The 51,430-nt window shown below is 40.3% G+C and carries 51 protein-coding genes, 2 tRNA genes and 1 pseudogene; 3 read left to right on the forward strand and 51 right to left on the reverse strand.

Annotation, left to right across the window (positions count from 1 at the left end):
* Nucleotides 1-593 precede the first annotated feature (593 nt).
* From lysS to spoIIE, 14 genes are all read right to left on the reverse strand, one after another.
* Entirely contained in the window at nucleotides 594-2,078 is a 1,485-nt protein-coding gene (gene lysS, locus N780_RS17515; RefSeq protein ID WP_036787144.1) for a lysine--tRNA ligase, read from the reverse strand.
* Nucleotides 2,079-2,314: 236 nt separating this feature from the next.
* Nucleotides 2,315-2,521, reverse strand: a complete 207-nt coding sequence (locus N780_RS17520; RefSeq protein ID WP_036787146.1) for a helix-turn-helix domain-containing protein — start codon at nucleotides 2,519-2,521, stop codon at nucleotides 2,315-2,317.
* A complete protein-coding gene (gene folK / locus N780_RS17525; protein WP_036787147.1) occupies nucleotides 2,491-3,003 on the reverse strand; it encodes a 2-amino-4-hydroxy-6-hydroxymethyldihydropteridine diphosphokinase in 513 nt (170 codons plus the stop codon). The genes N780_RS17520 and folK overlap by 31 nt, the downstream gene beginning before the upstream one ends.
* Nucleotides 3,000-3,368, reverse strand: a complete 369-nt coding sequence (gene folB, locus N780_RS17530) for a dihydroneopterin aldolase (RefSeq protein ID WP_036787261.1) — start codon at nucleotides 3,366-3,368, stop codon at nucleotides 3,000-3,002. The genes folK and folB overlap by 4 nt, the downstream gene beginning before the upstream one ends.
* Nucleotides 3,361-4,158, reverse strand: a complete 798-nt coding sequence (gene folP, locus N780_RS17535) for a dihydropteroate synthase (protein ID WP_084599737.1) — start codon at nucleotides 4,156-4,158, stop codon at nucleotides 3,361-3,363. Before folP ends, folB begins: the two co-directional genes overlap by 8 nt.
* Before the next feature lie 166 nt (nucleotides 4,159-4,324).
* Nucleotides 4,325-5,257 carry a cysteine synthase A gene (gene cysK / locus N780_RS17540; protein ID WP_036787149.1) on the reverse strand — a complete coding sequence of 311 codons (933 nt, stop codon included), beginning with the start codon at nucleotides 5,255-5,257 and terminating at the stop codon, nucleotides 4,325-4,327.
* 124 nt (nucleotides 5,258-5,381) lie between these two features.
* A complete protein-coding gene (locus tag N780_RS17545; RefSeq protein WP_036787152.1) occupies nucleotides 5,382-6,296 on the reverse strand; it encodes a peptidylprolyl isomerase in 915 nt (304 codons plus the stop codon).
* Between the two features lie 28 nt (nucleotides 6,297-6,324).
* Nucleotides 6,325-7,197, reverse strand: coding sequence for an Hsp33 family molecular chaperone HslO (gene hslO, locus N780_RS17550; protein WP_036787155.1), 873 nt, complete (start codon nucleotides 7,195-7,197; stop codon nucleotides 6,325-6,327).
* A gap of 269 nt (nucleotides 7,198-7,466) precedes the next feature.
* On the reverse strand, nucleotides 7,467-9,491 hold the full coding sequence (gene ftsH, locus N780_RS17555) for an ATP-dependent zinc metalloprotease FtsH (protein WP_036787157.1): 2,025 nt from the start codon (nucleotides 9,489-9,491) through the stop codon (nucleotides 7,467-7,469).
* 166 nt (nucleotides 9,492-9,657) lie between these two features.
* Nucleotides 9,658-10,203, reverse strand: a complete 546-nt coding sequence (hpt, locus tag N780_RS17560; protein ID WP_036787165.1) for a hypoxanthine phosphoribosyltransferase — start codon at nucleotides 10,201-10,203, stop codon at nucleotides 9,658-9,660.
* Nucleotides 10,204-10,214: 11 nt separating this feature from the next.
* Nucleotides 10,215-11,606, reverse strand: a complete 1,392-nt coding sequence (gene tilS, locus N780_RS17565; RefSeq protein ID WP_036787168.1) for a tRNA lysidine(34) synthetase TilS — start codon at nucleotides 11,604-11,606, stop codon at nucleotides 10,215-10,217.
* 90 nt (nucleotides 11,607-11,696) lie between these two features.
* Nucleotides 11,697-12,686 carry a serine/threonine protein kinase PrkT gene (prkT, locus tag N780_RS17570; RefSeq protein ID WP_036787171.1) on the reverse strand — a complete coding sequence of 330 codons (990 nt, stop codon included), beginning with the start codon at nucleotides 12,684-12,686 and terminating at the stop codon, nucleotides 11,697-11,699.
* Complete coding sequence (locus tag N780_RS17575; RefSeq protein WP_036787174.1) at nucleotides 12,664-13,404, reverse strand: VWA domain-containing protein; 741 nt, start codon at nucleotides 13,402-13,404, stop codon at nucleotides 12,664-12,666. Before N780_RS17575 ends, prkT begins: the two co-directional genes overlap by 23 nt.
* A gap of 254 nt (nucleotides 13,405-13,658) precedes the next feature.
* Nucleotides 13,659-16,109 carry a stage II sporulation protein E gene (spoIIE, locus tag N780_RS17580; RefSeq protein WP_036787177.1) on the reverse strand — a complete coding sequence of 817 codons (2,451 nt, stop codon included), beginning with the start codon at nucleotides 16,107-16,109 and terminating at the stop codon, nucleotides 13,659-13,661.
* A gap of 330 nt (nucleotides 16,110-16,439) precedes the next feature.
* On the opposite strand from spoIIE, the gene N780_RS17585 reads away from it, so the two are divergent.
* Both N780_RS17585 and N780_RS17590 read left to right on the forward strand, forming a co-directional pair.
* Nucleotides 16,440-16,516, forward strand: a tRNA-Met gene (locus N780_RS17585).
* Nucleotides 16,517-16,540: 24 nt separating this feature from the next.
* Nucleotides 16,541-16,612: transfer RNA gene (locus N780_RS17590), tRNA-Glu, on the forward strand.
* 103 nt (nucleotides 16,613-16,715) lie between these two features.
* Here the strand turns inward: N780_RS17590 and ytvA are convergent.
* The 26 genes from ytvA to metG form a co-directional block, all read right to left on the reverse strand.
* Nucleotides 16,716-17,504: a YtvA family blue-light photoreceptor gene (ytvA, locus tag N780_RS17595; protein WP_052115155.1), complete on the reverse strand. Its 789-nt coding sequence runs from the start codon at nucleotides 17,502-17,504 to the stop codon at nucleotides 16,716-16,718.
* Between the two features lie 533 nt (nucleotides 17,505-18,037).
* Complete coding sequence (locus tag N780_RS17600; protein WP_036787180.1) at nucleotides 18,038-18,472, reverse strand: S1 domain-containing RNA-binding protein; 435 nt, start codon at nucleotides 18,470-18,472, stop codon at nucleotides 18,038-18,040.
* A 74-nt stretch (nucleotides 18,473-18,546) separates the two neighbouring features.
* Nucleotides 18,547-18,927: an FtsB family cell division protein gene (locus N780_RS17605; RefSeq protein WP_036787183.1), complete on the reverse strand. Its 381-nt coding sequence runs from the start codon at nucleotides 18,925-18,927 to the stop codon at nucleotides 18,547-18,549.
* Nucleotides 18,928-18,936: 9 nt separating this feature from the next.
* The gene (gene yabQ, locus N780_RS17610) at nucleotides 18,937-19,536 is read right to left on the reverse strand and encodes a spore cortex biosynthesis protein YabQ (RefSeq protein ID WP_036787186.1); all 600 of its coding nucleotides are present in this window, start codon (nucleotides 19,534-19,536) and stop codon (nucleotides 18,937-18,939) included.
* Nucleotides 19,533-19,841, reverse strand: coding sequence for a sporulation protein YabP (gene yabP, locus N780_RS17615; RefSeq protein ID WP_036787189.1), 309 nt, complete (start codon nucleotides 19,839-19,841; stop codon nucleotides 19,533-19,535). The genes yabQ and yabP overlap by 4 nt, the downstream gene beginning before the upstream one ends.
* 227 nt (nucleotides 19,842-20,068) lie before the next feature.
* Nucleotides 20,069-20,323 (reverse strand): RNA-binding S4 domain-containing protein, encoded by a 255-nt coding sequence (locus tag N780_RS17620; protein ID WP_036787192.1) that lies wholly within the window; start codon nucleotides 20,321-20,323, stop codon nucleotides 20,069-20,071.
* Between the two features lies 1 nt (nucleotide 20,324).
* On the reverse strand, nucleotides 20,325-21,794 hold the full coding sequence (gene yabN / locus N780_RS17625) for a bifunctional methyltransferase/pyrophosphohydrolase YabN (protein WP_036787195.1): 1,470 nt from the start codon (nucleotides 21,792-21,794) through the stop codon (nucleotides 20,325-20,327).
* 2 nt (nucleotides 21,795-21,796) lie between these two features.
* A complete protein-coding gene (locus N780_RS17630; RefSeq protein WP_036787198.1) occupies nucleotides 21,797-23,389 on the reverse strand; it encodes a putative polysaccharide biosynthesis protein in 1,593 nt (530 codons plus the stop codon).
* Between the two features lie 89 nt (nucleotides 23,390-23,478).
* Nucleotides 23,479-24,015 (reverse strand): stage V sporulation protein T, encoded by a 537-nt coding sequence (spoVT, locus tag N780_RS17635; RefSeq protein WP_036787266.1) that lies wholly within the window; start codon nucleotides 24,013-24,015, stop codon nucleotides 23,479-23,481.
* Between the two features lie 213 nt (nucleotides 24,016-24,228).
* Entirely contained in the window at nucleotides 24,229-27,756 is a 3,528-nt protein-coding gene (gene mfd / locus N780_RS17640; protein WP_036787201.1) for a transcription-repair coupling factor, read from the reverse strand.
* Nucleotides 27,757-27,828: 72 nt separating this feature from the next.
* Nucleotides 27,829-28,059: an anti-sigma-F factor Fin gene (fin, locus tag N780_RS17645; RefSeq protein WP_036787205.1), complete on the reverse strand. Its 231-nt coding sequence runs from the start codon at nucleotides 28,057-28,059 to the stop codon at nucleotides 27,829-27,831.
* An 89-nt stretch (nucleotides 28,060-28,148) separates the two neighbouring features.
* Nucleotides 28,149-28,709 carry an aminoacyl-tRNA hydrolase gene (gene pth / locus N780_RS17650; protein WP_036787208.1) on the reverse strand — a complete coding sequence of 187 codons (561 nt, stop codon included), beginning with the start codon at nucleotides 28,707-28,709 and terminating at the stop codon, nucleotides 28,149-28,151.
* Nucleotides 28,710-28,886: 177 nt separating this feature from the next.
* On the reverse strand, nucleotides 28,887-29,540 hold the full coding sequence (locus N780_RS17655; protein WP_036787211.1) for a 50S ribosomal protein L25/general stress protein Ctc: 654 nt from the start codon (nucleotides 29,538-29,540) through the stop codon (nucleotides 28,887-28,889).
* Between the two features lie 92 nt (nucleotides 29,541-29,632).
* Nucleotides 29,633-30,589: a ribose-phosphate diphosphokinase gene (locus N780_RS17660; RefSeq protein WP_036787214.1), complete on the reverse strand. Its 957-nt coding sequence runs from the start codon at nucleotides 30,587-30,589 to the stop codon at nucleotides 29,633-29,635.
* A gap of 16 nt (nucleotides 30,590-30,605) precedes the next feature.
* Nucleotides 30,606-31,985 carry a bifunctional UDP-N-acetylglucosamine diphosphorylase/glucosamine-1-phosphate N-acetyltransferase GlmU gene (gene glmU, locus N780_RS17665; RefSeq protein ID WP_036787216.1) on the reverse strand — a complete coding sequence of 460 codons (1,380 nt, stop codon included), beginning with the start codon at nucleotides 31,983-31,985 and terminating at the stop codon, nucleotides 30,606-30,608.
* A 234-nt stretch (nucleotides 31,986-32,219) separates the two neighbouring features.
* Nucleotides 32,220-32,516: a septation regulator SpoVG gene (gene spoVG / locus N780_RS17670; protein ID WP_036787219.1), complete on the reverse strand. Its 297-nt coding sequence runs from the start codon at nucleotides 32,514-32,516 to the stop codon at nucleotides 32,220-32,222.
* A 212-nt stretch (nucleotides 32,517-32,728) separates the two neighbouring features.
* The gene (purR, locus tag N780_RS17675; protein ID WP_036787222.1) at nucleotides 32,729-33,544 is read right to left on the reverse strand and encodes a pur operon repressor; all 816 of its coding nucleotides are present in this window, start codon (nucleotides 33,542-33,544) and stop codon (nucleotides 32,729-32,731) included.
* A gap of 54 nt (nucleotides 33,545-33,598) precedes the next feature.
* Nucleotides 33,599-34,468, reverse strand: a complete 870-nt coding sequence (gene ispE / locus N780_RS17680) for a 4-(cytidine 5'-diphospho)-2-C-methyl-D-erythritol kinase (RefSeq protein ID WP_036787225.1) — start codon at nucleotides 34,466-34,468, stop codon at nucleotides 33,599-33,601.
* Nucleotides 34,469-35,037: 569 nt separating this feature from the next.
* Nucleotides 35,038-35,217 (reverse strand): small, acid-soluble spore protein, alpha/beta type, encoded by a 180-nt coding sequence (locus tag N780_RS17685; RefSeq protein WP_036787227.1) that lies wholly within the window; start codon nucleotides 35,215-35,217, stop codon nucleotides 35,038-35,040.
* Nucleotides 35,218-35,394: 177 nt separating this feature from the next.
* Nucleotides 35,395-35,661: a biofilm formation stimulator Veg gene (veg, locus tag N780_RS17690; RefSeq protein WP_036787229.1), complete on the reverse strand. Its 267-nt coding sequence runs from the start codon at nucleotides 35,659-35,661 to the stop codon at nucleotides 35,395-35,397.
* A gap of 263 nt (nucleotides 35,662-35,924) precedes the next feature.
* The gene (gene yabG / locus N780_RS17695; protein WP_036787231.1) at nucleotides 35,925-36,821 is read right to left on the reverse strand and encodes a sporulation peptidase YabG; all 897 of its coding nucleotides are present in this window, start codon (nucleotides 36,819-36,821) and stop codon (nucleotides 35,925-35,927) included.
* A gap of 65 nt (nucleotides 36,822-36,886) precedes the next feature.
* Nucleotides 36,887-37,765: a 16S rRNA (adenine(1518)-N(6)/adenine(1519)-N(6))-dimethyltransferase RsmA gene (gene rsmA / locus N780_RS17700; RefSeq protein WP_036787233.1), complete on the reverse strand. Its 879-nt coding sequence runs from the start codon at nucleotides 37,763-37,765 to the stop codon at nucleotides 36,887-36,889.
* The gene (rnmV, locus tag N780_RS17705) at nucleotides 37,762-38,319 is read right to left on the reverse strand and encodes a ribonuclease M5 (RefSeq protein WP_036787235.1); all 558 of its coding nucleotides are present in this window, start codon (nucleotides 38,317-38,319) and stop codon (nucleotides 37,762-37,764) included. The genes rsmA and rnmV overlap by 4 nt, the downstream gene beginning before the upstream one ends.
* A gap of 234 nt (nucleotides 38,320-38,553) precedes the next feature.
* Entirely contained in the window at nucleotides 38,554-39,750 is a 1,197-nt protein-coding gene (locus N780_RS17710) for a resuscitation-promoting factor (RefSeq protein WP_036787237.1), read from the reverse strand.
* A 208-nt stretch (nucleotides 39,751-39,958) separates the two neighbouring features.
* Nucleotides 39,959-40,729 carry a TatD family hydrolase gene (locus N780_RS17715; protein WP_036787239.1) on the reverse strand — a complete coding sequence of 257 codons (771 nt, stop codon included), beginning with the start codon at nucleotides 40,727-40,729 and terminating at the stop codon, nucleotides 39,959-39,961.
* 267 nt (nucleotides 40,730-40,996) lie between these two features.
* Nucleotides 40,997-42,958, reverse strand: a complete 1,962-nt coding sequence (metG, locus tag N780_RS17720; RefSeq protein WP_036787241.1) for a methionine--tRNA ligase — start codon at nucleotides 42,956-42,958, stop codon at nucleotides 40,997-40,999.
* A 549-nt stretch (nucleotides 42,959-43,507) separates the two neighbouring features.
* Between metG and abrB the strand changes: the two genes are divergently transcribed.
* Entirely contained in the window at nucleotides 43,508-43,795 is a 288-nt protein-coding gene (gene abrB, locus N780_RS17725; RefSeq protein WP_036787243.1) for a transition state genes transcriptional regulator AbrB, read from the forward strand.
* A gap of 53 nt (nucleotides 43,796-43,848) precedes the next feature.
* Here the strand turns inward: abrB and rsmI are convergent, their stop codons facing one another.
* The 11 genes and pseudogenes from rsmI to N780_RS19620 form a co-directional block, all read right to left on the reverse strand.
* Nucleotides 43,849-44,721, reverse strand: coding sequence for a 16S rRNA (cytidine(1402)-2'-O)-methyltransferase (rsmI, locus tag N780_RS17730; RefSeq protein WP_036787245.1), 873 nt, complete (start codon nucleotides 44,719-44,721; stop codon nucleotides 43,849-43,851).
* The gene (locus tag N780_RS17735; protein WP_036787247.1) at nucleotides 44,690-44,992 is read right to left on the reverse strand and encodes a GIY-YIG nuclease family protein; all 303 of its coding nucleotides are present in this window, start codon (nucleotides 44,990-44,992) and stop codon (nucleotides 44,690-44,692) included. Before N780_RS17735 ends, rsmI begins: the two co-directional genes overlap by 32 nt.
* Nucleotides 44,982-45,725, reverse strand: a complete 744-nt coding sequence (locus tag N780_RS17740; RefSeq protein WP_036787249.1) for a tRNA1(Val) (adenine(37)-N6)-methyltransferase — start codon at nucleotides 45,723-45,725, stop codon at nucleotides 44,982-44,984. Before N780_RS17740 ends, N780_RS17735 begins: the two co-directional genes overlap by 11 nt.
* Nucleotides 45,726-45,795: 70 nt before the next feature.
* Nucleotides 45,796-46,143, reverse strand: coding sequence for a DNA replication initiation control protein YabA (yabA, locus tag N780_RS17745; protein WP_036787251.1), 348 nt, complete (start codon nucleotides 46,141-46,143; stop codon nucleotides 45,796-45,798).
* A gap of 16 nt (nucleotides 46,144-46,159) precedes the next feature.
* A pseudogene (locus tag N780_RS17750) lies at nucleotides 46,160-46,987 on the reverse strand (PSP1 domain-containing protein).
* Between the two features lie 4 nt (nucleotides 46,988-46,991).
* On the reverse strand, nucleotides 46,992-47,978 hold the full coding sequence (holB, locus tag N780_RS17755) for a DNA polymerase III subunit delta' (RefSeq protein ID WP_036787254.1): 987 nt from the start codon (nucleotides 47,976-47,978) through the stop codon (nucleotides 46,992-46,994).
* A 13-nt stretch (nucleotides 47,979-47,991) separates the two neighbouring features.
* Nucleotides 47,992-48,432, reverse strand: a complete 441-nt coding sequence (locus tag N780_RS17760) for a YaaR family protein (RefSeq protein WP_036787255.1) — start codon at nucleotides 48,430-48,432, stop codon at nucleotides 47,992-47,994.
* Between the two features lie 17 nt (nucleotides 48,433-48,449).
* Entirely contained in the window at nucleotides 48,450-48,779 is a 330-nt protein-coding gene (gene darA, locus N780_RS17765; RefSeq protein WP_036787257.1) for a cyclic di-AMP receptor DarA, read from the reverse strand.
* Nucleotides 48,780-48,853: 74 nt separating this feature from the next.
* Complete coding sequence (tmk, locus tag N780_RS17770; RefSeq protein ID WP_036787268.1) at nucleotides 48,854-49,477, reverse strand: dTMP kinase; 624 nt, start codon at nucleotides 49,475-49,477, stop codon at nucleotides 48,854-48,856.
* A gap of 12 nt (nucleotides 49,478-49,489) precedes the next feature.
* Entirely contained in the window at nucleotides 49,490-50,941 is a 1,452-nt protein-coding gene (locus N780_RS17775; RefSeq protein ID WP_036787259.1) for an aminotransferase class I/II-fold pyridoxal phosphate-dependent enzyme, read from the reverse strand.
* Nucleotides 50,942-51,021: 80 nt separating this feature from the next.
* A complete protein-coding gene (locus N780_RS19620) occupies nucleotides 51,022-51,249 on the reverse strand; it encodes a sigma factor G inhibitor Gin (RefSeq protein ID WP_084599735.1) in 228 nt (75 codons plus the stop codon).
* Between the last annotated feature and the right edge of the window lie 181 nt (nucleotides 51,250-51,430).

The following is a 51,430-nucleotide window of genomic DNA, read 5'->3' on the forward strand; positions in this document are numbered from 1 at the left end:
GACGTTACATGTTGTTTCGTTCAGTTTTCAAAGATCAAATGTTTCTTTTTTGTGTTGCCCGCTGTTTTAACAGCGACTTAAACATTATATCATGTGGTTGGTTTTGAGTCAATAACTTTTTTAAGTTTTTTTCTCTTCCCTCAACCCGATCTCTTTCTATTGAATAGGAAGACGTTGTGTTTCGTGAACACTGCCTCAAGATCGTTTTGTTGTTCGTGTCGTTTAACAGCGACTTAAACATCTTATCATGTGGTTGGTTTTGAGTCAATAACTTTTTTAAAGTTATTTTGCTCTCTTTCCTCAACCCGATCTCTTTCTATTAAATAGGAAGGCGTTGTGTTTCGTGAACACTGCCTCAAGATCGTTTTGTTGTTTGCGTTGTTGTTAACGCAACGTTTAATAATGTACCATGGTTCGCTTTATTTATGCAAGACATTTTAATAACTTTTTAGTTGAAAGTTAATTCAAATGAATCTGACATTTGCGTTATAAACTTACATGACGGTGTTTTTGCTACCACCCCGACTAAATATTGCTACCTTTATCCTTAATAAAAATTCCCCACTGCACACGCAGAGGGGAATTTTTAGTTATTAGTCACGGCTTCTCATTTGCGGGAATAGCAGTACATCACGAATAGACGGTGAGTTTGTGAGTAGCATTACAAGGCGATCAATACCAATACCTAAGCCACCTGTTGGGGGTAAACCATACTCAAGTGCTTCTAAGAAGTCCTCATCCATAAGGTGAGCTTCGTCATTACCTTCTTCCCTTTCTTTAACTTGCGCTTCAAAACGTTGACGTTGATCAATAGGATCATTAAGCTCAGAAAATGCGTTAGCATGTTCGCGACCTACTATAAACAGTTCGAAACGATCCGTGAAACGACCGTCATCTTTATTCTTCTTCGCTAAAGGAGAGATTTCCAATGGATGTCCATACACAAACGTTGGTTGGATTAACTTATCTTCCACTCGCTGTTCAAAGAATTCATTCACAATGTGCCCGTAAGTCATGTTATCTTCAATATCAATGCCATTTTCTTTAGCAAGAGCTTTTGCTTCTTCGTCAGACATCTCCTGCCAGAAATCTACACCCGTATAATCTTTAATAGCATCGACCATATGAAGACGAGTCCATCTTGGCTCAAGGTTCACTTCATAATCTCCATATTGTACGGTTGTTGTACCTAAGACATCCTTAGCTATATGAGCAATAACTTCTTCCGTTAGAGCCATTACATCATGGAAGTCAGCATACGCTTCATATAGTTCTAGCATAGTGAACTCAGGATTGTGCCTTGTAGATACACCTTCATTACGGAAAACGCGACCGATCTCATAAACCTTCTCCATGCCACCAACGATTAGACGCTTCAGATGCAATTCAATAGCAATGCGCATATATAACGGCATGTCTAATGCGTTGTGATGTGTAATAAACGGACGAGCAGATGCTCCACCAGGGATAGCATGCATGGTTGGTGTCTCGACTTCCAAGAAACCTAAATCATCGAAGTAACGACGCATAGACTGAATAATTTTACTGCGAGTAACAAATGTATCACGGCTTGTTGGGTTTGTAATCAAATCTAAATAACGCTGACGATAACGTTGTTCTACGTCCTTCAGTCCATGGAATTTCTCAGGTAACGGACGTAGAGACTTGGTCAGCATGTGAAATTCTGTTGCTTTAACAGAAAGTTCACCCACTTTTGTCTTAAACATCTTACCAGTAACCCCTACAATATCTCCCATGTCTGCGGTACCGAAAAGTTCATATGGTTCTTCGCCTACTGTGTCTTTTCGAACATAAATTTGAATCTGTCCTTTCAGATCTTGCAAGTGAGCGAAACCAGCTTTCCCTTTTCCGCGTTTAGTCATAATACGGCCAGCTATGGTTACTTCGATCGCTTTCTCTTCCAGTTCTTCTTTAGAAAACTGATCGTACGATTCTTTTAAGTCTTCTGATGAGTGCGTACGTTCATATTTATCACCGAAAGGATCAATACCTTGTTCAGCATATGACGCTAGTTTCTCGCGGCGTACGCGCATATGGTCATTCAATTCTTCTGTCATGTTTATCACTCCATTTTATAGCTTGTCTAAACAAAAAGTATAAGTATCCATAAGCTTCATATATAGAATAGGGTCATGGATGATATACTTCTTCTTTGTAACATTACGAAACCACCATTCGTGCTTTTTTTAGATCTTCTACATATTTGTTAAGGGTAGCAAAAAGCTGTAACCGGGAAGTAGCTTCATCTATACGTATATGAACCTTCCCTTTCATGTTAGACCTTCACTTCTATTTAATCTCTCGGGGCTAATTCTTGTAATGGTATCCTCAGTTCGATCGAGATTTTGTTAATGACTCTTTCATTTGGTAATCGAGCCCCTCTTTCAATCTCACCTAAAACAGATACCGATATCCCCAATGTCTTAGCAAAGCCAGCTTGAGTATAACCTTTCAGCTTCCTATAGGCTCTTATTCGTTTCCCCCATTTTTCGGCTTCCATTTTGCAATTCCTTCTTTCTCCTCATCTGCTAATGCAGCTAGTAAATCTGAAACAGATTTATGGATGACAGGAACGATTAAGTTTGGATCAAGCTCTGCCAATGGCACGAGTACAAAAGCTCGTTCATGTAATCTAGGATGTGGTATAACTAATTGTTCTGTTTCAATATTTTCTTGATTATATAATAAAATGTCAAGATCGATTGTACGAGGCCCCCATTTAATCGTTCGTTCACGACCAAGTTCCTGTTCAATCTCCTGGCATACTTCCAATAGTTTAAAAGCAGATAATGAAGTTTGAATATGAGCTACCATATTTAGAAAATCACTTTGTTCAGTATAACCCACAGGGACTGTTTCATAAATAGGAGAAGCTTGTAAAACTTCAATATCCTCATGCTCTTGCAATCTGCTCAGGGACTTTTCAAGGTAATCAGCTTTAGGGGAAATATTGGAACCTAGCGCAATATATGCTTCCTTCATCTGGTTGTTCGCTCCCTATAAATTTCAATTGCCACAGATTCGTAGTGACCCGGAATTGGTGGGTCCGGTTTAATTACCGTTACCGTACAAGCTTGAAGCTTATCAAAACGTGAAAGCAATTCTGAAGCAATGGTTTCGGCCACAGTTTCTACTAATTGCTTGGCTTCTCCTTCAACCACATCTTTTGTTACCTCATATATGCGGCCATAATTAATACTCTTTTCCATATTATCCGTTTGACCCGCTTCTTTTAAATCCAACTCCAAAGCAAGATCTACCTTAAAGCGTTGTCCTAACTTATTCTCTTCCGGAAATAAACCGTGGTAGCCATAAAACGCCATCTGCTTCATAAGTATCTTATCCATCATCGCTTCTCCCCTTCTCAAGCATTTTATCCATCATCTTCGTCATTCTAGCAATTGATTTCACATCGTGAACTCTCACAAGTTTAATACCTTGGGTTATACCATAACAAACCGTAGCCCCTGTACCTTCCATGCGTTCCTCAACAGGTAGATCTAGAGCTTGACCAATAAAGGATTTTCTTGAAGTCCCAAGTAGAACAGGGTATCCAAGCGACGTGATTTCTCTTAAGTGGTTCATTACAAATAGGTTTTGATCGGGAGTCTTCGCAAATCCTACACCAGGGTCTAATAGGATGTTTTCTTCCTTCACCCCAGCACCCATAACTAACTCAACGCTTTCTTTCAGATCTGTTTTCATATCTTCTATTAGATTTGTATAGTTTCGATCTTTCCGGTTGTGCATAAGAATAATGGGGGCTTGATATGCTGCGGCAACTTGAGCCATTTGCGGATCCTTCTTAGCCCCCCATACATCATTAATAATAGAAGCTCCTGCTTCTAACGCTTGTCTAGCTACTTCCGCTTTATACGTATCAATCGAAATTGGAATCGTAACTTCTTTCTGTAATGCTTGAATAATGGGAATAACCCTTCTCAGCTCTTCGCTTTCAGTTACTGGCTCATGACCAGGCCTCGTAGATTCACCGCCAATATCTATGATGTGAGCTCCGTCTTCTTGCATTTGTTTGGCCTGCTGCACTGCTGCATCAATTTCATCATACTGCCCGCCATCCGAAAAAGAGTCAGGGGTAGCATTTAAGATTCCCATAACAAGCGTTTCTTTCGTCATATCATATGTCTTCTGTTTAGTGCGAAGAATGGTCACTTTTTCATAGCTCCTTTTAATGCCGTTCTTGATTTCTATTCTATTGTACACAATCTAAGCAAGATAATCACACCGATAAAGTTTACCCATCTAAAAATCCCCCTCCGCATATGGAGGGGGATGAGGAATATTAAGATTGATCATCAAACTGATATAAAGGAGTGGACAAATAGCGTTCTCCGTTACTCGGCACAATAGCGAGCACTTTCTTGCCTTTACCTAACTTTTTAGCTACTTCTTTAGCTGCATAGATGGCTGCTCCGGTGGAAACCCCGCCAAGAACACCTTCTGTTTTAGCTACTTCTCTAGCTGTTTCATAAGCTTGGTCGTTCGTTACTTGAATAATATGATCGTACACCTCTGTATTTAACACCTTAGGGACAAACCCAGCCCCAATTCCTTGTATTTTATGAGGACCCGGAGATCCTCCCGATAGTACAGGGGAGCTATCAGGTTCAACAGCATAGATTTGAATATCTTTATAAGCATCCTTCAGTACCTTTCCTGCTCCGGTGATTGTACCACCTGTTCCAATCCCGGCAATGAAGGCATCTAACTGCTCTCCCATTTGTTCTACAATTTCAGGACCTGTTGTCTTTTCGTGCACTTTAGGATTAGCCTCATTGTTAAACTGCTGAGGCATAAAGTAGCCGTGCTCCTTCTGTAATTCTTCCGCCTTCTGGATTGCACCCTTCATACCATCACTACCTGGTGTCAATACTAATTCTGCGCCATAGGCACGCAAAAGGTTTCTTCGTTCTTCACTCATCGTATCAGGCATCACAAGAATGGATCGATATCCCTTAGCAGCCGCTACCATCGCAAGACCGATACCTGTATTACCGCTAGTGGGCTCAATGATGGTATCACCTTCACTCAAGCCCCCCTCTTGCTCTGCCGCTTCAATCATCGCAAGAGCGATACGGTCTTTTACAGAGCTCCCCGGATTCATGTATTCCAACTTTACATAGATATCCGCACTTTCTTCATCCGAAATACGATTTAACTTTACGATAGGCGTTTTCCCGATAAGGTCGGCTACCGAATTTCCTATTCTCATCATTAACACTCCCAATCCCAAGTAATATTATAGGCTTACCATTAATTTAAAAAGAATTATCTAAAAAGTCAAATAAAAGGAACCTCTATAAAGTATATCAGTCTTCCTAAAAAAAAGAAGCGATTCGTTAATCGCCATATATCCAATCCACTCCAACTTCTTTCCAGAGGGGACGCGCCGATAACGAATCACTCACGTAATCAAGAGCAATTTCTCTTTTTATCTGTTTCTTTATTTCTTTATAGGTGAAAGTAATGGAAGGAAGCGTTCGGTGCATTTGCAACAGAACATAACCCTGGTCGGTACGGAAAGGTTCACTAAAAGATCCAGGGGATAAGCTTTCCGCCTGATCATAATATAAAGAAGGTAGGTACTGGCTCTCATCTGAGAAGTAGCCAAGATACCCTCCTTTACCTTTGGTAAACTTATCTTCGGTATACTCACGGGCTAACATGCTAAATTTCGCCCCACCATCAAGTTCTTTCTTTATTTTCAATGCCGTTTCCTTTGAGGGAACGACGATATGAGAGAACTGATAAGTGGTACGGAATTCATATTGATCCTTATGATCTTCATAGAACGTTTTGATTTCTTTTTCGCTAATCCCAATGTCTTTTGTTAAGAGATCTTCTAAATAATAGCGATAGCGAACATCATCTTCCCACTGTTTTCGCTTTTCTTCTATTTCTTTCTCTTCCATTACAGGAAGCATCGTCTCCATTAGCGCAAGCTCACGTTGGATGAGCTTGCTTGAAACCTCTATCTCATATTCATTGGCTAGATTAAAAACCACTTGTTTGTCGATCATATTCATCAATATGTCTTTGCCATATTTCTCTTGAAGAGTAGCCATCCACTCTCCATGATGAACCTTTTCTTCCCCAACAAGAGCTACCGGTTCTTCTGTTGCCTCTACAACCGGAGTCAGCTTATTCGTGGAGCTTGTTAAACTTTGTTCCTTAGTACTCACCCAAACCAACAGTGATGTTAAATTTGTGATAAATAGAACTACAATAATTCCCCACAAAAGCTTTCTCGTCATCCCAACCACCTTTCCCTAGTTGTCTACCTTATTCAGTTATAAGTTCGCGGAGTTGATCCTCTGTGAAATGATAAGCTTCATTACAGAAATGACAATGCGCTTCGGCTCCATGATCTTCTTCAATCATAGCTTGAAGTTCATCATTACCTAGTCCTTGAAGAGCCTGCTCTAAGCGTTCGCGTGAACATTGACATTTAAATTGAACTGGCGTTTTACTTAATACCTTCATTTCGCCACCATCTAGAAGTTTTTCTAGCATCTCTTCAGGTGTATGGCCTTCATCGATTAAGCGAGAAACCTGAGGAAGTTCATTAATCTGTTGCTCAATCTTTGAAATGGTTTCATCATCAGCACCTGGCATGATCTGAATAATGAAACCGCCAGAAGCTTTGATGGTTTGATCCGGGTTTACTAACACACCAGCACCTACTGCTGATGGAATCTGTTCAGAATTAGCGAAGTAATAGGTAAAGTCTTCCCCAATCTCCCCAGATACAATCGGTACTTCCCCTGTAAAGTTATTTTTTAGACCTAAATCTTTTACAACACTTAGTGTTCCTGTTGTACCTACCGCACTCCGAACATCTAGCTTTCCGTTAGTATTTAAATCAAAATCTACGTGAGGGTTGGATACATACCCGCGTACATCACCATGAGCTGTAGCATCTGCAATGATTGCGCCGATCGGCCCTCCACCTTCTATTTTAATCGTAAGCTTATCGTCACCTTTCATCATAGAACCCATCATCGCTGAGATGGTTAAGGTGCGTCCAAGTGCAGCTGAAGCTGTTGCATACGTATCTTGACGACGTACCGCTTCCCCTACTGTTTCCGTTGATTGTATTCCATATGCACGAACCATACCATTATAGGCGGTTGCTCGAATTAAATAATCGCTCATATTATTTCATTCTCCTTTTCATTTTCGTTATCCTGCTTAATGCAGTAAATCCACATACCCTAAACAGATATGTACGAGTTAATCTATAAATGGTTTATCATTATTTATTTAAAATAAACGATATTGATCATTCATTTCAACAAACGTACTCACTACTATTGTAAACGAAGGGAAAGAACTTAGTCACTTATAGTGATTCTGCCACTCCATTACTTCACCACACACAAAAGCTGCTTCAGCCATGGTAGGCTGAAGCAGCTTATGAGTGATTAGTCGTTTTTCTTATCGTTTTCTTCCTCATCCGTTTCAGATGGTTCAGATTTACTTAAGTCAGTTGGTTGTTTCTTATTAAGATCCGCTTTAGGCTCTTCCTCTTCTTTAGACTGAATGTTGACTTTTACGTCTTCTCCAGACTCCGATTTAGAAGAATAAGTTGGATCATCATAACCTTCTGGTAAAACGCCTTTATCAAATAGAGAACGAATTTGTGCTGCATCTAACGTTTCAACCTCAAGAAGCGTCTTAGCAATTACATCAAGCTGCTCCTTGTGTTCTGTCAGGATGCCTTTAGCACGGTCATACTGTTCTTTAATAATACGTTGAACTTCTTGATCAATTTCATACGCAATCTTGTCACTGTAATTCTGCTCATTCTGGATGTCACGGCCTAAGAACACTTGTCCTCCGCCGCCTCCTCCGAATTGAAGCGGTCCAAGCTTAGAGCTCATACCGTATTCAGTAACCATTTTGCGCGCAATACTTGTCGCACGTTGGAAGTCGTTTGAGGCACCAGTACTTACTTCGCCAAACATGATTTCCTCTGCGACACGTCCACCAAGTAGACCTGCGATCTTATCTAGAAGCTCAGGTTGAGTCATCATGAAGCGATCTTCCTTAGGAAGCATAACTGCATAACCACCAGCTTGACCACGAGGCACGATCGTTACTTTGTGTACCATATCGGCCTCATCTAACACCATACCAATAATGGTGTGTCCACTCTCGTGGTGAGCAACAATATTACGTTCTTTTTGAGAGACCACACGGCTCTTCTTAGCAGGACCCGCAATGACACGATCAATTGCTTCGTCTACTGATACCATATCGATCTTTTCTTTGTCGGCACGAGCAGCTACTAATGCAGCTTCGTTTAACAAGTTCTCAAGATCCGCCCCAGAAAATCCTGGAGTACGCATGGCGATTGTATGAAGATCAATTGATTCCTCATCAAGCGGCTTATTACGAGCATGTACTTGTAGCACTTCTTCGCGTCCTTTTAAGTCCGGACGGTTTACGGTAATTTGACGGTCGAAACGTCCTGGACGGAGTAAGGCTGGGTCAAGAATATCAGGTCGGTTGGTCGCAGATATGATAATGATTCCTTCATTTGCGCCGAAACCATCCATTTCAACGAGTAATTGGTTAAGCGTTTGTTCACGTTCATCGTGACCTCCGCCTAAGCCTGCTCCACGTTGACGACCCACAGCATCAATTTCATCGATAAAGATAATACATGGTGCGTTCTTCTTCGCGTTTTCGAAAAGATCACGTACACGAGAAGCACCAACACCAACGAACATTTCTACGAAGTCTGAACCACTGATTGAGAAGAACGGTACGCCCGCTTCTCCGGCTACAGCGCGTGCTAGTAACGTTTTACCTGTTCCTGGTGGTCCTACTAGTAGAACACCTTTTGGAATACGTGCACCAATGGAGGCAAATTTACGAGGGTCTTTTAGGAAATCAACAACTTCAACAAGTTCTTGTTTCTCCTCATCTGCTCCGGCTACATCTTTAAAACGTACTTTCTTCTTCTCTTCATTAAATAATTTAGCCTTACTTTTACCAAAGTTCATTACTTTGCTTCCGCCACCTTGAGCTTGGTTCAGTAAGAAGAAGAATAAAATGAAGATAATTACAAACGGAATAATGGAAGTGAAGAATGTCACCCATCCACTAGGCTCTTCCGCTTTCTCAAAATCAACTGTTTCAATTCCTTGTTGCTGTGCAGCATCTGTAACTCGGTTAACGATTTGTTCGTTATCCGGGATTGTAGCTGTATAGCTTTGCTTTTCCTCTTCGCCAGACGAAACCAAGTCACCAGTTACCTTGTAAGCATGGTTCGTATATTGAATGTTCATGGTCTCTATTTGACCATCGTTAAGCTGCTGAACAAATTGACTGTATTTTAATTGTTCATCTTGAGAAGTATCTCCTTTGAATAGACCAACAACTCCTATTACCACTAAAAAGATTAGCGCATAGAAGATGGTATTACGAAATATTCGGTTCATTGCCTACCTCCTCCCAGGCGAGAAAACTATAGTAAATAGTACCATATGTGAAAGAACTTACACAACTAATTACCCTTACAGAGTAAACGTTGTCAACAGATTGTCATCCTTTACTAAAGGAACAACCCAGTTTGGTGCATTATATGAATAAAACAAGGGTTTATTCTTACTGATCCCCACCGTAAACGGCTGGTTTTAAGACACCAATGTATGGCAGGTTACGATACCTCTCTTGGTAGTCTAACCCATAACCTACTACAAATTCATCAGGTACCTCAAATCCTGCAAGATCCGCTTTAACATCACCTTTACGCCCTGATGGTTTATCAAGAAGGGTCACAATCTTGATGGACTTAGCTTTACGGTATTTAAACAAATCAACAAGGTAGCTTAAAGTCAAGCCACTATCGATAATATCTTCGATAATGAGAAGGTCCCTTCCTTCTACCTGTGTGTCTAAATCTTTAACAATTTTCACTTCACCTGATGACTGCATTGTACCGTTATAACTAGATACATCCATAAAGTCCATTTCCAAGTATGTGTCCATACGCTTTAATAGGTCAGACATAAATGGCATGGCACCTTTTAGAACACCAATTGCTAGAGGGAACTTGCCTTCATAATCTTCAGACAGTTGTGCTGCGAGTTCTTTAACTTTTGATTGTAGTTCCTCCTCGGAAATTAAGACTTTTTCGATATCATTATGCATTTTCCATCCTCCTAGAAGTTCTTGTGATTCTCATAAGTAAGATGTAACCAGATCGGGTGTTGTTGATTAACTGGAATGTTTGCTTCTTTTAATGAAACGACCCACAGAATTTGACCATTCGCATCTGTAACAATTGGCCAATTGCTGCGTTGTTCATGAGGGATCTTTTCATCAATAAATAAGTCTTTCACCTTTTTACGCCCTTTCATTCCTTTAGGAATAAATTTATCGCCCGGCTTTCTCGTCCGAACGATGAGAGGTAAGGTTACGTTACTTATATCACAAGCAAAATGATGGCTTTCTTGACCCCTATTATAGTCGTCATAATCGGCATAAATATAAGCTCCATCAGGCAAAACCAATTCCCCTGGCACGTTTAGCAAATAATGAAAAGGGACCGCTTCCTGCTTCTTAAATGTAAAAGCGATATTCTCATAAGAACGAACAACAGACAGACCTCTCGGCAAATGCATCATTGCTTGCGGGGTCTCATCTTTCACTATTCGTATGTATTGCTCCCAATGATGATAAGTTACATCAAAAGAGGGTTCTTGATACAGATAGTTTAATATTAAGTGAAAGGTCCTCCTTTGTAAAGGTGAAGGAACGTTTAAAAAATCACTTCGATTAAACCTGATCTCCTGATTTTTTTTATGAAGAAGAGATGAGTCAAAAATCTTTTTAGCTTCCTGCATCAAATACGCCTCATCATCACTCTGATATTCTTGAAAATATTGCATATGTTCATGAACCTTGGGGTTGTGAGACTTTAATACAGGCAATACATGTGCACGGAACGAGTTCCTTGTATAAGCAGTTGTTTGATTCGACTCATCTATACGAGGCCTAATTTCGTTTTTCTCACAGTAAGATTCAATTTCCTGTTTCGTCACACACAAGAGTGGGCGAACAATACGACCTTCGCTAAACGATCGATAAACGGGAATTCCGCTTATGCTGCTTGGCTCTGCTCCCCTGGTCATCTCCATCAGAAGTGTCTCTACTTGATCGTCCCCATGGTGGCCCATTGCAAGATAATCAGCGTTGTGCTTTTCCATCTGACCCTCAAAGTACTGATATCTAAGCTTTCTTGCAGCTTCCTGTGTTCCAACCCCGTATTTCTCCTTATAAGCCGGCACATCTAACGTTACTGCCTCACATTCAATATCCCACTTCTTACAGATTGAAGTTACATAATGAACATCCTCCTTCGAGTCTACCCCTCTCAAAGAATGATCAATCGTTAAAACAACAATATGAAACCCAAAGCGATCCATTCTGCTTTTTAAATAATGCAGAAGAGCCATGGAATCAGGCCCTCCAGATACAGCTACTAATACGGTAGAATTCAATGAAAAAAGCTGATGCCTTTGGACAAATTGATCGACCTTCTGGCTAAACAACTTCCCCAACTCCGTTCTATTTATTCTTTATATGCCATTTCTATCCTACCATTTATAATTCAAAGACTGCAAAACGTAAGATTTATTCTATTAAATCCACTGCATTACTACATACATCATATAAAATAAACAAACCGTCATGACGATTCCAACTATTTCCCACCTTTGCGCTGATTTAGAAGAGCTAGAGGATGGGACGGTTGCAGGTGGTTTCTTCCGAGACGGTTGAACAGAAGGTTTTTGTTTTCGAGCTGCTCTTGTATTTCGTGTACGTTGAGTAGGGGAGGCTAATAACATAGATGTTACCTCATCTTTCATTTCTGCAGCAGAGTTGTACTCCGAACGTAACGCTTTCCTAAGGATATCCTGATATGGGGCTAGATTATTCGCCTGCTTTACTTTCATAAATAAGGTTCTCTCAGGATGGGACCCTCTTTCAAAACGAGAAGGATACTCGATTTGTAGAATAACCATGGCAAATGCGAATAGATCGTATTGAGGATCAGCTTTCCTGGATCCCATTCCCCAATAACCTCGATCATAAAATTCGGTGTACTCTTTAATGGCTCTTCCTACTTGAGTTGTGCCGCCAACATCTAGCCAGCGCAACCGTGCAGGTGGGAACGTAACAAGAAGATTATCAGTTTTAAGATCCCCGAACACCCATCCAAATTGATGGAGGTGCTCTAAATCTTCTAATAGTTGAATCGCAAGAATACCTACCCACTCAAATCCGTGTTCCTGAACAAAACGATTTAGTTCTTTACCTTTAAGATATTCCATGACATAAAAGGATACCTGAGACCCATCTTTTAAAACCCAGTCATCTACATCTAACAAAGAAGGTCCAAGTTTATGGTCCTGGACCTTCTGTAATGTCCGTAACACATTGACCTCAGTCGTAATAGAAGAACTATTGTGCCCGAATTTTATGGCTACCGATTGCCCATGATCAGTAGCTAAATAAACAGTACCCATAGCCCCGGAACCTAACTTCTTTACAATGGTATACGAGCGGTAATGCCATTTTCCTTTAATGACAGTTCCAGGGGATAGATTAATACCCTGACTCTTCCACATCGGTGTCTTCACGACCTATAAGGTTACGTAGGCTTCGCTTCTTGGTGAATTGTTGCATTGCTTCTCTTAAGGCCGGACCGGTTGGTGTAATCCCCCCGCTCGTCAGTTTTGGAAAGACAGAGGATATAGAGTCAAGCTTAGGCGTCCAATCCATAATCTTATCCATCTCTTTACGTTTGCCAGGGAATGTATAGATTGAGAAACGATTCTTCCCCATCCGAGCGTTTAGGCTAAGCGATAAATCAAACAATGAATCTTGAACCGTCGGCAGTTTATTATGCATACTCGCACTTGTATCAACCAATACCAACACTTCTAAATCACATGTTTCACCTAAATCCTCGACAACTTCCATGATTTCTCCGCGCTTTTCAGGAGGGAGATCTTCCATCTCTTGTTTGGCCCCAAGGATTTGTTGCAATTCTTGATTCACAACCCCTTGAAGAGTCTGGGTCATAGCTTGTTTGGTTACCATTTGGACGGTCTGAGACAAAGATTTAGCATATACAATTTGGCTTACGCCTCCTCCGCTCATGGCTATTTCCTCGACCTCTTCTAACCCTTCAGGTTGCTCAGACTGCTGATCCTCTAGAATTCCTATTACATTTACTGTCACCCCTTGCTGATAAGCCAAAGTTGCTACAGCAGCAGGATCTTCGCCTTGATTTGAACACCCATCAGTTATCAAAAGAATTTGCTTCAATGTTCCTTTATTCATGAGATATCTCCTCCTCCATAAATTACTACCATCTTCGACTAGATTCATTGCTTTTATACTAGTAAGTTACAAAAGCGAAATCGCCACGATAGCCCCTAGTTGAAGACGACATGCTCATGGAGAAGCCGCCTCCCCCTATACAGCAGATTAACTCATGTCTTGAGGCGAGTGGCACTTGAAAGACTGTTTCAAAAGTATGTTAGATATGGTATCTAGCAAAAAAAGAGTACCTTGCCAAAGGTACTCTTTTTCATTTATTGCGCCCGCCCCATTATGGGAATGTTAGCCCACTGAGGAACATTGTGACTTATTTTCGCAACGACGACTGTCATATCGTCCTCAATTGCACCTGAACGTGTTCTAACCACTTCCTCTAGTAGTAAGTCAGCTACATCCTGAGGATCTTCGGTTCTCATATCCCTAATTTTTCGTTTTAACCACATATCAATATTCTCTACGTGCTTAGGACCTTCAAAAATTCCATCACTCATCATGATGAGTAAATCTCCTGGCTTCAGTTGGTCACTGACCACATCGACATCAAATTCTTGAATAATCCCCATAGGTAAATTACTTGCTTCTATTTTGCTCAACTGATCTCCCCTCTTAATAAAACTAGGTGTAGAACCGATCTTCAGAAACTTTACAGCTGCATCTTGAAGATCAATGACCGCTAGATCTAGAGTAGAAAAAATTTCATCCGTTGTTCGGAGTGAAAGGATTGAATTAATAGATTTAATCGCTACCTTCTCCTCAATTCCAGATTGTAAAATTTGTTGTAGTAATCGTAGCGTTTCCATACTTTCTACATGAGCCCTTTCTCCGTTACCCATTCCATCACTAATCGCAACGGCATACTTGCCCGCTCCAAGTTCCATAGTGGAGTAACTGTCTCCAGAAACTAAACCTCCGTCTTTTGCAGCATGAGCCACCCCTGTATCAATAACAAATTTTTTGGTAGAACCAAAAGAAAATGATCCATATCCATTAGGGAAAGGGGAGATCTCCTCATGCTTAACCATAATCGTTTCATTTAATATCTCGGATAACACCGGGGCTATAATCTTCGCCCCTTCACCTTTATAATCATAGAAAGAAAGGGTCATATCGATATCAATATTCCCCGCCTCCAAGCTATAGATCTCAAGCTGTTCAATCTCGAACCCCATTCCTTTTAAAGCTTGGACAATCTCTTCTTCTTGTAATTCATGATTTTCTCGTTCTTTCAATATTTCTTTAGCGAAATCTCCCATGACTTCCGATACACCATTAAGCTGGTCTGCAACGAACCTTCTACTCTCTAATACTTGTTTTTTCAAGCGTTGATTGGCTTGAAAAAATGATAATTCATGGTTCATCGTTTCAATAACCTTTTTAGACTTCACACAATGCTTCTCAAAATCTGCTTGAAGTTTCCGTTTGTGTTGGAAAGTCCCCGCATCTAATTCTGTCATCATCTCCTTCATATAACCGTAAGTCTGATCAAACTGCTGAGCCCAGCATTTATCCTTTTTAAAACATGATTGGCACGTTTTCTCAGTAACATTGCTCAGGAAATAATCGGTTTCTTTGCTCTCTTGTTCTTCATCCATATGGTGCTGAACTTGCGCAAAGCTCTTCGAAAGCGCCTGAAATACACTCGAGAATTGCTCCACTCGATTGGCCGTTACGTTACGGATCTTCTGTAAGTATTGCTCCTGTTCTTGCGAATGTTCATTAGTACCAGGGATATACCTGGCTAAATTACGAATCCATTTTTCAGGTGTTATAAAAAAGAGGAGAACAGCTACAGAGGATTCAAGCATCGATGGAGCAAGGGACCCTAACCCTTCTCCATATATACCGATAAGCATCGTACCAACAAATAAGCCGACCCCTACGCCGATTTTTTTCCCGTCTTTTAACAAGCCACCTAATAAGCCTGAAAAAGCCAATAGACTCATTTGATATAAACTTGCTACATTTGCAAGACTTAAAATTAAACCAGTTACTACACCGACAGTTGAACCAATAGCAGCTCCTCCGATATACGCCAACCAAAGCACCAGGTACCTAGACAACGTCTGCTCAAGTGAAATATTGTATATTTGCCAACCAATCGTTCCCGTAAGCACAGAAGCTAATAATATAATCATGCATACAATTTCTTCGTTTTTTAACGATTGTTTATACCGTTTCGGTGATAATAATGGGATGCTTTGCATAAAGATAAGTACTAAGATTGCACTCAGACTTGCTTCCACAATCGCTAGCATCCAATCATAAGGTTCAGCCGGTTGAATAAGGGTGTACGCTCCGACTCTTGGAGCTAGACTCGCTATAAATACAACAAATGGTAGAAACTCTTGTTGTTTCTTCATTCGCTGAAGCACAAAAGCTAACAAAAAGAAACTGAGCATAGCAGCAAATACGTACAGACTGTGTTGCCAATGATAGGTTAACGATCCGCAAAGGACAGCGGTCATAACTTTTAACGACTTATCTTTTCTCATTAGCCAAACAGAAGCGAGAAAAGAAAGGGCAAAAGGCGATACTGACGAAAGAACAATTGCTCGTCCCAATAAGAAGCCAACAATCCATAAAAGCCAGCCGCGCTCAATCATGAAAATTTTCGCCTGCTCCCCCATCCTCCGCTTCCAATTTTCTAAGGTGGCTATTCCCATCCCACTCATTTCCTTAACTGCCCGTTTTGTTAAGATCTCCATTTAAACACTCCCCCTTAGTGATTTATTTAATCACACAGGACTAGCTTTTTTTGTCAAAACATCAGAAAGAAGTTAATAAAAGTTTCGACGGCTTTCTATACAGGCAGGCTTGTTTCGGCAAATTGTTTAATCCTTTCTCACAGCCCTTCTTATAACCCTGTCGGATTCCCTTACCTTATTTCAAAATGAAGCGGTAAATATTCAAAAAATAATGACATTAATAAAATCCGTTGACACTTCGACAATGGTCGTGTAATATATTGCTTGTGACTTCGGGATAAACATCTTGAAAGAACAAACTAAACATTCTTTACTATATAGTAAAAACATGGCGGTGTAGCTCAGCTGGCGAGAGCGTACGGTTCATACCCGTGAGGTCGGGGGTTCGATCCCCTCCGCCGCTACCATATTTTTTTACTGTATAAACCAACGGCCCGTTGGTCAAGTGGTTAAGACACCGCCCTTTCACGGCGGTAACACGGGTTCGAATCCCGTACGGGTCATCATCCGAATTCTTGTCCTACCACACAGCGGTGTGGATTTTTTTACATTTATGTGAAATAGGATGACAGAGAAAAGCTGCTTCTTTTTAAGAAGCAGCTTTTTTTATGGGTTTTGCTGAACTTTCTCTAGAGCATCCTTCACGGATGAAAAAGATTGTATGGAACCTAAGTTAACCCCCATACGGGCTGACTTCATAGCAAACTCAGGTGAAATTCCGGCAATAACAAGGTCTGTTCCGAGTAGTTGCAATAAGTCATTTAGTTTGTAAATCCCATGAATAACTTCTTCATCAAAATCTACGAGTCCAGATAACTCCACAATTAATTTCTTATGTTTTAACGTAGCCATTTTATCAGCGATACGATCAGAAATTAAGGCAAGTCGGTCTCCATCCATATTCCCTATGAGAGGTAAAACGGATATACCATCTGTAAGAGGGACAATAGGGGTTGAGAGCGCTGTAATTTCATTCATTGAAGTTAATAGGTCTTCCTCAGCCTTTTTCTTCTCTGACACATCTTTTTGAATCCCTATAAAATAATATCGACCTTTCTCTTTCACATAAACCGGGTCTATATGTAGTTCATTCCAAAAAGGCTCCCCGTTTTTCCTATGGTTTAATACGGTTACAGCAACAGACTCTTCATTGGAAATGGCTTTTCTTAATTGATTAATCTGCTCTTCCTGCGTTCCCTCTCCCTGAAGAAATCTGCAGTTACGTCCTAAGATTTCGCTTTTATGATAACCAGTAATATGTTCAAAGCCTTTATTGGCATAAATAATAGGATTATCGGGCTGTCCAGGGTCTGTTATAGTAACACCGACACGTGTGTGATCAATGGCGTCTTCTAACAGCTTGTTGAATATATGTTCTTCTACTATGTCTTCCACCTGTAAAACCTCACTCTCATCGTTTTATGTACCTTAATAGTATCAAAACTTTACATTAAGAACCAAATAAACATCCTCTTTCCCTTTTCCATATAAGCTCCCTTATATGGAAAACTTGAAGTTGAGGTACTTTTGTGTGGATAGGGCCGTTACGTTTATGAGTGCTTGGGCTTGCTCGGGGACAACTCGCTTTCCTGCGGGGAGCTGGGAAGCCTCCTCGTTCGCTTTTGCTCTCTGTGGGGTCTTCCCTAGGCTCCTTTGCCCGCGGGAGAAAGAGGTAGACGAGACCCTGGAGCGAACGAAGTGAGTGAGGACGCTCGACAGCTCGCCCGCGGAAAGCGAGTAGTTTCCCGGACCTCCTTACTCAACACTAACGTTAACGGAAACATTCTCTCAACTTCGAGTCTTCAACAATCCTGCCCTCTTCTTGAACAACCCTTTTATAGACAATAAAAAGTGACCAGCTCTATTGAGCTGGTCACTTCCTCTATATAAGAACATTCAATTCATAATGGTTGCTCATAGACAGCAAGTTAGCCTCGTTTAGCACCTCGACCTCCACGTTTTGATTCCGTGTGCTTTTTTAAAGATGCTAGCTTTTCGTCGCTATCTTTAAGGAAACGATTCATTAACGAATCAAAATTCTCAGGGCGCTGGTTACCTTTGTTGCCTTTGCCTTTTCCGCCGCCTTTGTTATGGTTATTGTTGCGACGCTCACGGTCACCTTTGTAGTTGTCTTTAGCTTTCTTAATAGACAAACCAATCTTACCGTCTTTCTCCACATTAATTACTTTCACTTCTACTTGGTCGCCTTCACTTAAGTGATCATTAATGTCTTTTACATAATTATCAGCAACCTCACTAATGTGAACCAAACCTGTTGAACCATTAGGTAATTCAACGAATGCTCCGAAATTAGTGATACCTGTTACCTTGCCCTGCAACTTGCTGCCTACTTCAATTGACATAAAAAAATTGCTCCTCCTTATGAATTTCAAAAAGTATCATTCTTATATATTATATATAAGCCTTAAAAAGAGTGTCAATATGAGGGACCGTTATCAGGGATTTTAAAGATAATTTCGCCTTCTTTTGAGAAGAAATAATTGGTCCTGGCTATCTGCAAGACATATTCTTCATCATTTAAGAGCTTAATTTCTTCTTTAAAATCTTTTTCCTGCTTCTCTAAAAGATTCATTTGCTCCTGCAATTCTTCATACTTGGCTTGCTTCTCAGCATAAAGTGTCCGTTGTTGAATATGGTAAGTCAGTAATCCGCCCAATAAAAGAAGGGATGCGATTGTAAACAAAGCTAATCGGCGAATGAGCCGCTTCTTCTTCTTATGTTGACGCTCTACGTATGCATCGTACTGCTTCACATATCCTGAATCTATCTTTGCAACCGAATCACGTTGATCCTGCACGATGATAAGCTACCTCCTTTTTTGCTGGATAATTCCCCACCATTTTAGTATTATATTCTTCATTTTACTATAAAACCCTGCTACGTCTAGTAAGTATTTTTTCACATTTTTCGGCATCAACTTCCACGTTATGCGCCCGATCAACTGAAATGGATATAGTAAAATTTTAAATAGGAAAAGAATAATGGCTAGTAAGGTTGTCCACAAAAGGAGAATTAGCTTCATTATTGTAATGATAATAAAACGAATTGGACGTACAATAAACACCGCCACGACCCGTGTAATAAAGCGAATGAGCCCTGAGATGATCTTAATTAACCTCTCTAATACTTTTTTATAAGTTTCCCTAAACAAGGCTTGGTATGCAGCATAACCACACACCACAGCCAGTACAATATAAAGACGTAATTCTCCCTGATTCGCTAAGAATAGAAAATAAAACAAAACCAACCCTTGTAGAATCCAAAATAAAATCTCGAAGGAATACCTCATGATTAGATTAGATTTCCATAAGGGCTCAAATCTTTTAAATGTATCCATAACTATACCCAGATATACGCCACTACTAAACATAATAACCATTGTTAAAAACTGTGTATCTAAACTCATTTAAACATTTTGCTAAAGAATCCTTTAGCTTTCTCCTGTTGCTGTTCGTCTAAATAGGAGAGTTCATACACCTTTCCTTTAATCGATACAATCCCTTGCTCCACATCTAAATTCTTCATTTGAAGATTCTGTCCTCGTACTACTAAATATCCCATATTTGTTTGTAATAAAAATTCCTCAGCATCGAAACTATCTACCTCTTTTACTCCGGTAATTTCTAAGTTGCGTCTATTATTCATCTTCACATGATGATCACCTTGCCCACGAGTTCCCGTTCCTTGTACATCTTTTTCATAATACTCCATATATCCACCCCTCCCCTTATCGTTACCAATCTATGAGTGAGAGATTTCAAATATGTACAATCCCTTATAAAAAGTTCAGAGCAGAATATTTTTGGAGAGGAAGCCTATCGTACTTCCTTTTTTAAGTGTTAGCTCCTCCCATCCACAACTCCCGTAAAGATATACAAAAAAAAGACACTTCACTCCTCAACAGGAGTGAAGTGCCTTTTTTCGTTCAAATTACATGACTACACTTCTTGTTCACTAATGATTTTATAAAGAGATGATGCTTCGTCTTTCTTTACATTTTCTCGTAAAGATGTGACCTCAAGCGTCAATTGCTTTTGTCCAAAACGGATGGAAAGCTCGTCTCCAACAGACACATCTGTAGACGCCTTCGCTGTATTACCGTTTAATTGGATACGGCCTTGATCCGCCACTTCTTTCGCTAATGTACGTCGTTTTATCAAACGAGATATCTTAAGGAATTTATCTAGCCTCATGTTATTTCTCCCCCTTCTCTCTATTCTTCGCTTGAACCCAGTAATAATCCAACTGTTCTAGTGTCATATCCTGCATTTCTTGACCCTCGGAAGTAATCACCGCTTCCATCTCTTTAAAGCGTCGTTCAAATTTATCGTTGGTTCTTTGAATTGCGAGTTCTGGATTTATTTTATAGTAACGGGCAAGATTTACAAACGCAAACAAGACGTCTCCATACTCTAATTCTTGATCAGAAAATGCCTCAGACCGCAGGCTCTCTTCGAACTCATCCATTTCTTCTTTCACTTTCTCCCACATGGGTTGCGGATCGTCCCAATCGAATCCTACCTTCTTCGCCTTCTTCTGTAATTCCTGAGCTCTCATAAGTCCAGGCAACGCCTCTACGACACCGTCTAATACCGAGGGTCTTTCCAAACCTTTTTCATCTTTCTTGATCTCGTCCCAGTTCCTCATAACCTGATCAACATCATCAGCCTGTCGATCTGAGAAAACATGCGGATGACGACGGATCATTTTCTCCGTTAAAGATAGAATTACGTCATCGATCGTGAAAAATCCTTCATCCTCGCCAATTTGACTGTGCAGGAGGACCTGTAAAAGCACATCTCCCAGTTCTTCTATGATCCCTTCATCATCTTGGTCATCAATGGCCTGGATAAGCTCATATGCTTCCTCTATTAAATAAGGCCGTAAGCTTTCATGCGTTTGCTTACGATCCCAAGGACATCCATCTGGTGCACGCAGTGCTGCTATTACGTCCCGAACCCTGAAAAACTGATGAGCGAGCTGATCTTCTGAAACGGGCGGCACATATACGCTTGTTAAATTACTCAGTTCTACTTGATGATCAAGTTCAAATAGAGGCACTTGTTCTATTCGCTCTTGTTTACTACCTACAGCATCTACAATATATACAGGAAACTCAGGAGGTAGATCTTCGAGCAACGATACCTTCACCTCTGAAGCAATCATTTCATCATATACTTGACAAAAGACTGTGTGCTGACGATGTTCTACCATGCTTCTACTAAAACCTGTTGCATCAATAAATTGAAAACCTTCAATAGGATCAATTTGTAGACTTGTGAATAAATCATCTAAGTAGCTTTGCCCACCCTGAATGGATACTGATACTCGTTCATTTTTTTCAGCTATTAATAAAAGCTGTACGGTTTTCTCAGCAAGCATCGGGTGACCAGGAACCACATATATAATATCTCGACCTTCCGCTTCCTTAATAAGTTGTTCCACAATCGTTTCATATACATCACCAAATTGCTCCTGTTCTTCATATACATGATCAAACGATTCGAACGTAACACCTTCATCTTCCAACGCCTTAATGACCGGATGATCCAACGTGCGTGCATATCGGACCCCCTCGCCTTTTACAAGGGTTCTGTATACTCCTAATGGCAATTGCTCAAGGTCGGCCGCACCAAGACCCATAACTTTAATATGATTTGTCATCATCATGACCTCCTTTTAGTGAGTCGTTTTAATTTCGTTGACTTTGGAAAGTAATCTAATTCTTTATCCGTAAAAGCGCCTGATTTAAGTAAACTCACACCATAACTTAAGGCACCTAATGCAATTGTAAGGAAGCAATATCCTACATAATCCTGTCTGTGTTGCATTTCTATAAATTGACTATATGCTCCTCCTGCAACGACTATAGTCACCGTCATCACCACTAAGGAGAAGAAGGTGGCCCTCCAAGGTATGTAAGCTCTTAAAGAAAAAGGGATTCGTTTCTTAAAGACCATTATATTACTTAAAAATACGACGCAAATACTGACTAACGTCGCAAGACCACTCCCTGTAATACCAAGAGCGGGAGTAAATACAGTGTTTAAAATGACTTTCACAATGACTCCGATCGCCACAGCAAACGCTGGCAAGAAAACAATCCCAAACCCTTGCAATAATGAAGATAGAGTCAAAGTCATAGATGCGAAGACAATGGCAACCGACAATACCCTTAAAGCAATAACTCCTTCATTGCTTGTAAAGAGCAACACATTTACTTCAGGCATCAGTATAAACAAGCCGACTGAAGCTGCAATAGAGATCAAAAAAGAAAGCTTCATTGCCTGCCCGGCATTCTCCTGCACCTCCGTTGTTTTGTTCTCTAAGCGCTTCTTTGTAACAGAAGGAACAATGGCAAGGGCTAGTGATGATGCAAGAACGGTCCCTAACTGCAACAGCGGATATCCCCGATCAAAGACTCCCTTCATTTCTTGCGCTTCCTTTAATGAAAGTCCATATATCTTCAAGGAAGAGATCATGGTGAACGCATCAGCAAATTGCATCAGTAACAACAGCATGTAATTCACGCAAAGAAACAAGCCCGACAGGACCATCGTTCGTATGATGTCGCCAATCGGAATAAAAGAGGCAGAAGGTTTAAGGAGCACGGATCTATGCTTTGTGATATAGAAAGATAACACCAGACATGCCGCAAGCCCTCCTAAAATGGAACCAAAAGCTGCTCCAGATCCTACATAATAGTAGTTATATCCATTACCTACGAAGAACAAAGTAGCTGAAATAATGACAAGGACTCTTACTACCTGTTCTATCATTTGGGACACAGCTGTCGGAGTCATTTCATCTATCCCTTGAAACACACCTCTTCCTATTGAAGTAAACGGAAGTAGTAAAAATACCGTAGCTGTCACACGTAAGGGCATGCGTAGCCTCTGATCTCCCATAAATGAAGCAATAGCCGAGGACCCAAAGTAAAAGATCGAAAAGAGCACAAGGCTAACCCCAATCATAACCATAAAAACCGGCGCATAGAAGCGCCGAACTGAAAGTGATCCCCCTCGAGCCTGGGCCCTTGCTACAAGGGAGGATATTGCCATCGGAAACCCATATATTGAAATCATCCAAGCCATCCCCAATATCGGATACACTTGTTGGTAAATATAAAACCCTATATCCCCCGCTATATTTTGAAGGGGGACACGATAACCAGCACTTAACACCTTTCCAAATAATCCAGCTAAAGTTAGTAAAAGTGCCCCTCTCATCAATCGTTGTTGCTTACTATGTACTGCCATGAATGTATCCTTTCTAAACCTTTCCATTCTCATTATATAAGTATGTATGAAAAAAGGAGCCTACGCAAATGAGGCTCCTCGCTTTCATTCTATTCCATTTGTTTTGCTAAAAAGCTTGCGGCTGTTTCAACCGCTTTTTGTTCAACATTGGTTAACGCTTCTCCTTCTTTCGAAAGAATCATTACGCATCCAATTGGATCTCCACCAGAGATAATAGGACCTATTACATACGAGGAGATCGTCTCATCAATACCATCTGCAATTTCAATGGTTGATTCATTTGATTCTGTTAAGACGACGCGATCTTGAATGGCTTGTTCAACTTTTTGCCCTATGCTTTTATTCAGATACTCTTTTCTCGACCCACCTGAAACGGCAATAAATTCGTCACGATCACAAATAAGGACAGGATGACCAAGTGAGTCAAATAGTGCATCAGCATATTCCTTTGCAAAATCTCCAAGCTCGCTAATGGGTGAATACTTCTTTAAAATAACTTCTCCTTCACGATCAACAAAGATTTCTAAAGGATCCCCTTCTCTAATGCGCAGGGTTCTACGAATTTCTTTCGGGATTACTACCCGACCTAAATCATCAATACGTCTTACGATACCAGTTGCTTTCATTCCATGAAGCCTCACTTTCATCTGATGATTATTCTCTTGGTGATGTGTTATCGCTTCCTGTAAAGAACAAAAATCACCATTTGATGGGTATAGTATTTTTCTCAAAGTCAGAACTATACATTTTTCCTTCATATTTGTAGTAGAAAACATCAAAATCTTCAAAGTGAGGCTCATTTTGTACAGTAAAGTTACGTATATTGCTTCACATTTTTATCAAGCAGAACCCTTGGCTTCTGGCAATTGTTGCAGGAATTCTTCTATCGTCTTATAACGTTGATGCGCTGTATTACGATCCCATTTAAAGGCCACTTTTAATTGCTGACCTTCTGTGCCAAGTTGAATCATACGTCCATATTGATTGGCCAATTCAAATAATTTAGCACCATCGATACGTTGACTCGCTTCCGCTTCCATAAGCAGTTCAATTTTTTGCTTCTTCTCACTAATCGATTCCACACGTTCCTTTTTAGCTGCAAGCTTTAAGACAGCGACTTGGAATAAATTCTCGACTTGTTCAGGGTAATCACTGAAGCGATCAATCATCTCTTCCCGTAAATCATGGAGGTCTTCTTGTGATTCAATGGATTGGAATCGTTTGTACATATCAATCTTTTGTTTCTCATCTGAAATATAAGAGTCTGGAATATAAGCATCTAAATTAAGAGTAAGCTCAGGTTCGAATGGTTTGGTTTCCTCCACTTCTTTCCCTTGCTGTTTTGCTTCTATCGCATCATTTAACATTTGAGAGTACATATCAAATCCAACGGAATCAATAAATCCGTGCTGCTGTGATCCAAGTAGGTTACCTGCTCCACGTATTGATAAGTCCCGCATCGCAATCTTAAAGCCTGAACCAAGCTCTGTGAATTCCTTGATTGCCTGAAGTCGCTTTTCTGCCACTTCTGACAAGACTTTATCTTTCTGATAAGTAAAGTAAGCGTAGGCCACACGATTCGAACGACCCACACGACCTCTCAATTGATAAAGCTGACTAAGTCCCATGCGGTCTGCATCATAAACAATTAGCGTGTTTGTGTTCGGAATGTCTACTCCGGTCTCAATAATGGTGGTAGATACGAGCACATCTGACTCACCTTCAAGGAAGCTGAACATTACATTTTCAAGTTCTGATTCATTCATTTGGCCATGAGCATATGTCACACGTGCTTCATCAACTAACGCTGATATTTCTTCTGCCATCCGCTCAATATTTTCTACACGGTTGTATAAGAAGAAGACTTGTCCTCCGCGGGCTAATTCCCGTTCAATGGCTTCCCGTATAAACACATGATTGTATTCAAGCACATACGTCTGAATTGGGAAGCGGTTCTCAGGAGGCGTTTCTATAACCGATAAATCACGAACGCCTAACATCGACATATGAAGCGTTCTTGGAATCGGGGTGGCTGTAAGTGTTAAGACATCCACATTGGTCTTCATTTGCTTAATTTTCTCTTTATGCTTTACTCCAAAGCGCTGTTCTTCATCGACAATCAATAACCCTAATTCTTTCACCTTAATATCTTTAGATAAAATACGGTGGGTTCCGACCACAAGATCAACAGTGCCATTTTCTAAGCCTTCTGTTGTTTCTTTTTGCTGTTTACGGGTCCTAAATCGACTTAACAAACCAATTTCAATTGGGAACTCCTGAAATCGTTCGCGAATCGTTTCATAGTGCTGTTGGGCTAATATCGTTGTCGGAACTAGAATAACGACTTGCTTACCATCTGCAATGGCCTTGAAAGCTGCACGAATAGCTACTTCTGTTTTTCCGTACCCAACATCTCCACATAGAAGACGATCCATAGGGCGTACCTTCTCCATGTCGGTTTTGATTTCTTCAATACAGCGGATTTGGTCTTCTGTTTCCTGATAAGGGAACGCTGCTTCAAACTCTCTCTGCATCTCTGTGTCTTCCCCGAAAGCATAACCTTTAGTCGCTTCTCGTTCTGCATACAGCTTAATTAAGTCATCTGCGATATCTTCAACAGATGATTGAACACGACTCTTTACCTTTTTCCACTCGCTTCCACCTAGTTTATAGAGTTTAGGTTCTTTACTTTCTGAACCTACGTATTTCTGCACTAGGTCGATTTGGTCAATAGGAACGTAGAGCTTGTCATCCCCCGAGTACTTTACGAGCATATAGTCTTTATGTAGCCCGTTCAACTCAAGCGTCTCGATTCCTAAGTACTTTCCTATACCGTGGTGAGCATGAACAACATAGTCACCAACTTTTAAGTCTTGATAACTCTTAATGCGTTCAGCATTTGAAATCTTTTTCTTTCTCTTAGGTCGTGTAGAACGCTTTTTAAATAGTTCATTTTCTGTCAATACGGCTACTTTATGCATCGGCAGCTCAAATCCTGTAGTAAGGTGACCCACTACAATGGTTGCATGTGTCAAAGGTAGGGACGGTTCTCTTTCAGAAACAACAGCTTCCATATCATAGTCTTCCAAAACAGCTTGAATTTTCTCAGCTCGACTTTCATTTGGCGCCACTACTAAAACAGAATAGTCCCCTTTTTGCCATCGTTCCATCTCTGTTTGCAATAAATTCATTTGTCCATGGAATTGTTGCATGGCTCTACAGGAAATGTTCACGATATTTTCTGGTTGGGTATTAGGGATATGACGTAAGAATACAGACATATATAGACGCGGGTGGTGTATGGAATGCCAAACATCAGACCAATTGTAAGAGATCGATAAATCTCTAACCATTTGCCCTGATTCCAACAGACTGCTATACCATTCAGCCTCTTCTTCATCTAAACGTGTAGCGGTTTCTTGGATACGACTCATTTCATCAAAGACCATTAACCCATTATCAGGTAAATAATCTAGTAAACTAGCAGACTCCTCATAGTAGAGAGAAATATACTTATACATCTCCTGAAAACGCTCGCGTTGCTTCAGTCTTTCGATATCTCTCTCAATATTCTCAGATAAAGTTTCTTTAAGTTCAGGTGATTTAAGATTCTTAAGGGAATCCGCAAAAGCTCTTTCAAGGTTCTCGGCAGCTCTTGCCAAATCTTCATCTGTTAACAAGAGTTCACTAGCTGGACCAATCGTTACATTATTCACCTTTTCTAAAGAGCGTTGACTCTCAGAATCGAAATATCGTATGGAATCTACTTCATCATCGAAGAATTCGATCCGTAATGGGTTAGGTTGAGTTAATGGATAAATATCCATAATGCCACCACGCATACTAAACTCTCCTGGAGCAGATACCATATCAGCACGCTCATAACCCATGTCGATCAATTGCTTCATATAATGATCTATTTCAATGACTTCGCCTACTTTAAACGGGAGTTGGTAGTTCTCCCAATAAGATGTTGGCGGCAAAATTCGTTTAAGTGCTGCAACAGGGGCAATTAGAATTCCTGATTTACTTTGTGACCAATGATTTAACGCCTCTATTCGTTCACTTCTAAGCTCAGGACTAGCCACTGCGATTTCTGAGGCAATTAATTCATTCACTGGATATAAGTGAACTTGATCAGCCTCCGTTAAGCCCAATAAATCTTCGTATAACTGCTGTGCTTGCATGAGCTGATGAGTAACAACTAAAACAGGGCGCTTAGCAGATTCTTCAAGGAGTGAAATTAACACTCCTCTTGAAGAACCTGACAGCCCCGAAACAAACTGTTCTTTCATGCCTGATGAAAACCCCGATATAATGGAGTGGATATCATCTTGTTGTGTTAGAAATTGCTTAAGTCCTTGCAATCTGTACCCCCCTTAATCCTCACACTCCATACAAAAATGCTTTGGCTCATTTACCAAAGCGAACATGTAAACTTAATGAATAAAGAAATCAAGTTCATGATAGTGAGGATTTTCTTCTAACGATTCTTGGCAATCTTCACATATAGTGCGTACCATCACATCACCGTTCTCGTGATAGCTCACCATATCTAAAAGCTCCTCCTCATTTAGAGAATTAAGCCCAAGTTCAACGGAATCAAGCACGTCTTGTGACAGCTCTCCTAATTCCTTCTTACAATGACGACATTGGTATTTAACGGCCATTTATATCCTCCTAAAACTAGTTATTTGCCACTAGTTTGCCCGAAATATAAAGGCCATATACGAGTTCACACCAGCCCTGTCGTCCTAGGTTATTTATTAAACTCATTCATAACTTCTAAGAAACCCTTCTCCATCCAAGCTTCACACGCATCAGCAGCTTTTTGAATACTCTCTTCAGCCGCGGCTTTATCTTCCCCTTGGAATTTCCCCAAAACATAATCAGGTACTGGCATCGGTCCACTAGGGCGCCCAACGCCAATTCTTATCCGCGGGAACTCTTTCGTATCTAATTGGTCAATGGTAGATCGAATGCCGTTATGGCCTCCATGACCACCTTTTTGACGTAAACGAACCTTACCAGGTGGTAAGTCTAAATCATCATAGATGACCACTATATCTTCTGGGTCCAAATCATAGTACTCCATTAAAGGGCGTATAGCCTCTCCAGAAAGATTCATGTAAGTAAGGGGTTTAAGAAGCATAACCTTCTCACCACCAAGACGTTCGACTGTATGCTGCCCTTTATACTTTTCTTTATCTAACTTCCAATTATGTCGTCTTAACAGTTCATCAATAACCATAAAACCAATATTATGACGCGTGTCTTCAAATTTAGGCCCTGGATTCCCAAGTCCAATAATACATTTCATCTAATCACTCTCTTCTTTTGTACATCTTGATTCGTTCTTCTTATATCTTATTATAAGCGAAAAAGAAGAGTCTAAAGCATTGCTCTTTTACTTCTTCAATTCTTTCATAGAATCCTTCTTTACGTGTAAAAAGAGACGTAACCTTTTGGGTTACGCCTCATATCTAACCGAAGAATGTTAGGATTCTTTGCTCTCTTCTTCTTCGTCATCATCTTTTTGATTAATGACTTCTGGTTCAACATCTCCATCTTGAGTTTCGCCTGGCTCGACAACTTCCTCAGTTTGTGGAGGTAAGATGGTAACAATCGTTGTGGTCTCATCTTGTGTGATTTCATAGTTATTACCAGCTTTCACATCACTTACAAGAAGACTGTCCCCAACTTCTAGGTTTGATACATCTAAAGTAATCTCTTCAGGAATATTATTCGGCTTAGCGCGAATTGCTAGTTCATGAAGTGGTTGAGATAGAATCCCACCATCTTTCACGCCCTGTGCATCCCCTTCTAAATGAATCGCTACCTCTACATCAATTTCTTGACTCATATCAACCATATAGAAGTCAGCATGATATAGTTCGTTACGAATCGGCTCAATTTGATAATCATGTAACATTACGTCTACTGGCTTTTTACCTTCTATATCAAGGGAAATAATAGCGTTTTTCCCTTCATCACGTACTGTCATTAATAATTCTAAGCTGTTCACCGATACCGCAATTGGTTCTTTGTCTTTTCCATAAACAACTGCTGGAACCAGTCCGGACTTACGAAGCTCATTTTTAGTCGAACGTTTGAAATCATTTCTCGTATTCGCTTTAACTGTTACTGCCACGTTTATCACCCTCCAAAGAATTATAAAGCTTCTAATGATTTATAATTCCCTTTTCAAGAGGGCGTAAACCTTATTTTTAGAAAAAAGGTAAATTAATCAAATAATACACTGATTGATTTACGCTCGTGAACGCGAGTGATCGCTTCACTGATAAGCTCCCCTACAGAAAGCTCCGTAATCTTATCAATTCGTTTTTCATCTTTTAGAGGAATCGTATTGGTTACAACAAGCTCTTTAATTTTAGAGTTGTCGATTCGCTCAATTGCCGGTCCTGATAGAACAGGGTGTGTACAACAAGCATATACTTCTTTTGCTCCATTTTCGATAAGAGCGTTTGCTGCTAGCGTAATCGTACCTGCTGTATCAATAATATCATCAATTAAAATCGCTGTTTTTCCTTCAATATTACCAACAATGTTCATGACTTCAGAAACGTTTGGACGAGGACGTCGCTTATCAATAATCGCAATTGGAGCTTTCAAACGGTCTGCCATCTTACGCGCACGCGTCACGCCACCATGGTCAGGGGAAACGATGACAACATCGTCAAAGTTCTTCTCTTCGAAGTAGTCAGAAAGAAGCGGCACACCTACTAGATGATCAATTGGAACATCGAAGAAACCTTGGATCTGAGGAGCGTGTAAGTCTAGCATGATGACACGGCTTGCTCCAGCAGTTTGAAGAAGGTTCGCGACTAGCTTGGATGTAATTGGCTCACGAGAGCGTGCTTTACGATCCTGACGCGCATAACCATAGTATGGCATTACGATGTTGATTGAGCGAGCAGAGGCACGCTTCAATGCATCAATCATAATGAGTAACTCCATAATATGTTGGTTTACTGGCTCTGAAGTTGATTGAATAACGTATACGTCACACCCACGTACACTTTCTTCAATATTAATTTGTACTTCTCCATCACTAAAACTTGTTACTGTACACTTTCCTAATTCTGTACCAATGTTTTCTGCAATTTCTTGAGCAAGAGTTGGGTTTGAATTAAGTGAAAAAACCTTTAAAGCTGGATCCTTATATTGAGAAGTAGCCATCGCTAAAAAACCTCCATTAATCTTTTTTCGCTTGATTTATTTTATCTGCGTAGCCATCCTTGTTCGTCTGACGAGAGCGAGCAATAGATAAAGCGCGGTCCGGTACATCATCTGTGATGGTGGAACCCGCCGCTACATAAGCACCGTTACCCACCGTAACAGGTGCAACTAAATTAGAGTTACATCCAATAAATGCGTCATCTTGAATTGTTGTTAAATGTTTATTCTGACCATCATAATTTACAGTAATGGTGCCACAGCCGATATTCACACCACTACCAACCTCGGCATCTCCGATATAACTTAAGTGCGAGGCCTTACTACCTTCACCAAAGGAAACTTTCTTTAACTCTACAAAGTTCCCGACCTTTACATCATCAGAAAGAGTTGACGCCGGACGAATGTGAGCGTATGGGCCAATTTGTACACGATTGCCAATATGACTCTCGTGAGCCACACTTTGTTTAATAGTTGTATCTTGTCCAACTGTACAATTATTAATTTCAGAATGAGGACCAATCTCAGCTCCTGTAGCTATATAGGTATTACCTTCAAGTACACTACCAGGATAGAGAATAGCATCTTGTTCAATTTTAACATCTAGCCCAATATACGTTTGATCGGGATCAATTAGAGTTACACCATTACGCATATGACCTTCATTAATACGACGGCGCATAGCTTTCTCAGCACGCGATAAAGCAACACGGTCATTTACACCTAATGTTTCATCGAAGTTTTTCGATTGATAGGCTGCAATCTTTTCACCATTGTTCTTTAAGATTTCAATAACATCTGGCAGGTAGTACTCTCCCTGGGCATTGTCATTCGAAACGTTTTGAAGAGATTCAAATAGAGCCTCGTTATCAAAACAATAGATTGCCGTATTAATCTCTTGAACCTCTTGCTCTTTTGGAGAAGCATCTTTATGTTCAACAATACGAGCAACATCACCTTGTTCATCGCGGATTACTCGTCCGTACCCACTTGGGTCTTCAGCATGAGCTGTTAGAACGGTTACTTTAGCTTGCTCTTGTTCATGATATTGGAAAACGGACTCAAGTGTTTCAGCCGTGAGTAATGGGGTGTCAGCCGCTACAACAAGTGTTGTACCTTTGTTAGTTCCAAGGATTGGCTCAGCTTGTTGAACCGCATGTCCTGTTCCTAGTTGCTCCTCTTGAACAACAAATTGGCTTTTTGTACCGATTTGGTTCCGAACCTCATCAGCACTACGCCCAACTACTGTTATAATTTCATCTAGTTGAAGTGACGATAATTGATCAATTACATGTTGTACCATAGGCTTACCGCATACAGGATGCAATACTTTCGTTAGAGACGATTTCATACGTGTCCCTTGCCCGGCTGCCAATACAATAGCATAGCGATTATTCATGAAGAAACCTCCATCCTTTTTATCCATTACGAATATATCTTAAAACCGTACTATTTTCAACAAAGAAAAGATTATGAGAACGGCTTCACAGCTTATTATGCAGGACTTTTAGAGGGATCAGCACAACTACTCTCCTATATCCACCACATATATGTAATAAATTTCCATAACAATATTCTATCATAAAAAAGAAGCCTAATCTGTGATTAGACTCCTGGTGTTTCTTGCAAAGCATTAGGAAGCTCCAGCTTCTTCATACTCCACTTCTTCTTCAACTTGTCCCGCTCGATGATACTCTTCTAACACAGCGTCTTGAATCTTTCCACGTGTGCCAGAGTTAATTGGATGGGCAATATCACGAAATTCTCCATCTGGAGTACGTTTGCTCGGCATCGCTACAAACAAACCATTGTTGCCATCAATTACTCGAATGTCGTGAACAACAAATTCACCATCCAACGTAATAGAAGCAATTGCTCGCATTCTTCCTTCAGTATTAACGCGTCGTAGTCTCACGTCAGTTACTTCCATTATTAGTCACCACCTTTATCCATAGGAACTTATTTACCAATATTCAACAAAACTACTTAAATTCCTTCTTAAATATAAAAAAAATTAAGTTTTTCTAACAATATCCAAAATATTAATTCCTTTGTATGAACATTAAGCTCTTTTTGTCCTTATTCAACCGAATTTACTCTATTATACAAAAAGAAGAATGCACGATGTGCATTCTTCTTTTATCACGATTTGAATATGGTACCTCTGTGAACTTCGATTTTCTTCTCTTTAATATCTACGTTATTTATTTGAAGTAAAGAAACATAATCCTGCACCACGCGTTCCTCGTCTTCATCTTCTGCTTCAGCCAGAACGCCGATTCCTGCTACGTTGGCTTCAAATTCAGCCAACAAGCTCTTCATCCCGTCTATTGTGCCCCCAGCTTTCATAAAGTCATCAATAATCAAGACATTAGCACCTTTTTGAAGGCTACGCTTAGGTAAAACCATCGTTTGAATCTTTCTTGATGAGCCTGATACATAATTAATACTCACCGTTGATCCTTCTGTAACTTTCGGATCACGTCGCACAATAACCACAGGAACATTTAGGAATGATGCAACAGCATAAGCTAACGGAATCCCTTTGGTTGCGACTGTCATGATAACATCCACATTTTGATCCGAAAAATGCGTAGCAAACAAGCGACCGATATTTCGAATCGTTTCCGGATCCCCTAAGAGATCGCTCATAAATAAGTATCCACCTGGCAATAAACGCTCAGGATCTTCTAATTGCTTTGCCAATAGATCCGCAAAACTTTCACTATTTTCCTGAGAGTTAAACGGGATGAATTTCACTCCTCCCGCAGCACCAGCTACAGTCAGCAACTCTCCAATGCCCTGCTTTTGAAACATTTGATTAATAATTCCCAGATCCTCACTCACTGAGGATTTTGCTGCATCATAAGCCTCTGTAAAGAAGGGCAAAGAAACAAGTTGTTGGGGATGTTCCAATAAATAATATGTCATTCCGACCAATCGTTCACTTCTTTTCATATCCACACCTCAAAAACCGAATATTTTCATTTAATATAACAGTTTTATACGGTTTTAATCAAGGGGAACTCGGCCTCCAAGCATACGAACAACGTACACTTCATCACAAAATCCTCGCAAACCATTGTAAATACGCTGAGCACGAGATTCATGTTGAACCAATCCAAACACCGTCGGTCCACTACCGCTCATAAGAACCGCATCTGCTCCAAATTCATGCATATGCTCTTTGATCTGTTGAACATCACTGTGCAATTGGACCGTAACAGGCTCTAACACATTCCCAACTCGATCACAGATCCCCTGATAATCTTCCTGCTTTAGCGCCTCTATCATGGCAGGTATATCAGGATGACTTGCTTGATCTAAGTTTAAATTTTCGTAAATGGCTTGAGTAGAAACACCAATAGTTGGTTTGGCTAACACCACCCAGCAAGCCGGAGGAGCCGGTAACTTCTCGATCTTCTCACCTCTCCCTGTCGCCCTTGCTGTCCCACCATGAACACAAAACGAGACATCAGAACCAATACGAGCGCCAATATCCGCTAGTTCTTCCAAACTTAAATCCAACTGCCACAACCGGTTCAGCCCTCTCAGAACTGCCGCAGCATCACTACTACCACCCGCAAGACCAGCAGCTACAGGAATCTGTTTTTCAATATAAATCTCCACACCTTCCCTGATGCCATACATATCTTTCAATACTTGAGCAGCCTGAAAAGCAAGATTACGATGATCACTCGGAACAAACCGATTTTCCGAAACAATCAGAATCTCATCAGTTCTCAAAGGACTTAACTCAATGCGATCAGACAAATCAATCGTCGTCATAATCATATCCACTTCATGATACTGATCCGGACGCTTATACAAAACATCCAACGCTAAATTAATCTTAGCCGGCGCCTTCTCCAAAAAACGCATACCATCACCTGCTTCTTCGCATTAATTATGGATAAATTGTATCATAATTAAATGAAAAGCGCAGGCGACTGTTCAGCCCCGTACGGATAAGACAGCTTTTCGGAAAAGGCGGTTAGCCTTTGGAGAAAAGATGGCTTATCTCGCTAGGGGCTAGGAGCCGGAGCTGGACACCATGAAAAGCGCAGGCGGGTCGGTCAGGGCCGTACGGATAAGCAAGCTGCCGGAAGTGGCGATCAGCCACTGCAGGTGGTTTGCTTATCGCGCTAGCCTCTACCCGCCGGAGCTAGACATCATGAAAAGCGCTAGCGACTGCAGAAAGTTTAATCTGTGACGTTTCATCTAATAAATACCTCAGAAAGGTTAGCGATCCCCTTTGTCTGTGACCCTTTACATAATAAAGACCTCTAAAAGGTCAGTGACCCCCTCAATCAGTGACCTTTTGCTTGGTAAACTTCTTAAAAAGGACTCAGAGCCTCTATATCTATGACCTTTTTGTATATACAAAGCTTTAAAAAGCCTCAGATCAATCTATTCGCCCCGTACAACAAAAGGGGGACAAGCCCCTGTCGTTAGGTCTTGTCCCTCATCATTTGTTCTTGTGCTTTTTGGATGGCGCGTTTGGTGATGTTTCCAGCATCTCGTGCTGTAATTCCACCCCAGCCTTCCTTTTCAATTGTGTCGTAAAAACCTAACTCCCTTGCGATTTCCTCTTTAAGCCTGTCAGACATGTAGCCTCGACGTTTACCCAAGGAAAACAGCTCCCTTCATTATGTTTGTACGACACGTTTAGCATATGTATATTCCGATGGTGTAGTCTAGATGAATAATGGCAATGAAAGCAATCTTTGCTATTGTCTTCTCCATCAGAAAGAAAAAAGTTATGTTATGTTTAGTTTAAGGGCAAGTAAAAAGCAGTAAACCAAGGTTTACTGCTCCCCTAACATCATTCTGCTTAGATCCTCACCAAAGTTTAGCTCTACTGTTTCAGTAAGTACATCAGCATAGCTATAAGAGACGCGTTCATAAGCGTTCTCTTCTTGGTCAAGTTCTACAATAAAAACAGAAGGATATGTTTCAGCTAATACACCACTTCGTTCGATGGTTTTACGTCTACCACCATTAGCTTTCAATGTTAACCGTTTCCCAATTTGCCCATCGAGAGACTGTTTGATTTCTGCTAACGTTTTTGCCACTACACTCCACCTCACTAATTATACTATAACATACGCTTGTCTTTTCAGTCAATAAAACTTTATATTATAGCAGTATGTTATTTTTAATGTCAATGAAATACGACCTTTTCTTTTTATCTATTTGTAGTGTTTCTTTGATCTGACAAAATTATGTATGAAAGTGGCAAGATTCGACTCGATTCTCTCTGCTCGCACCTTTTCTCATGCTATTCCAACCTAACTCAAAATCATTCCAGGGATTTTATTCAATCAAAAAACACCCATTATGATAATGGGTGTTGAAAAGGATTATCTTGTTCTTCCTCATCCTCAGATTCATAAGGCATCCCCGTTCTCATGAGTCCACGTGTATCGACTCCCCCAATACCTTTTTCCCCTGTTAAGGTGTTACGAATAACATCCCAAACATTTACTTTATCCATGAATGAGGTGTAGCTGATCTTAGCTACTATATAGACAGGGTCCAGGGCATGAATATTGATACGGGAAGGGGAACTTGCGAAATTCGCTCCCGCCCTTATTAAAGATTCAAAGTGAGACTGACAAGCACCTGCAAAGATCACCAATTGATCAAGGTGAGGTACCTTCCTTCTTGCCTCTCTCACTGCCTCGGCATAATATTTCGAGTTTCTATAAGCACGTAAATCATGCTTGTTCCCTTTACTTTTCGAATAAGAATCATGCCCCGTAATGACGACAACATCTGGATTGATTTTATCGATTAAATCCCCAATCTCATGTGCCATATCTTTCTCACTTAAATGAACGCCGTGAACCTGCAAGCCGAGCTGTTGGTACAAATCGATGCATTTCTTTAAATAGAGACGATCTCCATCTAAGTGAAGAACGCGCGATGGAAGTTGAAAATACGCATTTTGGTGTTGGTATCCACCAGAGGCTTCATAGTCACGCTTCTGGCGCATTAATTGATAATCTTGCCGAAATAAACGATATGAATAGTCTTCCTTTTCTTTCGCTTCCTTTTTACGACGCTTTAAGTCATCTGATTTCACTCTTACTAAATCAGACAGTGGAGCATCAGCTTCAAGACGAATTTCTTCCCCGTACAAAAGAACTCTATTCTCTTGAATATCCTGAACTCGAAATAAAACATCATGTTTGTAGGAGGTTCGTGTAACTAAATCTCCCCTGTTTATCATCTTCCTGCCTCCTCACACAAACCATTCTAAAATAGCCTATGTGGAAAGGAAGGAAATGTGCCCGATTACAATGCTCTATAAAATGTATTTGCTAAACGAGCGAACTCTTCTATAGACAGAGATTCACCTCTACGTCTTCCCTCAATATCACTTTTCTCTAAGACATCTCTAATATCATCTTTACTGAACCGATCTTTAAAGTGACGACTTAAGTTGTTCATGATCGTTTTGCGGCGTTGCCCAAACGAAGCCCGAACAAGATCAAAGAAGAATGGCTCATTGTCTACTGACACAGGTGGTTCATCTCTCATTGCTAAACGTAGAACAGCTGAACCGACATTTGGCTGAGGCATGAATACCGTTCTTGGAACATCCATAACCACCTTAGCTTCCGTGTAATATTGAACAGCAATGGATAAAGAACCATAAGCCTTACTATTTGGAGAGGCGGCCATGCGATCAGCTACTTCCTTTTGAATCATAACCGTTATACTCTCAATCGGTAAGCGTTCCATTAATAAGTTCATTAATATTGGTGTCGTAATGTAATAAGGTAAATTGGCTACCACATGAACAGGCTGACCTTCCTTGAAATATTCCCGTATGGTCTCTTGAACATTAGCCTGCAAAATATCCTGGTGAATGACAGATACATTATCATAGTCATGTAAAGTATCGTCTAAAATCGGTAAAAGGCGTTGATCAATTTCAAACGCTAGCACTTTATCCGCCTTACGAGCCAACTGTTCTGTTAAAGCACCGATCCCCGGCCCAATTTCAATAGCACCACTTTCTCTTGTGACACCTGCATGGTTAACGATATTTTCCAACGTATTCGCATCAATTAAGAAGTTTTGACCCAGGCTCTTTTTAAAAGAAAACCCATACTTCTCTAAAATCGCCTTCGTTCGGACGGGTGTTGCTATTGCTTTATAATCGCTCATTCTTCTTCCTCCTGAATAATAACTTCCATTGCTGCAATAAATTCCTCTCTTGTAATCTGAAACATAACAAGACGTTTATACAATTGCTTTCCATTTGTGTAGCCAATCTTTAGCTTTGTCCCTAACCGTTCGCGCCTTGCTTTAGCTCCCTTGCCTCCAAGAAGGCCATAACGAACCAAATCCGCTTGTTCTATGGTCGTCTCATAGGTATCCGTTATACTATAAACGCTCTTTAAGGCTTCACGAATATCTTCAGGTGTGGCATGCTCCACACCAACACCTTTGCTATGTTTAGCTAGTGCTTGCTCTTTAGGTAGAAAAGCATGTTTACAACCAGGTACAGACTGAGAAACAATTGTCCGGATTCGCTCTCCCGGGGAGTCAGGATCTGTAAAAATAATAACCCCACGTTTTTCTTGAGCATGACGAATCTTTGTAATCGTATCCTCGTTAACAGCTGAACCATTCGTTTCGATTGTATCCGCTTCTACCGCTCTTTTTATGTTGACGGTGTCATCTCTTCCCTCAACCACAATTACTTCTTTTATTATCATTGTATCCTCCCGATTACGGTATCTTTTTTAGTTATAACACGTCCATGCATTAAAATAAAACACAATCTGTTTGTCCTCTCCCATGTTTAGACAAAATGATTCACGTGAAACAATTTTTAGAATACTTTAATTTTTTTGTTCGACAAGAGGAGAAAATAGCCATAATGAGCATATAATATGGATACGTACATACTAAGCACTTCAATAAAAAAAGCAGAGGTATAATCCTCTGCTTTAATTCCCATATACTTTAACTTGCACACCACGGCGACCATAATTTAGGGCAGCACCCTTATCAGACATAAATAGATCAATGCGATTCCCCTTAATTGCTGACCCTTGGTCTCCCGCTATTGCATATCCATACCCTTCAACCCATACCTTTGATCCTAATGGAATTACATTAGGGTCAACGGCAATAACCTTTTGATTTGGGTTAGCACGAAGGTTAATTCCTGTAGATGTCACACCACTACACCCTGTGCAGTAAGCTGTATACGCTGTTGCTTGCATGTATAATGTTTTTTGCACTCCCGATGAACTGTTACTGCGGGAAGGTTGAGATTGTGCTTGTTGCGATGGTTGAGCCTGTTGAACTTGTTGTACTTTAGTCCCAACAGCAACAATTTTATCTTTGCTATCCTTCTTATTCTCTTCTTTAATTAGTTTTCGCTCTACTTCTTCGCCATTTTCTAACGTCACTTCATAGTGCTTTACAACTTGGCCCTCTTCACCGTCTTGAACGACCTTTTCTTTCCCCTTAGCCAAGGATTTGTCGTTACGTTTGACGACTGCATAATCCACCTGTTCTTCTATAACATCTGTAACCTTCTCTACTCGAGTGATCGTGACTTCATTTTGCTCTTTTGACAATGAAGCCGTATCTTTCTGTTTTAACCGATCAAGTTCTTTAAGAGAGATCTTCTGCTGTTTTAAGAAATCACTTACGGTGTTTGCCGTCGTCCAGACCTCAGAAGTTTCACCACCATCATTTAAAGCGACCTGAAACGCCTTTTGAACCTGAATCTCCATGCCGTCTTGAATAGAGGATGCTTGTTCATGAGACATTTCATCTCGTTCTTCAATGGAGATGCCTTCTGCTTCGAAGAATTGTTGTACGGTATCGGCTGTTGTGTAATATTGCTCGGTGTTATCATCCACTTTCACAGTAACTTGTTTAGCAGATTGATAGTCTATTTGCATTCCTGTTGTAATTGTATCGTCAAGGTTGTGTGATAATTCATCATGTGGTTCCACTTTAATTCCTTGGTCATCTAAGAGATCTTCCACTGTACTGGCATGAGTACGCACGGACTTCGTTTCTTTTTCAGTGCTCAATTGTACTTCCGCCTTTGTGGATTCAAACCCTAAGCTCCCAAGTAAGGCAAAAAACATAACGGCACTTGCGACCAACGCGATTAATTTTTTCACGCTTCTGCCTCCTTTTTTCTACGCAGTGTATTATATCCACCGCACCAACATCTGTCAAATCATTAGCAGCAGAAATGGAAAAAGGACCCACATAACCCCCTTGGCTCCCTTTACTATACCTGCTCCCTTTTCAAAAAGAAACGGAAAAATCGCGACAGATGTGTACAAAACCTGCCACGATTTTTCCGTTATTTTATGCTTTTCCATTTTATTGGTCAAGTTTAAATAGTTTAAAGGCATTTCTTGTCGTTGTTTGTCCAACTTCTTCGAGCGAAATTCCTTTTAATTCAGCCACTTGCTCCGCAACAAGTTTAACGTAAGCTGGTTCATTACGAGTTCCGCGATTTGGATGTGGGGCAAGAAACGGACAATCTGTCTCTACTAATAGGTGATCAAGATCAATAGCTTCTGCTACTTCTTTTGGTTTCTTAGCATTCTTAAAAGTAACAGGGCCGCCTAAAGAGATGTAGAAGTTCATCTCTATACATTCCCTAGCAATCTCGACAGATCCACTGTAACAGTGCATGATGCCCCCAACTTCTTCTGCGTTCTCTTCCTTTAGAATATCAACGATATCTTGTGTCGCTTCACGGTTGTGAATAATAATAGGCATTTGGACTTTCTTCGCAAGTTCAATTTGCTTTCGGAAGACTTCTTTTTGTACATCCACCGGAGATTTGTCCCAATGATAATCTAATCCCATCTCACCAATCGCAACCACTTTTGGGTGAGCAGAAAGTTCTTCAATCCAGTCTAAATCCGCTTCTTCCATGTCAATCGCATCTACAGGGTGCCAACCAACAGCAGCATAAATGTTGTCATGAGATTCAGCAATTTCAATAGCTAATGGAATCGTTTCCCGGTCAAAGCCTACAACAACCATATAGTCAACCCCGGCTTCGCGGGCTCGTTTAATGACTTCTTCTCGATCTTCATCAAATTGTCTGGCATTTAAATGCACGTGTGTATCAAACAGCATGTCACTGACTCCTTTATTACGTTCTTTTAGTTGTATTGTAACACCAGTCCATATGTGTTCAAAATTATCACACTTCACTATGATAATGTTTCCGTTTGCACTAATTGAGCGTAAGGTGGTTCGGGAAATCACTCGCTTTCCGCGGAAAGCGAGCCGTTCCCAAGACACACCAACCACTTAACAAATTTAACGGCCACTCACATCCCAGCTTCAAGTCTTCCATATAAATAAAAAAGGGTACTCTATACCATAGAGTACCCTTAATTTTTATTTAACTTGTGTTCCGTTTGGAAGGTTTTGATCAACTGATGCAAGAGATAGTGTTCCTTCTTTGTCTTCTCCAGCTAACACCATGCCTTGAGATAGTTCTCCACGTAACTTCACAGGTTTAAGATTCGTTACACAGATCACCTTTCTCCCAATTAAATCTTCAGGAGCATAATGTTTCGCTATTCCAGAAACCACTTGGCGTTGCTCATTTCCTAGATCAAGCTGTAAACGAAGTAGTTTGTCTGCTTTAGGATGCTTATCCGCTTCTACAACTTCAGCGACTCGTAAATCAACTTTTAGGAAATCATCGATGCCAATTTCTTCGGCTTCTTCTTCTGATTCCTCTTTCTCTTCCTCTTCAGGAGCAGGAGTGCCGCCCTTCATCATATTCTTAATGATCTGCGTTTCTTCCTCTGTCTCAAGACGAGGGAAGATTGGCTGACCTTTTTGCACTTTCGTTCCTGCTGGAATCATGCCAAGGTTATCTAGGCTTCCCCATTCTGCAAAGCGATCATCTTCAATACCTAATTGCTCTAACATAAGCTTAGGTGTTCTCGTCATGAACGGTTGCAGCATAACTGCTATATGGCGAAGGGATTCCGCTAAATGAGCCATAACGTTACCTAAACGATCTTTCTTAGCCTCATCTTTTGCAAGAACCCAAGGAGTCGTTTCATCAATGTACTTATTCGTACGACTGACAAACGCCCAAAGGTTTGAAAGGGCAACAGAGAATTCCATATGATCCATCGCATGTTCAACTTTCTCTCTTGTTTCTTTAGCGAAAGTCTCTAACTCAACGTCAACATCTTCTTCGCTGGCGCTGAAAGCTGGAATCTCCCCATCAAAGTATTTACTAATCATAGCAACTGTACGGTTCAGAAGGTTACCAAGGTCATTTGCTAAATCATAGTTTGTGCGTTCCACAAATCCTTCTGGAGTGAAGACTCCATCCGAACCAAATGGCACTTCACGAAGCAAGTAGTAACGCAGGGAATCTAAACCATAACGGTCAATTAAATCAACAGGGTCTACTACGTTCCCTTTTGACTTAGACATCTTCCCATCCTTCATAAGGATCCAACCGTGAGCGAATACCTGCTTTGGTAATGGTAGATCAAGAGCCATTAACATAATTGGCCAATAAATGGTGTGGAAACGAACGATTTCCTTACTCATTAAGTGGACATTAGCTGGCCAGTATTTTTGGTAGCGTTGATCATTTTCTGTTCCGTAACCTAATGCTGTAATGTAGTTACTTAGCGCATCAATCCAAACATAGATAACGTGCTTTGGATCTCCTGGCACTTTAACTCCCCAGTCGAAGGTTGTACGAGAAATCGCTAAGTCTTCAAGACCTGGCTTAATAAAGTTATTAATCATTTCATTCTTTCTGCTTTCAGGCTGTATGAAATGAGGGTTGTCTTCGTAGAATTTTAATAAATCATCTACGTATTTACTCATTTTGAAGAAATAAGATTCTTCTTTTACTTTCTCTACTTTATTACCACAATCAGGACAATGGCCATCATCTAACTGACGCTCTGTAAAGAAGGATTCACAAGATGTACAATACCAGCCTTCATATTCATCAAGGTAGATATCTCCCTTCTCAAGAAGGCGGTTGAAAATCTTTTCAACTACATCTGTGTGGCGTTTCTCCGTTGTACGAATAAAATCATCAATAGAAATATCCATCTTATCCCACAAACTCTGAATCCCGCTTACAATATCATCTACGTAAGCTTGTGGAGTGACTCCTTGTTCATCAGCTTTTCGTTGAATTTTTTGCCCATGTTCATCAGTACCGGTTAAGTACATAACATCGTAACCTTGTAATCGTTTATAACGCGCAATCGCATCACCCGCTACTGTAGTGTAGGCGTGACCAATATGCAGATTCCCACTAGGATAATAGATCGGTGTGGTGATATAAAAGGTCTTGTTTTCTTCCGTCATGGAATTCCCTCCTATTAAATATATGTAATACAACTCTCAAACTAACGAGAGTAATCACTTTTAGTATCTAGTTCATGCATCCCCTCTATTTTATCGGTTCATAAGCATTATTTCCATTCCTAACAAAAAACTATACAAAATCAATGCTTATTAAATCAAGAGATGAACTTAATTAAACGCTTCGGTTGAGAGGAAAACCCTCCGGGTATAGTTACTATAAGTTAGTTCTTACACTCCAAATAAAGGAGGTGAATTTTTAGTTACATCTTTTTTATTCCACCCCCCTAAAAAGGTCGGATAATGTCGAAAGATTGTAGTAGCTGTATGCGAAATCACTTCCTTTTAATTGAAAAAGTTAAGAAACAATAACAGCTTTAGGAAATTTCTCCTGAACCGTGATTCACCTGCTTTATATTTTGTTAAATTCTTGTTGGATTTGGCAAATAAAAGAATTGACACCGATGGGAATCACTGGTACTATATGAGGTATAGAATGTCGAAACATGACGAAGATAAAGAAAATATTTTTGAGTGAGAGGAGCAATACACATGAAATCAACTGGTATTGTACGTAAGGTAGACGAACTGGGTCGCGTTGTAATTCCAATCGAATTACGCCGTACTCTTGGAATTAATGAGAAAGATGCTCTAGAAATCTATGTAGATGACGATCGCATCGTACTAAAAAAATATAAGCCAAACATGACTTGTCATGTTACAGGTGAGGTTTCTGAGAGTAACATGAGCCTTGCAAATGGCAAATTAGTTCTTAGCCCAGAAGGTGCAAAAGAATTAATGAACGAAATTCAAAATAGCTTAAACAACAAAGTAGACTAATAAAGAGATAAAAAAAGAGACGACAAACCCCCGCCAAAAGCGGGGGTTTTTTATTACGTATGGTAGGCTTGGTAAACCTCTCTCTTTGGCATCTTTCGATCAACAGAAACTTGTTTAATAGCATCCTTTGACGATTGACCCCGTTCAATATAATGCTCTACGTGCTCTATAAGGGATAAATCATCCCACCAGCTAGCCTCATTCTCTACTTCTTCACTTTGTCTGCCTTCTACAATAATACAGAATTCTCCACGTACTTGCTCTGTATGTGCCCATTCTAAGACCTCAGAAGCTGTTCCCCTGATATATTCCTCATATTTCTTAGTCAGTTCGCGAGCTAATACAACTTGGCGATTACCTAACCCTTCATGCAGAGCCTTTAGCATTTCTTTTAACCGATGAGGTGATTCGTAAAATACCAATGTTCCTGAATCTTTACTTAACCTCTCCAGTTCTTCTTTGCGCTCTTTCTTCTTACGTGGCAAAAAACCATAGAAAGAGAATCGCGTCGTGTCTAATCCAGAACCTACCAGGGCACAAAGAGCAGCATTAGCACCGGGTAGTACAACGACTGAAATGTCTTCTTCAATAGCACGCTTTACTATCTCAAAACCAGGATCAGACACCCCTGGCATACCTGCATCACTTACAATGGCTATTTTTTTTCCACTTTGTAAAGCATGTAATAAGTAATCTTCCCGGTTATATTTATTATGTTCATGATAACTAGTTAAAGGCGTATGCAAATCAAAATGCGTTAATAACTTCTTCGTCTGCCTTGTATCTTCAGCTGCTATTTCATCCACTTCACTTAAAATACGTAAAGCCCTATAAGTAATGTCTTCTAAATTGCCAATCGGTGTTGGGACAATGTACAACTCGCCCTGATGATCTTCACGAGTTTCGAAGCTTTTTTGAATCTTCATGATTTGCCATACCTTTCTGACCTGAATGAATAAGACGCTCCTTTTGGGAACGCGTTAGTCGTTTAATTCGATATTCTTCTTGCATTGCTTCACGCTTGGTTGAGTAATGAGCACAATAAACGAGAGTAAACGGGCCTCTACCTCTTGTATATTTCGCCCCTTTCCCAGATTCATGCATACTCAAGCGTTTCGCTAAGTCGTTCGTGTACCCTGTGTAGATTGTAGCATCCTTACAACGAAGCATGTACACCACGTGTTCATCAGTTTCCATAGAGAAGGTGCCTCATCTCATCAGAGTAAAGTCCATTCTCTTGATAAATATAAAGAGGAGGGAGGACTTTCAGGTCTGGTTTCCCATCTCTTGTACCTTCGATCAGTACCATATTCGCCTCTTTTCCAGGCTTAGGGTACACAAGCTGTATGCGTTTAGGTTCTACCTGATATTTTCGGAAGAGAGTAATAAGGTCTGGGAGACGACCCGGGCGATGGACCATTGAGACCTTTCCTCCTGATTTCGTTAAGCGGCTGCAAGACCATACGACATCTTCTAATGTACAATAAATCTCATGACGAGCAATCGCTAAGTGTTCATTTTCATTTTTATAATCCTCTTTTGGGGTAGGAAAATAAGGGGGGTTACAAGTAACTAAATCAAACTTACCGTTTCCTAATGTCTTGGGCATTTCTTTTAGATCGCCATGAATGAATTGAATTTGATCTTCTAAGTCATTCAGCTTCGTATTTCGAAGTGCCATATCATATAAACGCTCTTGTAATTCCACACCTGTAATACTAGCCCTTGAACGATTACTTAGAAAGAATGGAATAACCCCATTGCCTGTACATAAATCCAATATATTTCCTCTTTTTATAGGAACATACGTAAATTTAGCTAGTAAAACAGCATCCAATGAAAAGGCAAAAACACTATTGCTTTGTATTATACGTAGGTTTTCTTCTGCTAATAAATAATCAATTCTCTCATCTCCATGTAATTCTACCATGGATCATTCACTCCCTCATTCAACCGTCAAGATAAATAGAGAGGCTGTCCATATGGAACAGCCTCTAACATTACTTCTTTTTATTTAAAAATGATAGGCAAAATAAGCAATCTTCATCCCTGGGACTCCCAAAATGGAGGTTACAGATATGGAATCCCTCTTCGTACAAACGAGCGAGATTATCATATCCTTCACCCACCAAAGCTCCCTTTGCTTCGGATTGTTTTGACTCGCTTTGTTCAGAATGTTCATGATCTTGCTCAAGACGTTGCCTTAGGTGGTGGTTCTCTACGGATAGATGTTGATTCTCTTCCAACAGCTCCACCAGTTGCTTTTTTAGATCCCCTAATTGTTGATAGAGTTGTCCGATTTGCTCTTCCATATGTGATACTTGTTCAAAAATTTCTTTTTTATTCACGCTTACATCCACCCCATTATTCTGTGGCTTGCGTTGGTACTGCACCTTCTTGAATGAGTTCTTCTAGTGTATATTCAATAACTCGTTCTTGATCAGGGATTTCTATTTGAATGACACGTTCAAGGATGTTTAAGCCAACGACCTTGCCGGGGCCTTGTGGTGTCCTGATATCTTCTCCAATATCCGGAAGTTCTTTTTTGGCTGTTTCATAATCATCGTTCTCATATTTCAAACAGCACATAAGGCGACCACATAAGCCTTAAATTTTCGCAGGATTAAGCGATAGATTTTGATCTTTAGCCATCTTTATGGAAACCGGTTCAAAATCCCCTAAAAAGGTAGAACAACACAACATACGGCCACATGGACCTATGCCACCTAACATTTTCGCCTCGTCACGTACGCCGATTTGACGCAACTCAATCCGTGTTTTAAACACAGATGCCAGATCTTTCACAAGGTTACGGAAGTCTACACGACCGTCAGCCGTAAAATAAAAGATTACTTTATTTCGATCAAATGTATATTCCACATCAACAAGCTTCATATCTAGCTTATGTTGTATAATCTTATCAGCACAAACATTAAATGCTTCTTTCGCATTTTGCTTGTTCTCTGTTACAACTAACTTATCTTTTTCATCCGCAATTCGGATGACTTTCTTAAGCGGTAAGACAATATCTTCTTCATCTACTTGTTTACTCGAAATCACAACTTTACCGAACTCAATTCCTCGTACGGTCTCAACTATTACATAATCGTCGTCTGTAATTTGGTAAGTATCTGGATCGAAATAATAAATCTTTCCCGCCTGTTTGAAACGTACACCAACTACTTCAACCATTCAATCACCTCTGTATTTGAAGCGTGAGTTGTTCCATCACCAGGGTTGGGTGAACATTTGAGATTAGCTTACGTTTTGCCTCTAAAATATGGGACAGAGCATTTGTTGCAAATTGCTTGGACCATGTATAGGAGCTTGTACGAATGCGCTCCCTTTCTGTAATAAAAACAATAGATGACTCCATACCAACATGTTCGTACACTAAATCCTTAAACCATAAGGAAAGAAGATCTAAACCTTGGTTCATGGCATCTCGGTCTTTAAAATGAGGCATCCATTGATTGTTCACGAATAATAAAGCCTCGCTGGGTTTTTCCTGAAGGACTTCAATTAATTGTATCACTAACTTTCTCGCGTTCGCAAACCAGTCATCACGATTCATTTCGAGCGCATCCTCTAAATTATTCGTTAAGGCACTTAATAAACGGGCTGAAGACTCCGAAACACCCTCTTCAATCAAGCGCTTTGTCACATTCTCTGTATTGAGTGGCTGAAACGCCATTATCTGACACCTAGAGCGAATTGTGTCCAGAAGTGCTTGCCCGTTTTCTGTTAGAAGCATTGCCACTGTTTGACGGTTTGGTTCCTCAAGAAACTTTAACAACCTGTTAGAGGCATTAGCCGTCATTTTATCTGCATCTTCTACAATGTATACCTTTTGATTTGACTCTAATCCAGTATAGGTGAACTCTTTTTGTAAATGAAGAATTTGCTCTTTCTTAATTGACTGTCCTTCTGGCTGAATAACGTGTACATCAGGATGATTACCAGAGTCAATTCGGATGCAATCTTTACAGGTCTGGCAAGGTTCCACGCCTTCCCGAAAGCGACAGAAGAAGCTTTTTGCAAATAATAAACTCATAGCAAGCTTCCCCGTTCCCTTTGAGCCTTGAAATAAATAAGCGTGAGAGATGCGATCTTTTTGAATACTATTGGTTAACATTTTTGTAACCATAGGCTGAATGTCGATCATATCGGCCCACTTGTTCATTACTGTCACTACCTTACATATATAAGTTCACTAATAGTCCCTTTATCTCCCCAATGATGTCTAATACATCAATGGACTTCTTCTCTTGATTCATGACTTCATCGGTTAATTCCGCTAACTTTTCATCTACTGACTGCACAAGTGTAAGTTTTCGGCTCTGACCGTCCATACTCCAACTATGGGATTGCTTTAAGTCCATCCCATACTGAACAGATTCCTGTACAAATGATTTTACAAGTCGCTTATACTTGGCTAAATCCTTGAAAGAGCGAAAGCGAGCAACTTTCTCTCCCTGCTTCGTAATATCTCCCATAAGGCGATGTAATTCCTGCTGACGCATCTTTTGTGATTCAGATTGCACCATCTGACCAAAGCCTTGGGGGCCAGTAGAATTCGGCCTTATATTCTTTTGAGCTGAATCAAGCTGTGACCTTAAGTCTTGACCGATCTTCATGCCATCATCCCCCTATGCTAGAATTGAAAAAAAGATTCCACAGGGAGCACAAAAACAGTAGCCCCTCCTACTTCCACCTTAACAGGCTTTGGTATATAGGAATCTGCATTCCCCCCCATAGGGGATATTGGTGCAACCATTTGTTCACGTTGACTGCAATTATCACGGATAATATCTAGGACATCATCAACATCATGGTCTTCGCAACCAATCATCAAGGTGGTATTGCCTTCTTTCAGAAAGCCACCTGTAGTGGATAATTTAGTTGTTTTATATTGATGATCAGCTAATGCGTTCGTTAGTCGGTTGCTATCTTTATCTTGTATAACCGCCACAATCATTTTCATGACGATCTCCTCCTTATTAAAGCCCATTTGTACCTTATTATAACAAGAATTTATCAAGTTACGAAGACCATCTGTTAAATAGCGGAAGAAACTTTTTGAAATGCATCTTCTATAACGATCTCTACTGAATGATCCGCATCTATTGATTGAATTCGATCAGGAAACTTATGAAGCAGCCACTGGTAAGCTTCATAGACAGTATGATGGAATTTGATATGCTCTAAGTCTAAACGGTTTTGTTCTCTACCTTTATTCTGATCAATCCGCTCTAATCCTCTTTCAGGTGAAATATCAAAAAATAACGTTAAATGAGGCATGTATCCCTCAATAGCGAATTCATTAATACGTAACACTTCTTCCATCCCTAAACCTCTTGCGTGACCTTGGTAAGCAAGGCTGCTATCCAAAAAACGATCGCAAAGTACGATCTTGCCTTCTTCTAGGGCTGGTATAACCTTCTCAACCAGATGCTGTCTTCTTGCAGCAGCATACAATAAAGCTTCTGTTCGACCATCCATTGATGTGTGCGTCGGATCGAGTATGACTTGGCGAATTTTTTCAGCAATATCGATCCCTCCTGGTTCCCTGGTCATCACAACGTCATGCCCTTCCTTAAGGAGACGTTGACCTACGGCTTGCAGTACAGTTGATTTGCCAGCTCCCTCTCCACCTTCAAATGTAATAAATGTTCCTTCCACATCCATTCTCCTTTATCCTCTTTCTATATAAACGTGCATACCTTTCTGATAAAAGGGTTCTTTCGTTTGAATATGTTTATCTTTTCTCAGTAAATCCACGATCCGATCTACGTGTTCTCTTTGAATGCGCTCCCCCTTCATGATTAATGGAATCCCAGGGGGATATGGAGTAACAGAAGCGCTTGCTACTCGTCCAATACTCTCTTGCCAATACACAAATTCTTGATTCATGCTATCTAGTTCATAGTAAGAATAAGGGTTCGACTGAACCGTATTAAAAACAGGAGAACTCACTCCCTCTATTGTAGCACGGTTAAATTCTGACTTGGTTTTTAATTTAGACTCTACTTTTTCAAATATACACTTTAGTTGATATATTGAATAATTAGGAGTTAGTGCTAGCGTGAATAGAATGTGTTGATTATCGACTAGTTCAGGATAAAGCCCCTCCTTCTCTAAATAAGAAGCCACGATCTGTGAGTCGACATGATCTTCAATACGGAGGGTTAACTTAAATGGATCATCTACACCTTCTTCTAAAGGCACAAGTGTCCATACCAAACCATTCGTCAAAGATGAACGCAGTTTAGTAATCCACTCTATACTTGTTTGAAGGTCCTCTTTAGAATAGTTTGCCATAAAGTATCTTGCCAAATCTAATGAAGCTAATATTGGATACGAGGGACTGCTTGATTGAAAAACCTGTAAGTAGTGAGTGATTTGCCTTGGATCTATCCGTTCGGAATTTAAGTGAAGATATGCCCCCATTGTCATTGCCGGGGCCATTTTATGAGCGGATTGCACCACTACGTCAGCACCCAAAGACAGAGCAGACTTAGGTAATAAAGGGTCATTTAATGAAAAATGTACACCATGAGCCTCATCGACTAAAACAGGTACATTGTAAGAGTGAGCAAGATCAATAATTTCTTTCAAGTGAGTCGTACGTCCATAATAATCAGGATACGTTAAGATAATCCCAGAAATACTAGAGTACATTTTAAGTGCCTTTTTTATATCTTCTTTATGAACACCTGTAAAGCGTTCATATTTCTCTTCATAGTGAGGGGAAAGAAAAATAGGTTTAGATCCTGATAGTTCTAATGCATGTATAATGGATTTATGACTGTTGCGTTGCACTAGAAAAGGCTTCCCCTTTTTTTGAGTTGCTAGAATCATAGCGAGGTTCCCTGAAGTACTGCCCCCTACTAAGAAGTATGAAGCTCTAGTTCTAAACCACTCCGTAGCTAATTGTTGTGCTTTCTCAATAATCCCCTCTGGTTGATGTAAATCGTCGAGGCCTGTAATCTCTGTCATATCAATAGATAATATATCTTTAAATAATTGCTTACCCGTTTTTGGAAATACAGTTCCATTCTTGTGACCTGGAACATGCATAGAATAATGAGGTTGTTTAGTCATTTCCACTAATGCTGAGTATAAAGGGGTTTGTGATTGCGACATAATGATCCTCCTGTTATATGTATAAAAAAAGGTGTTAAAAAGGAAAAACGCTCCCTTTTAAACACCTTTCTATCACTATACTATGAAAATTGCTTTGTTTGGGTTATATTTCTTAGTTTCTTTAAGAAATAATGATACTGCTGATCTTCCGGTGCTGTTTGTATAATTTCCTTTTCACAATCCCTACATATAAATAGGTTGTATAAGTGGATCCCATGCTCTCTTTTGCAATCACATACTCCACAAGTTTCATAGATTGATTGTTCTTTCCTCACATTCTCCACCTCCGTAGTAGTATTGTTTCCCATGTATCTTTTTTTATACAAAGCGTAAATAAATCTATGTGTTTTATAATATACGACAGAAGAGGGTGTCTCGTGTTTGTACGTTTACTATTTCTTTGCACAAAAAAACCTCAAAGGATCAATATCCTTTGAGGTTACGTTGCATGGCGGCGTCCTACTCTTGCGGGGGTGAAACCCCGACTAC

The organism is Pontibacillus chungwhensis BH030062 (assembly GCF_000770675.1).
GTDB classification, from domain to species: Bacteria; Bacillota; Bacilli; order Bacillales; family BH030062; genus Pontibacillus; species Pontibacillus chungwhensis.

Coding starts and splice junctions, on each gene's coding strand:
- prkT (WP_036787171.1), bottom strand. CDS start 12,686: ATGTGGAAGAGTCAGGGTATTAATCTATCCCCTGGAACTGTCATTAAA.
- rsmA (WP_036787233.1), bottom strand. CDS start 37,765: ATGAGCGATTATAAAGCAATAGCAACACCCGTCCGAACGAAGGCGATT.
- spoIIE (WP_036787177.1), bottom strand. CDS start 16,109: ATGGAGATCTTAACAAAACGGGCAGTTAAGGAAATGAGTGGGATGGGA.
- folB (WP_036787261.1), bottom strand. CDS start 3,368: ATGGATAAGATACTTATGAAGCAGATGGCGTTTTATGGCTACCACGGT.
- ispE (WP_036787225.1), bottom strand. CDS start 34,468: ATGCGTTTTTTGGAGAAGGCGCCGGCTAAGATTAATTTAGCGTTGGAT.
- hpt (WP_036787165.1), bottom strand. CDS start 10,203: ATGCATAATGATATCGAAAAAGTCTTAATTTCCGAGGAGGAACTACAA.
- spoVT (WP_036787266.1), bottom strand. CDS start 24,015: ATGAAAGCAACTGGTATCGTAAGACGTATTGATGATTTAGGTCGGGTA.
- N780_RS17660 (WP_036787214.1), bottom strand. CDS start 30,589: ATGGCTACTTCTCAATATAAGGATCCAGCTTTAAAGGTTTTTTCACTT.
- rsmI (WP_036787245.1), bottom strand. CDS start 44,721: ATGAAGATTCAAAAAAGCTTCGAAACTCGTGAAGATCATCAGGGCGAG.
- abrB (WP_036787243.1), top strand. CDS start 43,508: ATGAAATCAACTGGTATTGTACGTAAGGTAGACGAACTGGGTCGCGTT.
- hslO (WP_036787155.1), bottom strand. CDS start 7,197: ATGAGCGATTATTTAATTCGAGCAACCGCCTATAATGGTATGGTTCGT.
- N780_RS17575 (WP_036787174.1), bottom strand. CDS start 13,404: ATGAATAAAGGAACATTGAAGCAAATTCTTTTGATAACTGATGGGTGT.
- folK (WP_036787147.1), bottom strand. CDS start 3,003: ATGAAGGAAGCATATATTGCGCTAGGTTCCAATATTTCCCCTAAAGCT.
- fin (WP_036787205.1), bottom strand. CDS start 28,059: ATGGCCGTTAAATACCAATGTCGTCATTGTAAGAAGGAATTAGGAGAG.
- cysK (WP_036787149.1), bottom strand. CDS start 5,257: ATGATGAGAATAGGAAATTCGGTAGCCGACCTTATCGGGAAAACGCCT.
- yabP (WP_036787189.1), bottom strand. CDS start 19,841: ATGGAGTATTATGAAAAAGATGTACAAGGAACGGGAACTCGTGGGCAA.
- folP (WP_084599737.1), bottom strand. CDS start 4,158: ATGACGAAAGAAACGCTTGTTATGGGAATCTTAAATGCTACCCCTGAC.
- lysS (WP_036787144.1), bottom strand. CDS start 2,078: ATGACAGAAGAATTGAATGACCATATGCGCGTACGCCGCGAGAAACTA.
- N780_RS17620 (WP_036787192.1), bottom strand. CDS start 20,323: ATGAGGCTAGATAAATTCCTTAAGATATCTCGTTTGATAAAACGACGT.
- yabG (WP_036787231.1), bottom strand. CDS start 36,821: ATGATAAACAGGGGAGATTTAGTTACACGAACCTCCTACAAACATGAT.
- N780_RS17715 (WP_036787239.1), bottom strand. CDS start 40,729: ATGCTGTTTGATACACACGTGCATTTAAATGCCAGACAATTTGATGAA.
- purR (WP_036787222.1), bottom strand. CDS start 33,544: ATGAAAAGAAGTGAACGATTGGTCGGAATGACATATTATTTATTGGAA.
- ftsH (WP_036787157.1), bottom strand. CDS start 9,491: ATGAACCGAATATTTCGTAATACCATCTTCTATGCGCTAATCTTTTTA.
- N780_RS17520 (WP_036787146.1), bottom strand. CDS start 2,521: ATGGAAGCCGAAAAATGGGGGAAACGAATAAGAGCCTATAGGAAGCTG.
- rnmV (WP_036787235.1), bottom strand. CDS start 38,319: ATGATAATAAAAGAAGTAATTGTGGTTGAGGGAAGAGATGACACCGTC.
- N780_RS17630 (WP_036787198.1), bottom strand. CDS start 23,389: ATGGCAGTACATAGTAAGCAACAACGATTGATGAGAGGGGCACTTTTA.
- N780_RS17545 (WP_036787152.1), bottom strand. CDS start 6,296: ATGACGAGAAAGCTTTTGTGGGGAATTATTGTAGTTCTATTTATCACA.
- N780_RS17760 (WP_036787255.1), bottom strand. CDS start 48,432: ATGAAGATCGGTCAAGACTTAAGGTCACAGCTTGATTCAGCTCAAAAG.
- spoVG (WP_036787219.1), bottom strand. CDS start 32,516: ATGGAAGTAACTGACGTGAGACTACGACGCGTTAATACTGAAGGAAGA.
- metG (WP_036787241.1), bottom strand. CDS start 42,958: ATGACGGAAGAAAACAAGACCTTTTATATCACCACACCGATCTATTAT.
- darA (WP_036787257.1), bottom strand. CDS start 48,779: ATGAAAATGATTGTGGCGGTTATACAAGATAAAGATAGCAACCGACTA.
- holB (WP_036787254.1), bottom strand. CDS start 47,978: ATGAACAAGTGGGCCGATATGATCGACATTCAGCCTATGGTTACAAAA.
- N780_RS17775 (WP_036787259.1), bottom strand. CDS start 50,941: ATGTCGCAATCACAAACCCCTTTATACTCAGCATTAGTGGAAATGACT.
- yabQ (WP_036787186.1), bottom strand. CDS start 19,536: ATGAGTTTAGATACACAGTTTTTAACAATGGTTATTATGTTTAGTAGT.
- glmU (WP_036787216.1), bottom strand. CDS start 31,985: ATGAATAATCGCTATGCTATTGTATTGGCAGCCGGGCAAGGGACACGT.
- N780_RS19620 (WP_084599735.1), bottom strand. CDS start 51,249: ATGGGAAACAATACTACTACGGAGGTGGAGAATGTGAGGAAAGAACAA.
- N780_RS17740 (WP_036787249.1), bottom strand. CDS start 45,725: ATGGTAGAATTACATGGAGATGAGAGAATTGATTATTTATTAGCAGAA.
- yabN (WP_036787195.1), bottom strand. CDS start 21,794: ATGACAAATCATATTAAAGTTATGGGTCTTGGTGCGGCCGACCTTGAG.
- N780_RS17600 (WP_036787180.1), bottom strand. CDS start 18,472: ATGTCAATTGAAGTAGGCAGCAAGTTGCAGGGCAAGGTAACAGGTATC.
- N780_RS17735 (WP_036787247.1), bottom strand. CDS start 44,992: ATGGAAACTGATGAACACGTGGTGTACATGCTTCGTTGTAAGGATGCT.
- pth (WP_036787208.1), bottom strand. CDS start 28,709: ATGAAATGTATTATTGGACTTGGGAATCCAGGGCCTAAATTTGAAGAC.